This window comes from Microcoleus sp. S13_B4, assembly GCF_036700885.1.
Taxonomy (GTDB): domain Bacteria; phylum Cyanobacteriota; class Cyanobacteriia; order Cyanobacteriales; family Microcoleaceae; genus Microcoleus.
Map to the genome: position 1 here is coordinate 1 of NZ_JAUBPU010000008.1, position 57,671 is coordinate 57,671.

Annotated in this window: 54 protein-coding genes; 26 read left to right on the plus strand and 28 right to left on the minus strand. The window is 46.1% G+C overall.

Annotated elements, in window-relative coordinates; all coding sequences use genetic code 11:
* Positions 1–696 precede the first annotated feature (696 nt).
* On the plus strand, positions 697–4,110 hold the full coding sequence (locus QT994_RS07025; RefSeq protein ID WP_333172877.1) for a PAS domain S-box protein: 3,414 nt from the start codon (positions 697–699) through the stop codon (positions 4,108–4,110).
* A gap of 201 nt (positions 4,111–4,311) precedes the next feature.
* Positions 4,312–5,616: a cytochrome P450 gene (locus QT994_RS07030; RefSeq protein ID WP_333172879.1), complete on the plus strand. Its 1,305-nt coding sequence runs from the start codon at positions 4,312–4,314 to the stop codon at positions 5,614–5,616.
* Between the two features lie 194 nt (positions 5,617–5,810).
* On the opposite strand, the gene QT994_RS07035 is transcribed toward QT994_RS07030, so the two are convergent.
* Positions 5,811–6,416: a chorismate lyase gene (locus tag QT994_RS07035; protein ID WP_333172882.1), complete on the minus strand. Its 606-nt coding sequence runs from the start codon at positions 6,414–6,416 to the stop codon at positions 5,811–5,813.
* Between the two features lie 179 nt (positions 6,417–6,595).
* Here QT994_RS07035 and QT994_RS07040 point away from each other — a divergent pair, with 179 nt between their 5' ends.
* A complete protein-coding gene (locus tag QT994_RS07040; RefSeq protein ID WP_333172885.1) occupies positions 6,596–8,215 on the plus strand; it encodes an NAD(P)/FAD-dependent oxidoreductase in 1,620 nt (539 codons plus the stop codon).
* A 71-nt stretch (positions 8,216–8,286) separates the two neighbouring features.
* Here QT994_RS07040 and QT994_RS07045 read toward each other — a convergent pair whose 3' ends face one another.
* Positions 8,287–8,838 (minus strand): acireductone dioxygenase, encoded by a 552-nt coding sequence (locus tag QT994_RS07045; RefSeq protein ID WP_333172888.1) that lies wholly within the window; start codon positions 8,836–8,838, stop codon positions 8,287–8,289.
* Positions 8,839–9,064: 226 nt separating this feature from the next.
* Between QT994_RS07045 and QT994_RS07050 the strand changes: the two genes are divergently transcribed.
* From QT994_RS07050 to QT994_RS07065, 4 genes are all read left to right on the plus strand, one after another.
* Entirely contained in the window at positions 9,065–10,030 is a 966-nt protein-coding gene (locus tag QT994_RS07050; protein WP_333172891.1) for a M48 family metallopeptidase, read from the plus strand.
* Positions 10,031–10,255: 225 nt separating this feature from the next.
* On the plus strand, positions 10,256–10,681 hold the full coding sequence (locus QT994_RS07055) for a DUF4359 domain-containing protein (RefSeq protein WP_333172893.1): 426 nt from the start codon (positions 10,256–10,258) through the stop codon (positions 10,679–10,681).
* Between the two features lie 233 nt (positions 10,682–10,914).
* Positions 10,915–11,475: a TerD family protein gene (locus tag QT994_RS07060; protein WP_333172895.1), complete on the plus strand. Its 561-nt coding sequence runs from the start codon at positions 10,915–10,917 to the stop codon at positions 11,473–11,475.
* On the plus strand, positions 11,453–11,575 hold the full coding sequence (locus QT994_RS07065) for a hypothetical protein (RefSeq protein WP_333172897.1): 123 nt from the start codon (positions 11,453–11,455) through the stop codon (positions 11,573–11,575). Before QT994_RS07060 ends, QT994_RS07065 begins: the two co-directional genes overlap by 23 nt.
* On the opposite strand, the gene hpsP is transcribed toward QT994_RS07065, so the two are convergent.
* The 8 genes from hpsP to hisH form a co-directional block, all read right to left on the minus strand.
* Positions 11,572–12,750, minus strand: coding sequence for a hormogonium polysaccharide biosynthesis glycosyltransferase HpsP (gene hpsP / locus QT994_RS07070; protein WP_333172900.1), 1,179 nt, complete (start codon positions 12,748–12,750; stop codon positions 11,572–11,574). The genes QT994_RS07065 and hpsP overlap by 4 nt on opposite strands.
* Before the next feature lie 47 nt (positions 12,751–12,797).
* Positions 12,798–12,977 (minus strand): hypothetical protein, encoded by a 180-nt coding sequence (locus QT994_RS07075; protein ID WP_333172903.1) that lies wholly within the window; start codon positions 12,975–12,977, stop codon positions 12,798–12,800.
* Positions 12,974–13,321, minus strand: coding sequence for a hypothetical protein (locus tag QT994_RS07080; protein ID WP_333046446.1), 348 nt, complete (start codon positions 13,319–13,321; stop codon positions 12,974–12,976). Before QT994_RS07080 ends, QT994_RS07075 begins: the two co-directional genes overlap by 4 nt.
* 43 nt (positions 13,322–13,364) lie before the next feature.
* On the minus strand, positions 13,365–14,534 hold the full coding sequence (hpsO, locus tag QT994_RS07085; protein WP_333172905.1) for a hormogonium polysaccharide biosynthesis glycosyltransferase HpsO: 1,170 nt from the start codon (positions 14,532–14,534) through the stop codon (positions 13,365–13,367).
* Positions 14,535–14,562: 28 nt separating this feature from the next.
* Positions 14,563–15,537, minus strand: coding sequence for a hormogonium polysaccharide biosynthesis glycosyltransferase HpsN (hpsN, locus tag QT994_RS07090; RefSeq protein ID WP_333172908.1), 975 nt, complete (start codon positions 15,535–15,537; stop codon positions 14,563–14,565).
* Positions 15,538–15,730: 193 nt separating this feature from the next.
* Positions 15,731–17,191 carry a phosphoglucosamine mutase gene (gene glmM / locus QT994_RS07095; protein ID WP_333173116.1) on the minus strand — a complete coding sequence of 487 codons (1,461 nt, stop codon included), beginning with the start codon at positions 17,189–17,191 and terminating at the stop codon, positions 15,731–15,733.
* A gap of 255 nt (positions 17,192–17,446) precedes the next feature.
* Positions 17,447–17,989, minus strand: a complete 543-nt coding sequence (rsmD, locus tag QT994_RS07100; protein WP_333172910.1) for a 16S rRNA (guanine(966)-N(2))-methyltransferase RsmD — start codon at positions 17,987–17,989, stop codon at positions 17,447–17,449.
* A gap of 128 nt (positions 17,990–18,117) precedes the next feature.
* Positions 18,118–18,753: an imidazole glycerol phosphate synthase subunit HisH gene (gene hisH, locus QT994_RS07105; protein WP_333172913.1), complete on the minus strand. Its 636-nt coding sequence runs from the start codon at positions 18,751–18,753 to the stop codon at positions 18,118–18,120.
* On the opposite strand from hisH, the gene QT994_RS07110 reads away from it, so the two are divergent.
* Positions 18,743–19,321 carry a pyroglutamyl-peptidase I family protein gene (locus tag QT994_RS07110; RefSeq protein WP_445243878.1) on the plus strand — a complete coding sequence of 193 codons (579 nt, stop codon included), beginning with the start codon at positions 18,743–18,745 and terminating at the stop codon, positions 19,319–19,321. The genes hisH and QT994_RS07110 overlap by 11 nt on opposite strands.
* A gap of 113 nt (positions 19,322–19,434) precedes the next feature.
* Here QT994_RS07110 and QT994_RS07115 read toward each other — a convergent pair whose 3' ends face one another.
* Positions 19,435–19,917 (minus strand): flavin reductase family protein, encoded by a 483-nt coding sequence (locus tag QT994_RS07115; RefSeq protein ID WP_333172915.1) that lies wholly within the window; start codon positions 19,915–19,917, stop codon positions 19,435–19,437.
* Between the two features lie 286 nt (positions 19,918–20,203).
* On the opposite strand from QT994_RS07115, the gene QT994_RS07120 reads away from it, so the two are divergent.
* The gene (locus tag QT994_RS07120) at positions 20,204–21,403 is read left to right on the plus strand and encodes a glycosyltransferase family 87 protein (protein WP_333172916.1); all 1,200 of its coding nucleotides are present in this window, start codon (positions 20,204–20,206) and stop codon (positions 21,401–21,403) included.
* 276 nt (positions 21,404–21,679) lie between these two features.
* Here the strand turns inward: QT994_RS07120 and QT994_RS07125 are convergent, their stop codons facing one another.
* The 3 genes from QT994_RS07125 to lgt all read right to left on the minus strand — a co-directional run bounded on the left by QT994_RS07125 (position 21,680) and on the right by lgt (position 24,520).
* Positions 21,680–22,519, minus strand: a complete 840-nt coding sequence (locus tag QT994_RS07125) for a dienelactone hydrolase family protein (RefSeq protein ID WP_333172918.1) — start codon at positions 22,517–22,519, stop codon at positions 21,680–21,682.
* A gap of 180 nt (positions 22,520–22,699) precedes the next feature.
* Positions 22,700–23,506: a precorrin-4 C(11)-methyltransferase gene (cobM, locus tag QT994_RS07130; RefSeq protein ID WP_333172921.1), complete on the minus strand. Its 807-nt coding sequence runs from the start codon at positions 23,504–23,506 to the stop codon at positions 22,700–22,702.
* Between the two features lie 120 nt (positions 23,507–23,626).
* A complete protein-coding gene (gene lgt, locus QT994_RS07135; protein WP_333172924.1) occupies positions 23,627–24,520 on the minus strand; it encodes a prolipoprotein diacylglyceryl transferase in 894 nt (297 codons plus the stop codon).
* Positions 24,521–24,859: 339 nt separating this feature from the next.
* Here lgt and rlmN point away from each other — a divergent pair, with 339 nt between their 5' ends.
* A complete protein-coding gene (rlmN, locus tag QT994_RS07140; protein ID WP_333172926.1) occupies positions 24,860–25,975 on the plus strand; it encodes a 23S rRNA (adenine(2503)-C(2))-methyltransferase RlmN in 1,116 nt (371 codons plus the stop codon).
* A gap of 95 nt (positions 25,976–26,070) precedes the next feature.
* On the opposite strand, the gene QT994_RS07145 is transcribed toward rlmN, so the two are convergent.
* The 3 genes from QT994_RS07145 to QT994_RS07155 form a co-directional block, all read right to left on the minus strand.
* The gene (locus QT994_RS07145; protein ID WP_333172928.1) at positions 26,071–27,180 is read right to left on the minus strand and encodes a methyltransferase domain-containing protein; all 1,110 of its coding nucleotides are present in this window, start codon (positions 27,178–27,180) and stop codon (positions 26,071–26,073) included.
* Positions 27,173–27,865 carry a phosphoribosylglycinamide formyltransferase gene (purN, locus tag QT994_RS07150; protein WP_333172930.1) on the minus strand — a complete coding sequence of 231 codons (693 nt, stop codon included), beginning with the start codon at positions 27,863–27,865 and terminating at the stop codon, positions 27,173–27,175. Before purN ends, QT994_RS07145 begins: the two co-directional genes overlap by 8 nt.
* A gap of 266 nt (positions 27,866–28,131) precedes the next feature.
* Positions 28,132–28,707 carry a GNAT family protein gene (locus QT994_RS07155; protein WP_333046468.1) on the minus strand — a complete coding sequence of 192 codons (576 nt, stop codon included), beginning with the start codon at positions 28,705–28,707 and terminating at the stop codon, positions 28,132–28,134.
* A 59-nt stretch (positions 28,708–28,766) separates the two neighbouring features.
* On the opposite strand from QT994_RS07155, the gene QT994_RS07160 reads away from it, so the two are divergent.
* On the plus strand, positions 28,767–29,657 hold the full coding sequence (locus QT994_RS07160; RefSeq protein ID WP_333172932.1) for a sugar ABC transporter permease: 891 nt from the start codon (positions 28,767–28,769) through the stop codon (positions 29,655–29,657).
* A 106-nt stretch (positions 29,658–29,763) separates the two neighbouring features.
* Here QT994_RS07160 and QT994_RS07165 read toward each other — a convergent pair whose 3' ends face one another.
* Positions 29,764–30,381 carry a DJ-1/PfpI family protein gene (locus QT994_RS07165; protein WP_333172934.1) on the minus strand — a complete coding sequence of 206 codons (618 nt, stop codon included), beginning with the start codon at positions 30,379–30,381 and terminating at the stop codon, positions 29,764–29,766.
* A gap of 78 nt (positions 30,382–30,459) precedes the next feature.
* Between QT994_RS07165 and QT994_RS07170 the strand changes: the two genes are divergently transcribed.
* Entirely contained in the window at positions 30,460–30,819 is a 360-nt protein-coding gene (locus QT994_RS07170) for a hypothetical protein (RefSeq protein WP_333172936.1), read from the plus strand.
* A gap of 190 nt (positions 30,820–31,009) precedes the next feature.
* Here the strand turns inward: QT994_RS07170 and QT994_RS07175 are convergent, their stop codons facing one another.
* Together QT994_RS07175 and lipA are read right to left on the minus strand one after the other, a co-directional pair.
* Positions 31,010–31,156 (minus strand): photosystem I protein PsaX, encoded by a 147-nt coding sequence (locus QT994_RS07175; RefSeq protein ID WP_333046472.1) that lies wholly within the window; start codon positions 31,154–31,156, stop codon positions 31,010–31,012.
* 126 nt (positions 31,157–31,282) lie between these two features.
* A complete protein-coding gene (gene lipA, locus QT994_RS07180; RefSeq protein ID WP_333172939.1) occupies positions 31,283–32,239 on the minus strand; it encodes a lipoyl synthase in 957 nt (318 codons plus the stop codon).
* A 198-nt stretch (positions 32,240–32,437) separates the two neighbouring features.
* Here lipA and QT994_RS07185 point away from each other — a divergent pair, with 198 nt between their 5' ends.
* The 3 genes from QT994_RS07185 to QT994_RS07195 all read left to right on the plus strand — a co-directional run bounded on the left by QT994_RS07185 (position 32,438) and on the right by QT994_RS07195 (position 34,367).
* Positions 32,438–32,989: a response regulator gene (locus QT994_RS07185; RefSeq protein ID WP_333172940.1), complete on the plus strand. Its 552-nt coding sequence runs from the start codon at positions 32,438–32,440 to the stop codon at positions 32,987–32,989.
* Positions 32,990–33,036: 47 nt separating this feature from the next.
* Complete coding sequence (locus QT994_RS07190) at positions 33,037–33,171, plus strand: hypothetical protein (RefSeq protein ID WP_333172943.1); 135 nt, start codon at positions 33,037–33,039, stop codon at positions 33,169–33,171.
* 104 nt (positions 33,172–33,275) lie between these two features.
* A complete protein-coding gene (locus QT994_RS07195; protein ID WP_333172945.1) occupies positions 33,276–34,367 on the plus strand; it encodes a PfkB family carbohydrate kinase in 1,092 nt (363 codons plus the stop codon).
* Between the two features lie 163 nt (positions 34,368–34,530).
* On the opposite strand, the gene QT994_RS07200 is transcribed toward QT994_RS07195, so the two are convergent.
* The gene (locus QT994_RS07200; RefSeq protein ID WP_333172947.1) at positions 34,531–36,285 is read right to left on the minus strand and encodes a CapA family protein; all 1,755 of its coding nucleotides are present in this window, start codon (positions 36,283–36,285) and stop codon (positions 34,531–34,533) included.
* A gap of 895 nt (positions 36,286–37,180) precedes the next feature.
* Here QT994_RS07200 and QT994_RS07205 point away from each other — a divergent pair.
* The 9 genes from QT994_RS07205 to QT994_RS07245 all read left to right on the plus strand — a co-directional run bounded on the left by QT994_RS07205 (position 37,181) and on the right by QT994_RS07245 (position 48,792).
* Positions 37,181–38,380, plus strand: a complete 1,200-nt coding sequence (locus QT994_RS07205) for a HEAT repeat domain-containing protein (protein WP_333172950.1) — start codon at positions 37,181–37,183, stop codon at positions 38,378–38,380.
* A 93-nt stretch (positions 38,381–38,473) separates the two neighbouring features.
* Positions 38,474–39,559, plus strand: a complete 1,086-nt coding sequence (locus QT994_RS07210) for a glycosyltransferase family 4 protein (RefSeq protein ID WP_333172952.1) — start codon at positions 38,474–38,476, stop codon at positions 39,557–39,559.
* Positions 39,560–39,694: 135 nt separating this feature from the next.
* Positions 39,695–40,456 (plus strand): type I methionyl aminopeptidase, encoded by a 762-nt coding sequence (gene map, locus QT994_RS07215; protein WP_333046484.1) that lies wholly within the window; start codon positions 39,695–39,697, stop codon positions 40,454–40,456.
* 317 nt (positions 40,457–40,773) lie between these two features.
* The gene (locus QT994_RS07220; RefSeq protein ID WP_333172955.1) at positions 40,774–41,745 is read left to right on the plus strand and encodes an LD-carboxypeptidase; all 972 of its coding nucleotides are present in this window, start codon (positions 40,774–40,776) and stop codon (positions 41,743–41,745) included.
* 165 nt (positions 41,746–41,910) lie between these two features.
* Complete coding sequence (locus tag QT994_RS07225; RefSeq protein WP_333172958.1) at positions 41,911–42,672, plus strand: hypothetical protein; 762 nt, start codon at positions 41,911–41,913, stop codon at positions 42,670–42,672.
* Between the two features lie 239 nt (positions 42,673–42,911).
* Entirely contained in the window at positions 42,912–43,976 is a 1,065-nt protein-coding gene (hemE, locus tag QT994_RS07230) for a uroporphyrinogen decarboxylase (RefSeq protein ID WP_333172961.1), read from the plus strand.
* Between the two features lie 611 nt (positions 43,977–44,587).
* Positions 44,588–45,553 (plus strand): NAD(P)-dependent oxidoreductase, encoded by a 966-nt coding sequence (locus QT994_RS07235; protein ID WP_333172963.1) that lies wholly within the window; start codon positions 44,588–44,590, stop codon positions 45,551–45,553.
* A gap of 438 nt (positions 45,554–45,991) precedes the next feature.
* Positions 45,992–47,584: a B12-binding domain-containing radical SAM protein gene (locus QT994_RS07240; RefSeq protein ID WP_333046493.1), complete on the plus strand. Its 1,593-nt coding sequence runs from the start codon at positions 45,992–45,994 to the stop codon at positions 47,582–47,584.
* Between the two features lie 308 nt (positions 47,585–47,892).
* Positions 47,893–48,792, plus strand: a complete 900-nt coding sequence (locus QT994_RS07245; RefSeq protein WP_333172966.1) for a M48 family metalloprotease — start codon at positions 47,893–47,895, stop codon at positions 48,790–48,792.
* 138 nt (positions 48,793–48,930) lie between these two features.
* Here the strand turns inward: QT994_RS07245 and QT994_RS07250 are convergent, their stop codons facing one another.
* From QT994_RS07250 to QT994_RS07275, 6 genes are all read right to left on the minus strand, one after another.
* Positions 48,931–49,314, minus strand: coding sequence for a type II toxin-antitoxin system VapC family toxin (locus QT994_RS07250; RefSeq protein WP_333172968.1), 384 nt, complete (start codon positions 49,312–49,314; stop codon positions 48,931–48,933).
* Position 49,315: 1 nt separating this feature from the next.
* The gene (gene vapB / locus QT994_RS07255) at positions 49,316–49,537 is read right to left on the minus strand and encodes a type II toxin-antitoxin system VapB family antitoxin (protein WP_333172970.1); all 222 of its coding nucleotides are present in this window, start codon (positions 49,535–49,537) and stop codon (positions 49,316–49,318) included.
* Positions 49,538–49,648: 111 nt separating this feature from the next.
* Positions 49,649–49,804, minus strand: a complete 156-nt coding sequence (locus QT994_RS07260; protein ID WP_333172973.1) for a hypothetical protein — start codon at positions 49,802–49,804, stop codon at positions 49,649–49,651.
* 219 nt (positions 49,805–50,023) lie between these two features.
* Positions 50,024–51,898 carry an ATP-dependent zinc metalloprotease FtsH4 gene (gene ftsH4 / locus QT994_RS07265; protein ID WP_333172976.1) on the minus strand — a complete coding sequence of 625 codons (1,875 nt, stop codon included), beginning with the start codon at positions 51,896–51,898 and terminating at the stop codon, positions 50,024–50,026.
* A 229-nt stretch (positions 51,899–52,127) separates the two neighbouring features.
* On the minus strand, positions 52,128–52,601 hold the full coding sequence (locus QT994_RS07270; RefSeq protein WP_333172978.1) for a TspO/MBR family protein: 474 nt from the start codon (positions 52,599–52,601) through the stop codon (positions 52,128–52,130).
* 106 nt (positions 52,602–52,707) lie between these two features.
* On the minus strand, positions 52,708–53,559 hold the full coding sequence (locus tag QT994_RS07275) for a M48 family metalloprotease (protein WP_333172981.1): 852 nt from the start codon (positions 53,557–53,559) through the stop codon (positions 52,708–52,710).
* A 346-nt stretch (positions 53,560–53,905) separates the two neighbouring features.
* On the opposite strand from QT994_RS07275, the gene QT994_RS07280 reads away from it, so the two are divergent.
* On the plus strand, positions 53,906–55,270 hold the full coding sequence (locus QT994_RS07280) for an ATP-binding protein (RefSeq protein ID WP_333172984.1): 1,365 nt from the start codon (positions 53,906–53,908) through the stop codon (positions 55,268–55,270).
* A 164-nt stretch (positions 55,271–55,434) separates the two neighbouring features.
* On the plus strand, positions 55,435–56,001 hold the full coding sequence (locus QT994_RS07285) for a hypothetical protein (protein WP_333046506.1): 567 nt from the start codon (positions 55,435–55,437) through the stop codon (positions 55,999–56,001).
* Between the two features lie 325 nt (positions 56,002–56,326).
* Here the strand turns inward: QT994_RS07285 and QT994_RS07290 are convergent, their stop codons facing one another.
* Positions 56,327–57,523, minus strand: coding sequence for a GNAT family N-acetyltransferase (locus tag QT994_RS07290; RefSeq protein WP_333172986.1), 1,197 nt, complete (start codon positions 57,521–57,523; stop codon positions 56,327–56,329).
* Positions 57,524–57,671: the final 148 nt, after the last annotated feature.

Genomic DNA, 57,671 nt, shown 5'->3' on the forward strand with positions numbered 1-57,671 from the left:
GGCTGGCGCGCTTACCATCGAACCAGAATTTACAGCCCACCCGCACCCCATGTGACAGTTGGGGTGCGGAATGTGGGTTTTAAACTGAGTTGACTGTTGACGGTTGACAGTGAACAGTGAACAGTCAACCGTTAACAGTCAACATCATTCCGGTGTAACCGGAAATGATATCAGCAGTTTATCTTTATTTTAACTTCATAATTTATAGTCAAATTGAACCTGCTTGAACTTGACTAATATTGCGGGTTTTTCAACCCACGACCAGGGCGCTCCACGCAGTATTTTCCTATATCAAACCCGGTCATTCCAGGAGCCAAAAAGTGGTATAACACGCTACTATAACGCGGTAAGCGGCTTCAGGCGAACCCTACATAATTAGGTTATTCGTCCAAGAGTCCCAATTTCTGCGTCCAATTAGCTAGATTAGGCCAAATGTCCAATGACTAACAGCAATATGTAGCCTAGTATTATAGATAAACTCTCTCAATGAGTCGGAAAAAGTAAAAAATGCACATCCCAGCTAAGAAAAGATTGCTCGCTAATTCCGTAAATACACTTAATTCTCTAGCCAGCGTGGGTAAATATACGCAAATTTTAAAATGCTAGATTTCGCAAGCTAGCAAAGTTTTACAATATTTAAAAAATTTTATTGTAATTTTGAGTCACCACAAGTAAAACGGAATCAACAGTAAAAAAATGAAGTATTCTGTTCCTATCGAAGAATCCAAAAACACTAAATTATTGAACTTACTCCAACTGTTGTTGAGAAAATTCACGGCAGCAGTCACCAGAATAGAAAAGGCAGAAGGCAGCAAGGAGTATGAAAAAAAAATCAGCGTAGTGACGATCGCCCCTGGCAGTGTATTCTCAATTTTGATAATTGTACTGCTGGTGTTAAACGGGTGGCTCGTAGCTGGCAGCGGTGATAATTTCTACGATAGCCCACTCGCCCTGGGATTTTTAGCCATAGCAAATATTGTATTTTTCGCGGTATCGGCGCGCTCAAAAGCTTCTGCTGTCGCAGCCCAAAACGATCGCCCATCCAGCGAACCCAACGAGTGCGATCGCTTTTTTAGCCTATCGCTAGATCTGCTGTGCGTCCTTAGTTTTGACGGTTATGTAAAACGCATCAACCCAGCAGGAGAAAAAATACTCGGCTATTCCCTAGGAGAAATGGTTGGCCAACTCTTCATTGAATTCGTGCATCCAGACGATCGCGAAACTACTTTAAAAGAAGCTGAAAGTATTGCTGCGGGGAATAATACCGTTGGGTTTGAAAACCGCTGGCGCTGTCGCAACGGTTCTTACAAGTGGATAGCCTGGACTGCTACCCGTTTCTGCGAGGAAGAATTGATCTATGGTGTCGGCCGCGACATTACCGCTCACAAACAAGCAGAAGCAGCGCTGCAAGAGAGTCAGCGTTTTGTTGAGCGAATTGCCAATACCAGTCCGAATCTTCTCTTTGTTTACGACGAAAGCGAGCAGCGAAATGTCTACAGCAACCGCGAAATCAGTGACACCCTCGGCTATACGAGCGCAGAAGTTCAAAACATGGGCAGCAATCTACTGCCCACCATCATCCACCCTGACGACTTAGCTAAATTTCCTGAATATTTTCAGCAATTAGAAAATGCTCCCGACGGCGAAGTTATTGAGTACGAATATCGGGTACGCGACAAACAGAATTGTTGGCACTGGTTAGTCAGCCGGAATATTGTATTTAGCAGAACAGAGGAGGGGAAAATTAAGCAGCGTCTCGGTGCTGCTACGGACATTACAGAGCGCAAAATAGCAGAACAAGCTTTAGCAGAACAATTGAAACTTTCTTTATTGACAGCAGATGTGGGAATTGCTCTGACTCAAAACCAGACTTTGCTTGCAACTTTGCAATATTGCGCCGATGCAGTTGTGCGCCATTTGGATGCTGCCTTTGCTCGGATTTGGACGCTGAATGAAGAGGAAAATGTATTGGAACTGGAAGCAAGCGGGGGGATATATACTGGCGTTGACGGCGCTTACACCCGCATTCCTGTCGGCGAGTTCAAGATTGGTTTAATCGCCCTGGAGCGAAAACCTCACATCACTAATTCTGTGCAAGAAGATCCCAGACTCCACGACAAAGAATGGGCCTCACGAGAAGGAATGGTGGCTTTTGCTGGATATCCGTTAATTGTTGACAATCAGTTGCTGGGAGTAATCGCGATGTTTTCTCGCCACGAGTTGAATGAATCAACGCTGATTGCTTTAGCCTCAAGTGCGGATGCGATCGCCCTGGGAATTAAGCGCAAACAAACAGAAGAAGCTCTCGCCAGACAAAAGCAAACTTTGAGGGCAATTATTGACAACGCTCCCATTTGGGTGTGGATGGCAAATGCTAGCGGGCGGATGTTATTAGTTAACAAAACTTTCTGCGAAGATGTGGCTATACCTGAATCAAGATTTTTAGCAGCATCTCACTATTCCGAAGTTTTGGGCTTAGAACAATCTGCTAACTGCATGGCATCTGACGCGCAAGCGTGGAGCCAAGATATTCCCTATTATTCTGAAGAAATTTTCCAGCTTACTGATGGTAAATATCACGAACTGGACACAATTAAAACTCAGGTCAAAGATGATTGTGGTAACGCGATCGGCTTAATCGGTTTGGGTTTGGACGTTACAAAACAAAAAGAAGCTCAAAGACAGTTGCAACAGTCGGAAGCGAGATTCCGCAAATTAGCGGAGCAGGAAGCGCTGGTGAACCAGCTAGCTAGCAATATCCGCGAATCTCTGGATTTAGATACTATTTTAGCAACAACTGTGCAGCAAATTCGCGACTTGCTGCAAGTCGATCGCTGTGTGTTTATCTGGTATTTGCCGGATGCTTCGCCACCTGCTTGGGATGTTGTCCACGAAGCTAAGAATGATGACTTGTTCTCGCTTTTGGGTTATTTTCCTGCTGAAATAACAGGTATGCTGCCACAAAAAATCGGTAATTTGGAAGTTTATCAGATAGATGATGTTGCAACTGTAAGCGATCCCCTAGAACAAAAATTCTTTTTGGAGGTTGGTTGCAAGTCTGTCTTGGATTTGCCGATTAAAAGTGCCGGGGGTTTAACTGGTGTTGTTAGCTGCATTTCTTGCAGCGAGGTGCGTAAGTGGACAAAAGAGGAAGTGGAGTTAATGGAGGCAATTGGTGATCAATTGGCGATCGCCATCAGTCAATCTGAACTTTACACTAAAAGCGTCGATTCCGCTCGGATAGCCCAAGAACAAGCTGCAAAACTTGAAGTAACTCTGTGCGAACTCCAGCAAGCTCAAACTCAACTCGTACAGGCAGAAAAAATGTCGAGTCTCGGTCAGATGGTAGCAGGAATCGCCCACGAAATCAATAACCCGGTCACATTTATTTTCGGCAATCTTACCTACACAGAAGAATACGCCAGAAATCTGATGAAACTGGTGCAAATGTATCGAGATGAATACCCGGAACCTTCTCCAGCTCTTCAGGAAGAAATAGAGGTGTTAGAGCTGGATTTTGTGCTAGACGACTTGCCCAAAATGCTGTCTTCTATGCAGATGGGAGCTACTCGCATCCGGGATATCGTGCGGAGTTTGCGGAATTTCTCTCGCCTCGATGAATCTGACATGAAAAAGGTTAACATTCACGAAGGCATCGACAGCACATTGATGATTTTAGAACACCGTCTGAAAGTTCAGCCTGAGCGCCCAGCAATTCAACTCGTTAAAGAATACGGGCAATTGCCACTGGTGGAGTGCTACGCCGGACTGTTGAATCAGGTGTTTATGAATATTATTGCTAACGCTATTGACGTTTTACAAGAATCGCTCGAAAACCCGGGAATTATCCGCATTCGTACAGAGGTAGAAGGTCCTCTCGCTGTGATTAGAATTTCTGATAACGGTGCAGGTATGACCGATCAAGTCAAGCAGCGGATATTTGACCCGTTCTATACTACAAAACGGGTCGGTTCGGGAACGGGGATGGGTTTAGCGATTTCCCATTCAATTATTGTCGAAAAACATAAAGGTGAAATCAAGTGTTTCTCGGTGGTGGGGAAAGGCACTGAATTTATAATCGAGATTCCGATTAAAAGGACAGAAAATTAAATTGGTTGGTCGCCAAAAATACTAAGGTGCGTCAGTGGGAAAAACCAAATTTTTTTGTACAAACCTTAAGACTGACCCACCCTACAGGCTACAAACAGAGAAAAGTTCTTTTACCAGAAATTTGTCGGGTGCGTATTGCCCAGCAGACAACTAAAATTGATATGATATTAAAAATCAAAAATCAAAAATCAAAAATCACATATGGCATTACCTCCGGGCAGTTTAGGTTTACCCCTAATTGGCGATACCCTCAACTTTTTGCAAGATTCCCAATTTGCCAAAAAACGCCACCAGCAGTACGGGCCCATTTTCAAAACCAGCCTTTTCGGACAGCCTACCGTGTTTATGCGTGGCCAAGAGGCTAGTTTGTTTGTTTTAAGCAATGACAACCAATATTTTGTTGTGAGTTTTCCTGCGAGTACGAAAGCGCTTTTAGGGCCGCTTTCCTTGTCGGTGCAAACGGGTGCTAACCACATAAATCGGCGCAAGTTGATGTACCAAGCGTTTCAGCCGCGAGCTTTGGTTGGCTACATCGGCGCGATGGAAAATATCACTCAGCGCTATTTGGAAAAATGGGAAAAAATGGAAACCCTGACTTGGTATCCTGAACTGATAAATTATACTTTTGATGTGGCGGCTAAGTTGTTAGTTGGGATTGATAATGGTTCGGAAACGGCGCTCGGACATAATTTTGAAAATTGGGGCAATGGTTTATTTTCGATTCCTTTAGATGTGCCTTGGACAAAGTTTGGCAAAGCGAAAAATAGCAGAAAGTTACTGTTAGCAGAACTGGAAAAGATTATTCGCGATCGCCAGCAAGGAACCCCTAGTGGCAAGGATGCTTTGAGTTTGCTGATTTCGGGTCGCGATGAGGAGGGAAATAGTTTGAGTTTGGATGAGTTAAAAGATCAAGTGCTGGTGCTGCTGTTTGCGGGACACGGAACTTTAACTTCGGCGATCGCCTCTTTTTGCCTTCTCCTAGCTCAAAATCCCGATGTGATGGCAAAAGTGCGGGCCGAACAGCAGCAGTTCCCCGCAACTGAACCCCTAACATTGGAACAACTCAAACAAATGACCTATTTAGAACAGGTGCTGCGAGAAGTGCTGCGTTTAATTCCACCGGTGGGAAGTGTTTTCCGGACAGTAATTAATGCTTGTGAGTTCGGCGGCTATGAAATTCCCAAGGGTTGGAGCGTGCTTTCTGGGATTACTCAAACCCATCAGGATAGTCAACTTTATCCTGAACCCGATCGATTCGACCCCGATCGATTTAGCTCCGAGCGATCGGCTAAACCCTTTAGTTACGTGCCCTTTGGCGGCGGTTTGCGAGAATGTTTGGGCAAAGAATTTGCCCGATTAGAGATGAAGTTGTTTGCGGCAAAGATTGTTCGGGAGTTGGAATGGGAGCTTTTACCCGATCAAGATTTGAATTTAATCACAGTACCGACTCCCCGTCCCCGCGACGGTTTGCGAGTTAAATTTCGGCGAACAACTATCAATAGCTAGAAAATCCAGCTCCCCGACTTCTTCAAGAAGTCGGGGAGCTAATACCAAATCCGGCTCTATACCCTCGGGATCGATCTTCCTCTTCTTCTTTGTGTCATAAGCGTCTTCGCGGTTTATCAAAAAAGACTAAGGCAAGCGTGTCACAATTAGTAAAGTGCGTCAGATGCCAAAACCCTCGATCGGCCGATAGCATCTCAATCAACATCCAATTGCATCGGTCCCAAATATTTAGTTAAATAAGGGGAAAACACCTCATAAATCAGCGTCAGTGGCTTCCCGTGATGCCAAAACAAATAGTGTCGCCCCCAAAAAGGCCCCGACTGTTCAAAAGCTGACTCCAAAGCCACTGAATCACCGTAATAAATGCCCTGCACATCGCGATACAATTCTGTCCGCAGCCTCGCTAAACTCGCCCAAATTGGCAAAGATTTATTTTGTAAATATTCGTCTACGTGGCTCGCTTCCCACCAAGAAGTCGCATAGGCTAAACGCTGTCCAGAAGCTGTTCGCAGCCACACTTGGCGGCGTAGGCGCGGCCCCGGAACGGCGACAATTTGCTGGGGCGCGCCGTCTGCGTCTTCACCCACTAAAGACATATCGATCACATCTACTTCTGTGGGTTCCCCTGTCAGCAGTTGCAGGTGACGGGTGGGGGAACCGTCGCCTAGGAGCAGTATTTGCCACGCCGGTGCGAGCTTGGTGTGGGGCAAACCCTTCTGTACTGCGTCTTCGGCTCCTTGCCACAGGGGGGTGAGAGCGTGCCAGGTGCGGCTGTTTTTGGGTGTGAATGTTGCAGTCAAGGGTCTTTACAAAACTTAATTTTTTGTTTATTATAACGCTTCTTCAATTATCCACTCAAAAATTAAAAATTGATCGACCGAAGACGATCGCCCGTAGGATCTCCGGTTAAATAGTTATAATACTTCTGTTCGGGATTCTTCCTTCTTCCTTCTTCCTTCTTCCTTCTTCCTTCCACTATATGTTACGAATAACCGAAATAAAACTCCCCCTCGATCATCCTCAAGATGCGATCGCCGATGCCCTTCTCAAAAAGCTGCAAATTCCCCCCGAAGAATTGCTCGGCTATTCCATCTTCAAGCGCAGCTACGATGCTCGTAAAAAAGCAGAAATCCTCCTTGTCTATATTGTGGATGTAGAGACGACACAGGAAAAGCAACTTCTCCAACGCTTCAAAAAAGATCCTCATGTGATGGTGACACCAGACACTAATTATCGCTATGTAGCCCAAGCCCCCAAAAATTTGACGATTCGCCCCATTGTGATTGGTACAGGCCCGTGCGGTATGTTTGCAGGGCTAATGCTGGCACAAATGGGGTTTCGTCCCATCCTTTTAGAACGCGGAAAAGCAGTGCGCGATCGCACGGTTGATACCTTTGGATTTTGGAAGAAAAAAGCAGAATTTAACCCAGAATCTAACGCCCAGTTTGGCGAAGGTGGTGCGGGTACTTTTTCCGATGGCAAACTCTACAGCCAAGTTAAAGATCCTCAGCATTATGGACGCAAGGTGCTGACGGAACTTGTGAATGCGGGAGCTTCACCGGAAATTTTATATATTAATAAACCGCATATTGGCACGTTCAAACTGGTGGGAATTGTCCAAAGTATTCGCGCCCAAATAGAATCATTAGGCGGAGAGATTAGGTTTCAAACTCGTGTGGAAGATATCCACATCGAAAAGGGAAAAGTGCAGGGACTTACCCTCGCCAGTGGAGAATATATTGCTAGTAATTATATAGTTCTGGCGGTGGGACACAGCGCCCGCGATACTTTTGAAATGTTGTTTTCGCGCGGGGTTTACATCGAACCTAAACCTTTTTCCATTGGTTTTCGGGTGGAACATCCGCAGACTACGATCGATCGCTGTCGTTTTGGCGATCGGGCGGGCCATAAGCTTTTGGGCGCCGCCGATTACAAACTGGTTCACCATTGCCAAAACAATCGTTCTGTGTATAGTTTTTGTATGTGTCCCGGTGGTTTGGTAGTGGCGGCTGCGTCAGAACCGGGGCGAGTTGTCACTAATGGGATGAGTCAATATTCTCGCAATGAACGCAATGCTAACAGCGGGATTGTGGTAGGTATCACGCCGGAGGATTATCCGGGTCATCCCTTAGCAGGAATTGAGTTTCAGCGTCGCTTAGAAGAACGGGCATTTGAGCTAGGTGGTGGCACTTACAACGCCCCTGGGCAGCTTGTAGGTGATTTTTTGGCAAATCGCCCTTCCACGGCGCTAGGCGCTGTGCAGCCGTCTTATACGCCGGGAGTTGTGATGACTGATTTGAGCGAAAGTTTGCCAGATTATGCGATCGCAGCTATCCGCGAAGCACTTCCGGCTTTTGACAAACAGATTAAAGGATTTGCGATGGATGATGCGGTTTTGACTGGGGTGGAAACGCGCACTTCTTCACCAATTCGGATTAAACGCAAGGAAGATTATCAGAGTTTGAATACAGAAGGTCTTTATCCTGCTGGGGAAGGTGCAGGATATGCGGGTGGAATCCTATCGGCGGGGATTGATGGGATTAAGGTGGCGGAGGCGGTTGCTTTGAGCATATTGCGATCTTCAAACCACAAAATTTGAGGCTGGATTTGAGGATTTTTAGATGATTTGAAGATTGCCGTCAACTGTCAACTGTCAACCGTCAACTCTGTTCAAACAGCAGCTAAACGCGATCGAATTTCCGTATCGGTATACTCCGGCGTCCAGCCTTCTTTGGTGATAAAATAGCGCACCGCTTTAATTTTCCGGGCTGCTGTCAAATAAAACCAATGTTCTGTATTCGCCGGCACGTTGATAAATTCTTCCGGCTGCACTGTGAGTTCGACTTGGCTGCCGTCAGGCCGCACGAAGCCAAAAATGCCCTCCCCTGCTACGATATAGCGGACTTCATCATCGACGTGGATGTGGCACTTGTTGAATTTCGACAGCATAGTGTCGAGGTTGGGAATGTCTGGGTGCAGTACGATTAAGTCGCGATCCTGATAGCCTGCACTTTCCGACAACTGTTGAAAGTAACTGTCGAGGGCTTGCAGCACTTGCTCTTTTTGATTGTCGTCAAGAGCATCTTTAGCTAACAAATTTTGAATTTCAGCGCTGTCACCCACGGGCCAGCGGTTGAGTTGAATGTTTAAGGAAGCGAGTTCTCGGGTAATGTCGCTCTGTTGAGTGTAGGTTGTACCGTTTTCGAGTCGCAGGATAGCCATTTTTGCACGTTCCAATTTTTGGGTGAGGCGATACACAGGCACTGTGAAAGATGTTTGTCGATCGCGCCTGTACCAGAATCACAATTTTAACGCTAATTTGAACAGGCTTTTGGGCCTGTTCCACAACAGTTGAATATTTGTCGCGATAATATTATAAGTCAGGCGCCAGCTAGCGCCAGCAGCGATCGGCAATCCTGATATCTTAAATGTAACTTTTGCAACAACTATGCCTACTTATACGGGAATTTCTAGCGAAGCGTTTCAGCATCCCCTCGATCGGCAAGCCGAGGCAGCATTGCGAAGCGTGCCTGGATTTGATTTAATTGCCAGCAAATTTGTAGAATTTATCTACGAACGACCGCAATTCGTTTACCTAATGGGAAATAGCATTCAAGTCGGCCCACGCCAATATGCCAGCATTTATCATATATTTCGGGAGTGCGTGCAGGCTTTAGATGTTTTTCCAGAACCGGGTTTGTTTGTTTCTCAGAATCCCTCAGTTAACAGCGCTGCCCTGGGAAAAAACCAGCCTTATGTAGTATTAAACACTGGTCTTTTAGACTTGTTGGACGAGGCGGAACTGCGGGTAGTATTGGCTCACGAGTTGGGACACATTAAATGTGGTCATCCAATTTTAAATCAAATGGCGACTTGGGCAGTGAGCGTTGCATCAACAATTGGCGAGATGACTTTCGGGCTGGGAAACATAGTCGGCAGCGGTTTAATTTACGCTTTTTACGAGTGGCGCCGCAAGGCTGAATTATCGGCAGACCGGGCGGCTTTGTTGGTAACGGATGACTTAAACAGTGTGATGATGACGATGATGAAACTTGCTGGAGTTAGCAGTAAATATGCTGACCAATGCAGTTTGCAAGAATTTATCCGCCAGTCTGACAACTATCAAGAGCTCGATCGAGACAATCTCAACCAAGTGTATAAATTTTTACTTTACAACGGCGGCCAGGGCGTGATGCTGAGTCACCCTTTCCCGGTGGAACGCCTGCGGTATTTGCGAGACTGGGCAAGTTCTGAGGAATACCGCCAAATTAAGCTAGGGAACTACAAGCGGGCGGTATCCGAGGGTGCGGTTGATGTCAAGTCGCAAACGCCTAACAGCGAGACGGAGGCTTTGCGCCGTCAAATTGAAGAGTTGCAGCGGGAGATCGATCGGCAAAAATCACAGCGAAACTAAGTTTAAATTCCTCGTTTCCAGGCTGTGCCTGGGAACCAGCTAAATGTTTTGTTGAAGATTTACCGGATTTGAGGGAGGGGGAAATGTAAAATGAAGGTAAACCAGTGAGAGACTTACTCGCAACTGGCCTCCAATCTAAAAACTGTCCCCTCCTTTCGGAAATCTATTTCTGAGGAGGTGTAGTTTAAATCAAGAGAAGCTTATAAATCAACGGGGCTAAAAAAAATGAATATTGATAACGCAATGAATACTAACAAGCCAACTTCTAATTTTTTCGGCAATGTGGGAAAAGTCGCGATCGCCCTGACTCTTCTGGCCGCCGGCATGGCATTTACAAATCCTGGGAGAGACAAATACCTAACTTATGCTTCCGGCGTACTCCAAACCGAGTTGGAAAGCACTGTGTGCAAAGATTCTCGCGTGCCGAAAGCTTTGAGCGGTATTACAGATACTTTGATCGGCAGTTGCAAGAATTTGCTGACTTCGCAGCGGAACTCGATCGAAAGCTTGCTCGACAATACAACGCAGCGTCAAAATTTAGGTGTGGTCAGTATTTATACAACTGAACTGGGCAAAAAAAGCTATCAGACGGTTGGAGCTTTTGGTAATTTTGTGACTCTGCCACCTAGTTCTGAAAATGCCCAAAAGTAGAGTCAAATTAAGTTCCATTGTAGCAACCGGGTTTTGTAGAAAGCCCGGTTTTTGCTTAGGTAATTCTCTCTCAGTAAATCTCAATAAATTCGGAGAGCAGTAGCACATATTTTTAATGATGCCGGCTATTAGAGAGAAAATATTAAGTTTTCTTAAAAAAGAAAATTTATTGTCCGACTTAATATTAACATGAACGCTATAAAGTTTGATGTTTAACAAATAAGCAGATGGCAATGCAATTAAGTAAGGGTGAGAGATTTAATATCTCTAAAGAAGCGCCGGATTTAAAAAAAATGGCGATCGCCCTAGGTTGGCAGGTGACAGAGGCAGGACAAAGCTACGAGATTGATGTCTCTGCCTTTATGCTAGGTGCTGACGGCAAAATACCTAACGATAAATATTTGATCTTTTACAATAATCTGCAATCCTATGACAGTTCGGTACTGCAAGTGATTCGGGATAAAAACAACCGAAGTCAAGAGAAAAAAACGATTTACGGCGTTATCTTAAAAAGAGTTAATCCGGAAATTGAGGAAATAACTTTTGTGGTCACTATTGACGAAGCAGATAAAATTAATGCTAATTTTAGCAATATCAAAAATGCTTTTATCAAGATTTACAGTTTGGATACAGAAAACGAACTTGTTCGTTATGAATTAAAAGAGAATTTTTCGCGAGAGACTGCTGTAGAATTTGGTCGCTTGTATAGAAAGAATGGAGAGTGGAGATTTCAAGCGGTAGGAGCAGGATATCAGGCCGGATTGCAGAGTTTTGTGGATAAGTATTGCAGCTAAAATAGTAGCGAGAGAAAAATATCGCCGGAAAATTATCATAGCAGCAGTACAAGAACTCGCAGCAGGCGAAGAAGCAGAAGGTAAACCGCTGTGGCATTAGTTAGTAGACGACAAAATCTGCTGGTAAGCATCGATGGTTTGCTGGGCGATCGCATCCCAGTTATAATGCTTTCTTGCGTACTCTTTGCCGTTCAATCCCCGCCGTTGGCGCTCTTGTGGATTCAGAAGTGCTGATTTAATTGAATTGGCGATCGCCCCTACTTCCAAAGGCCCCACCCACCCCGCTTCTGCTTGCTGTATGTCTTCCGCAATATGTATGCGATCGGAAATGGCGACAGGTACACCCGCGGCCATCGCTTCTGCTACAGCCATGCCAAAGTTTTCGTAATAAGAAGGCAAGACAAATAAGTCGGCGTTTGTCAACAGTTCAATTTTTAAATTGCCGCTCACAAAGCCAGTTATTGTTGTGTATTTTCCTAAGCTTGAATTGTGTATTTTACTTTTAATTTGTGTTTCATAATCAGCATCTTGGGGATTGGAACCAGCTAAAATAAAGTGAAACTCTATCCCAGATCCTAAAATACTTTCTAATGCTGGAATTAGCAAATCAAGCCCTTTTTTAGGTTCAATTCGCGACATAAATAAGATGATTGGCACTTGAGATTCTCGCAATCTCTTAGGAAACAAACCTGCTGTCACCCCCAAGGGAATCACCAAATCCCGTCCCACGGGTATCTTCCCTGTGCAGTCCAAACCAAATCTTTCGGAGATTTTAGCCTCTTCTTTACTTGTAAAATGAATGGCGGCTGCGCCTGCTAAATTAGGGCGTTCTAAAACTGCTGCATAAATCTGTTTTAAGCGCTTTTTTTTCTGCAAATCGGCGGGGTCAAGCATACCGCAGGGACGGATAATATACGGTAAGTGGCGATATCTAGCAATGGTGGCAGCAAAGGTAGTTACTGGTGAGAAAATAGCGTGAATGTGAGCCAGGTCAAATTGTCGCGCATTTTCATTTAACCACTGCAATAACGAGAATGAAAACTTATATCTGCGCCAGGGATAACAGCGGAAATAAATAATCTGATAGCCGTTTTGTTGTATTGGTTGATTTAAGGGGACATCTAAGGGATGTTGACCGATATCTCCGTTAGAATCTGTGGTGATAATTGTGAGATTAATACCCCGGGAAGCGAGGGCTGCAGAAAGTCCCAGCACCATTTGACTTGGCCCGCCGTAGACGAGCGAAATCGAGGGGATAATTTGGAGAATTCGCATGGGGGATAGTTCTTTCAATCAAAATATCAACATCTCCCATGACAAATTTAATTATCTGGAAAAGGCTGCCCGTCTAGCTGTTCCGCTTCTTCTCTCTTTGTGGCTGTAATTTGGGTATTGTGAGCCATTGTCTTGGAAAATTCATACATTTCACTGGCTTTTGCTTCCGCAGCTTTCACAATTTCAAGGATTTCCAGCAGTAGGCTTTCATCTGGTAATTGTTTCATTGCAATGCTTCTAATCTCTCAACTACTTTGTCTATCATAATTTTCGATTCAGGAGCCATGTGTAGCAACGCTGCTAAATAATCTCCTGCTTTTTGAACATCTTCATCGGGCACACCAGCCATCAATACATTGCCCACAATGTGCTCTGCTTGTAAGCGAACACCTGATACGCAGAATTGAAAATTACTGATCGAAGAAAAGTATTGCATCAGTATTTCATTCTGGGGAAAAAGAGACATTGCTCTTCTAAGTGCAAAAAGTCCCTGCGTTGCTTGGCGATCGGTATCGTCTAGTACCTGATATAGTTCGTCAACCAAAGGTCGTATGTCGGAAGGAATAGACATTTACCACAGTTTTTATTTAACACTTGCATTATACTGCCAAAAGTTACAACAATTCTTTGTAAAATTCCAACAACTGCTCAGCTAAAGCTTTATTTGTATAATTGCTCATAGCTCTATGATAACCCCGATCGCCCAAATCAGCAGCCAACTGCCGCCGCTCCATCAATTGCTGCAAACACTGGCGTAAAACCCCTGCATTTCCCTCGGGGAATACTAACCCCGCATCCCCGATGACGTGGGGAATTTCCCCGCAGTCGGAACCGATAACCGGAATTTTACAGGCCATCGCTTCGATTAAAACGTGACCGAATTGTTCTTTCCAGCCCACCGTGGTCAAAGTTTTGAATTTATAGCTCGTTTGCGAGGGCAATACCAAACAGTTCATTAAGTTAATGTAGGGGGGAATCTCTTCGTGGGAAACGCTTTCTACCCAAATTATTCGGTCGCTGATTCCCCATTCAATACATTTTTCGGCGAGGTGCGCCCGCAATTTTCCTTGTCCTACTAACAGCCACTTCCAAGAGCTTTTTTTCAACCCGGCTAAGGCTTCAGCTAAAGTTAACAATCCTTTTTCTTCGACAAATCGCCCTACAAATCCTACCACAAAATCGGTCTGTTCAATGGCGAACCTGCGCGATAAATCAGCGTCTTTACCAGTGCGGCGAAACAAAGTTTCATCTACTCCGAGTTGTGGCATTACTTTCACCGCACCTTGATAGCCCCGCTGCTGCAAAATTTTAGCTCCATCTAGATTGCCTGCAATAATTCCGTCGGTGTGCTGAAGATTGTAATTTTCTAATAGTGAAACAGGCCACTTCAATTTATAAGGCAGATTCCACCAGGTAAATAATATATTTTTTGCTTTCAGTTTGAGCCGTTTATTTAGTAATATTAATTGAGCGCAAGCCAGAGACTTTGAACCTTGTTCAACTTGGATTATCTGGGGTCTAAAGTTTTGCAAAATTTTAATTAAATCAAAACCAAAACTTAGCAATCCTTGATTGTTTTGACTAAAGTTGGAGACCGGGATTACTTTAAATGAACCCTTTTGATAAAATTGAGTTTCTATAATTTTATTTTGAACCCCTCCGGGTTTCCAACGCTGCGGCACTACAACAGTTACTTCAATATCAGGTTCTAGGCTTGCTAATATCTTGAATTTTTCCCGGTTAATGTCCACAATATAGGTGTGACTGGCAACGAGAATTCTCATTTAGGGGGAAGGGGGAAGGAATAGGGAATTATTGAGCGTTAATGTTGTCTTGATGGCTGTAAATTTGTCCATCATTCCACAGAGATTGAACTACTGTATTTATAGCACTGATAAAACCCAGGATATAAAAAGCAAATCTAGTTATAATTTTAATGGGCGAGTGGCTTTTATAACAAGGCGGATTTCCCAAAACGTGGCAATCAAAGAGTTTGGCAAAAAATCGCAGGCATTGAAAAGCTGTTAAATTTTTCAATCCCATGAGGAAATGGTTGTGATAAAATGTGACTTGATACTCGATCGATCGCGTACTGACATCATGACATCCGCCGCTCTCTTCCCCCAAGTGAACTAAACACGCATTGGGATCGTACCAAATTTTCATGCCAGTCGATCGCAATCTCAAACAAAAATCCGACTCCTCCCGCACCGCACTCCCTGCAAACCGCTCGTCAAACCTCAGCCCCCATTCAGCAAAAACCTGCCGACGAAATGACATATTGCAGCCTCTAGCCGAAAGCACCTGCTGCGGTTTTAGTGTATGCACCAAATCGATAAAATACCACGCAATGCCCGCATCCATCGCTTCAGAGGGCAAATATTCGATCGCCAAATCGCCTCCAGAATTATCCAGTTTCATTCTGTCAAAAACCCTGCCCGCCACACATCCCACGTCGGGTTTTTCTAAATAGTTGTCAGCGTGAGCAGCCAAAAAACCCTCGGGCAATTGTACATCATCATCAATAAATAAAATAATCTCTCCAACTGCGCGCCGTACTGCATAATTTCGAGCTGCAGGTAAACTCGCCCAATCTACTCTAAACCAGCGAATTTTTCCAGCCTTTGCCAATTCCTCTAAATAAACTTGAGTTTCTGATTCGTGGTTGCAAGTTTGATCGATTACTAGAACTTCAAAATTCGGGTAATTTTGGCGAATCGCATCAGCCAATGTCTCTCGCAGAGGTTGCTCGCGGTTGTAGGTGGGTATCACCACAGAAATCATCATCACACAATTGAGTGAAAATAAAGTTAAGGGCAGGCAGGATGCCTGCCCCACTCGTTATTTTTGGAGAAGTTGATTAAAACTCGAAATTAATAGTTAGAAATTTTGATTTCTGAATTTTGAATTAAAGGATTTCAACTCAAAACTCAAAATTCAAAACTCAAAATTCAAAATTTTTAGCAATTCCCCATTTCCATCAGATGGCTATGTGTTGCTGAACGGCTAAAACTAAATTTTCAGTCCAGAAATTAGCCAATTCGGCGGTGGCAGCTTCCACCATAACTCGCATTAGCGGTTCAGTGCCAGAAGCGCGAACCAAAACCCGTCCCTGTTCTCCCATTGCCGTTGTAGCACGTTCGATCGCACTTTGCATTGCCTCACACTCGTGCCATTTTAGGCGTTTTTCGCGATCGTCCACCCGAATATTTCGCAGCAACTGCGGATAAGTTTGGAAACTGCCACTTACTAATTGTGCCAAAGATTGCCCGGACTGGCGCACCAGCGAAGCCAAATGCAAAGCTGTCAGCAAACCGTCGCCGCTGACACCGTAATGCGGGCAAAGAATGTGTCCAGACTGTTCGCCGCCCAACATCGCACCAGTCCGCTGCATTTCAGCGTGAACGTACTGATCTCCGACGTTCGTTCTAGTTAGTTTGCCCCCCAATTCTTCCCAAGCTCGCTCGAAGCCGAGGTTAGCCATTACAGTAGAAATAATTAAATTGGACGGTAACTGTTCCGAGTCGCGCAACTGCCGACCCCACAGATAAAGAATGTAATCGCCGTCAATCGCTCGACCTTTGTTGTCAACACCCAAAACTCGATCGGCATCGCCGTCAAAAGCAAAGCCCAAATCAGCATTGTGTTCCAAAACCGCCGCTTGCAAACTGTCGAGATGAGTAGAACCGCAGTTAACATTAATGCGAGATCCATCAGGAGAGTCGTGCAAACAGATAACCTCCGCCCCCATTTGCGCGAACACCGCCGGCCCCAAACCCGCAGCGGCCCCCCAAGCCAAATCCAAAACTATCCGCATTCCCTCCAAATTCATCTTTTGCAGCGAATCACAGAGCGAAGTGGCATAATCTTTAACCAACTCAGACCGATGGTAGTGGTGTCCCCAAGCCAAGCTAGCAACCGGAACCTTTGCCCCCCGGATTCCCGCTTCGATTTGTTCCTGCAACTGCTGCGACAGCTTGGAGCCGTTTGAGTCGAAAAACTTAATGCCGTTGTCTTCTGGGGGATTGTGAGAAGCCGAAATCATCACTCCGCCGACCGACTCCGAAACGCTTGCCAGATAAGCAACGCAGGGAGTGGGACACAATCCCAAATTCCACACTTCCAAACCGGCGGCCGTCAAACCCGCTGACAGTGCCATTGCCAGCATATCGCTGGAATTCCTGCTGTCTTGCCCCAAAATCACAGGCCCCTGGTTGGGGGAATGTTGCCGTAGAACTTGTCCAGCCCAGAAGCCCACTTGCAGGGCTAAGGGTGCATTCAGCAATTCTCCAACTTTCCCGCGAATGCCGTCTGTGCCGAAGAGTTTGGTATTGGGCAGGGGGAGGCTATCTCCCACCAGAATCGTATCGCGTTTGACTGGCTGTACCGAGTTAGCAGCCGGAAACTCGCTGCCACGAGGGCGCGAAGGTGTCTGAACCATATTCACTCCTTTAGGAATATTCACACTCACACTTTGGGTTCATGTTACAACTGAAAGCTTTATTTTCAGCCTAAACTCCATTTATTTCGTCGATTGCTCAAGCAACTTGCTCTGACAACCTACGCACAAAGCTTAACTTCATCGGAAAAATTTGTATTGTATCCAAGGGAAAAACTTTTAGTCCCGGGCGCGCCAACGCCATGAAACCCGGTTTCTTTCTGCGTCGAGGAGTGAGGCTGCTGCTGTTTGAGCCTGTCAGCCACTGCGTGTGTAGAAGGTTAATGCTGTATTGCCGTATATTTTCTGGCGGCAAATTTCTAGACCGGAAATCGGTTGTGTCGATCGATCCGGGCTGTGTTCGACGGCCATTTCGCCGTTTGGTGCTAGCATTCCTTGGCTGGCAATCGTATTTAACACAGGTTCGTACAAGTCGCTGGCGTAGGGCGGATCGAAGTAAATGCGATCGAACTGCTGCCCCGCTAGTGCCACCAATTTCGCCGTCGCGTTTCCCCGCAGTATTTGGAATGTTTGGGACGAGTCTGCTACTTGCTCCCAGTTTTCGCGGATAATCGCACAAGCTTTCGCCGACTGTTCGATGCCAGTGACACTCGCGGCTTGACGACACAAAGCTTCTGCACCCATCGAACCGCTGCCGGTACAAATGTCAAGCCATCTGCAATCTGCGATCGTCCCTTGCCAAATATTAAATAAAGCTTCTCTGACTCGCGAAGGTGTAGGGCGAGTTGCGAGTCCCGGCAGGGTTTTGATGTGGCGATTGCCACAGATTCTCAGGCTCATTTAGGAAGAAGGAAGAAGGAAGAAGGAAGAAGGAAGAGGGAAGAGGGAAAAAGGAAGAAGGAAGAAGACTTTTAAAAATGTCAAACCCGGTTTCGGCAATCTACCGGGTTTTTCAATATTCATGCCAACTAAGCAGGTACTTTTTCCCTCACCAGACTGACAAAATTTGACAGCATTTGCAATCCCGTACTCGAAGACTTTTCCGGGTGAAATTGCACGGCCATCAGATTGTCTTTAGCTATAGCCGCCGTCACGTTTTGACTACCGTGAGTCACAATTGCCGATCGTACTTCCAAATCAACTGGATCGACATAATAAGAATGCACGAAATAAGCCCAAGGATCAGACGGTAAATTTTGCCACAGCGGCACATCCGGCTGAGTAAATTGCAATTGATTCCATCCCATGTGGGGAATTGTCAAACCCGGTTCCGATCGAAATCGGCGCACTTTTCCCGCAATAACGCCCAATCCCGGTTCTACACCTTCTTCGGAACTTTCAAACAGAATTTGCAAACCCAAACAAATGCCTAAAAAAGGTTTTCCCGAGGCGATCGCCCTTTTTATCGGTTCTATCAAATTGCGTGATCGTAAGTTCTGCATTGCCGGGTCAAACGAACCCACTCCCGGCAAAACCACCGCATCAGCCTGCTCGATTATAGCAGGAGAATCTGTAATTTTTGGCACTGCACCCACATTTTCCAAGCCTTTACAGACTGAGTGCAGATTGCCCATGTCATAGTCTACTACTGCAATGACAGACATTGACTTACTTGCCTTATATTATCAATATCAGTATTATTGCACAAATATGACGGCGAAAATCCTGCTAACCTCATTTGATACTTGGCTTCCCCATCAGCAATCCAACTCTTCGGACGACTTATTAGCCAAGATTTCCCAAATCAAATCTTTGCCTGATTCCCTGACTTTTTTGAGGAAACTGCCAGTAGATTTTCAGCTAGCACCTAATTTAGCGATCGCCCAAATCAACCAACTCCAACCCGATACTATTATCTGCTGTGGCATGGCCGAAAGTCGGCAAAAATTAACCGTAGAATCCTGCGCTTGCTGCGATAGCGACATTCGGAAAACAGCAGTTAATCTCGAACCGCTAGTCGCGGATTTAGCTGTAACCGAAATCAGTCACGAAGCCGGAAAATTTGTTTGTGAAGCCCTGTATTATGCGGTTTTAAAGCATATTTGCGATTCTCCCATAGCCGCTAAATGTATTTTCGTCCACGTACCAATTTTAACTCCCGACAACGCTGACAGAATCGTCACCGATTTTTTATTAATTATGCGTCGCCTAACTCTCGCAAGTAATAAGTAGGTCGCTCTAATTCAACTTAAAAATTTGTTTAGGATTTAGAAACCCGGGCTATTAAAGAAACCGGGTTTCTCGGTGTTAGTTTTTTTTACAGACAACTGTCAACTGCCAAGTCATTAGCCGCCGTAATTCCAACCGGTGCTTTCTAGCAGCAACGGATTGCCTTCTCGGTGGACGCCGGCTGCCAAAACTTCTCCCACATAAACCGTGTGATCCCCGTGTTCCACAGCACCGACAACTTTGCACTCGACGTAACCCAGAGAGTCTGAGATAATCGGACAACCAGTTTCCGCGCCGGGATAAAATTCTACATCCTCAAATTTATTGCCAACGCGGCGCTGCTGCTTGAAGAATTTCTGGGCTAAGTCTTTCTGTCCTGCTTCTAGGAAACTCAAAGCAAAGACACCGCTGGCTTTGATCATGCCGTGGGATTTAGAGTCTTGCTTGACGCAGTTGACAACTAAGGGAGGGGTAAAGGAAGATTGCATCACCCAGCTAGCGGTGAAACCGTTGACTTCCTCCCCGTCTTTGACACCGCAGATGTACAATCCGTGAGGGATTTTCCGCAAGATGGTCTTTTTAGCTTGTTCGTCTAGCACGGGCTTACCTGTTCGATCGATAATTCTACACCGCTAAGTTTACCAATGTCGGGCCCACAAACCCAACTGTCTTAAGGGCGATCGACATACCGAAAATGTTGAGATTGCGAATATGGCTTTTTTCGATACCAAATCTTCTGCTTCCCGCAACATTTATTTTTATTAACTAAAATTAGCTTGCTCTGATTTTTGGGCAACTCACTATATGCTGTGTTAAAACTCTAGCTATTAATATTGCAATCTCAACGTAGTCGCTCAATCCCTTAACAAAACCGGAGATAAGTCGATGACAGAATCGTTTAAGCGGAACTTTGGTTTAGGTCTTTTAGGCGTCAGTATATTATCTCTCATTTGTTTCGGCATAGTAGGGATTGGCAGAGACGGCCCGTTCAATGCTGACGGTGCCGTCCTTTACGCTGCTGGACGTGCTTGGCTGAAGGGTTTAAATGCCTACAACCACGATATGCTGACTCAAAGTGTAGCGGCCATAAAGGAAATTGACAACCTTAAAGATGCGGCTTTCTTTTATCCTCCTCAATCAGCCGCCTTTTGTATATTTGTCGGCTTTTTCGATTACTCGGTTGCCAAATTCGTTTGGCTGGGACTCAACTTACTGTCAATTGCAGCTATTATTTTCATGACTGTTCGTACCATCAACCAACATCAAAATAATAGTAAAAACCAACTTGGCAGTTTGGTGATGGCTGCCATAATTATCGGCAACCCATTCACTGCCCACGTTATGTGGATGGGTCAAACTTCTTTGATTGCTTTTGCTGCCACAATGGCTGCTTGGTTCTTCAGGCAACGGCAAAAATTTGTCTTGGCAGGAATCTGTTTAGGTATAGCCAGTTTTAAGCCACAACTATGCTTATTGCTCGGTATTTGGTTTTTGCTAGAACGGAACTGGAAAATATTAGCTGTAGCCTTCGCAACGGTTACAATTATGAGCGCTTACCCCTTGGTGCTGTACGGCGGGCCCGTTGGGATGCTGGCAGCGTGGCATCAAGGAATTCAAAATAGCTATAGCTCTTTGCCTTTCAATCAACCAGGGTTTCAAGATAAAGTTGGTATGGAAAGTCTTTTAGCTTCTTTAGGCTTGAAGATACCGGCTATCAAGATTGTGGCAGTAATTTTAGCGGTTCTGCTGTGGGTGTTCCGCAATAGAATTAATCGAGAAGATGTCTTTGCTGTGCTGATGGGTATATCCTTCACATTTCTCGGATATACTCACGTTTACGATTATGTAGGTTTGTTCCCGATTCTGACATCGCTGTGGCTGTATTGCAGCAATAACCGCAATGCTTCGCTCAGCAGTATTGCTTTAGTTTTTCTGCTCTTTTTCCCGAGACGGATATTTTTAGCAGCGGGTCTGCCTTTTTTGATTCACTGGAGAACAATTGTTGTTTTGATGCTGGTAGTTGGTGTACTTGCATTCAGCATGAAAGCTAAATCCAGTCAAGGATTCCAGCAAAAAATGGCTTGATTTTCGCAGAGTTACCAGGGGCAGAAATTATCATAAAAGGCGCTTGCCTCATAAACCCGGTTTATACGAAAAAATCCTAGTTGGGCGACTACACATCTAGGAAGAAACCGGGTTTATGAATCTCTGCCTCCAAGACTTAGACAAAAAGTAATTTGACGCACTACTTATAGCTGTAAGGTACGCATTACGCACCCTGCATATAGAGGTTCTTCGTAAGTCCTGAACTCAAAACTCATCGAGGGGTAAAGGGTTGCGAAAAACGAAGGAATCTCAAAACTATTGTGCAACTCCGTGCTTCTTAAACCAATCTTGCATCCGTTTCCAAGCATCCTCAGCTTCTTTTTCCCGGTAACTGGGGCGATAGTCCGCGTTAAAACCGTGCGGCGTATCTGGATAAAGCACAATTTCAGAACCGCTGCCGCCAGTTTTGAGAACTTCCCGCATTTTCTCGACTGTATCGTTGGGAATTGACTCGTCTTTGCCACCGTAAAGCCCCAATACAGGCACTTTCAAAGTTGCTGCAATGTCGATCGGCTGTTTGGGAGTTAAAGCCGTAGAATTGCCAACCAAACGCCCGTACCAAGCCGCGCCAGCTTTAACTTTGGGGTTGTGGGAAGAGTACAGCCAAACAATTCTGCCACCCCAGCAAAATCCTGTAATTCCCAACTTATTAGTATTGCCTTTTCCTGATTTTTGTGCCCAATCTACGGTAGCATCTAAATCGGACATAGCTTGAGCGTCAGGAACTTTCGAGACAACTTTACTAATAATTTCTTGGATGTCGGTGATTTTAGAAACATCACCTTGACGGGCAAACATTTCTGGGGCGATCGCCAAATAACCTAATTTTGCAAAACGGCGGCAAATATCTTGAATGTGTGCGTGAACTCCGAAGATTTCTTGAATTACTAAAATAACTGGAAAATTGCTGCCGCTGGCTGGCATTGCTCTGTAGGCTGGAATTGAGCCGTCTTTTACGGGAATTTTTACCTCACCTGCTATTAAACCAGCAGCATCCGTATTGATAACGGCAGCGGCAATAGGATGAACTGCTAAGGCAAATCCGGCGCTTAATGCGGTGACAGTGATAAATTGTCTGCGAGTTAAATCAGTCATGGCGATTTTAGATTTTAGATTTTAGATTTTAGATTGGGTAATTGGGAATTGGGAATTGGTAATTGGTTATTTCATAATTGCTCCTTCTTCCCTCTTCCTTCTTTCTTTTTCCTGACATCCGTTACATCCGTTACAGAATCCGTTGCCGAACTTTCTTTTTCCTGACATCCGTTACATCCGTTACAAAATCCGTTGCCGAACTTCCTTCGATGGTCGGAAAAGCCGATCGTGCTCTGGATGGTACAAGCGCGATCGCCCTTCTGCTGATTTTCCCAAAGCCGGACTAATGACATACATCGTCGTTCTGATCAAATTATTTTCGCGCGTAGCAACTGCCATTTTGTCAAGGGGAACTAGCACAATTTTTTCATCCGGCCAGCCCAACCGATAACAAATCGCTACAGGCAAATCCGATGGGTAATGTTCCATCAATTTAGCTTGAGCTTGTTCGACATGGCGGGCACTCAAATACAGGCACAAACTAGCTTGATGAGCCGCTAAACTCGCCAATTCTTCGCGTTCCGGTACTTCGGTTCTGCCGCTAATTCGCGTCAAAATAATTGTCTGCACAACTCCGGGAACTGTCAACTCAATTTTAAGTTTAGCCGCCGCAAGTTGGAAAGCGCTAATTCCCGGGATTACCTCAAAAGCAATTCCCTCGGAGGCCAAAGCTTGCATTTGTTCGCCGACGGCCCCGTAGAGACAGGGATCGCCGGAATGGAGACGGACGACGCTTTTTCCGTCGCGCACTCGTTCCACCATCAAAGGTACAATCTCTTCCAGGGTCTTATCCGCAGTTTGGATAACTTCAGCATCCGTGCGTACCCCCTGCAAAATTTGCTCTGGGACTAAGGAATCAGCAAATAATATGACATCAGTCGCAGCCAGTAATTTTTGAGCCTTAACAGTCAACAAATCCGGGTCTCCCGGGCCTGCACCTACAATGTATACCCCTGGAATTAGGGCTTCAATCTGTGTCAAACTCATTGCTGCTAAAAAATTTGCTAAATTTACGGACTCTTCCGGATGTACCTATTTTAGCGGGAAGTAAGGGATGGTAGATGCACCCTGGTTTTGAACCCTAGAGACTAACCTCTCTGGGGTTTTTTATTGATCCTCTGGGAATTTCTGAGGTATCTTAGCCCGATCGCTATTGGGGGAGACAACATCGGGTAAAGGTCGATCAAGCAAATAAAGCCAAGCTAACCCGCCCAACCCTAAAACAATCCCAGTCAAGCTTACCATCTGTGCAGCCCGCAGTGGCCCGAACATCAAACTATCAGTCCGCAACCCTTCAATCCAGACTCGACCGGAACTGTAAGCTGCGATATAAACCAAAAATAAAGCCCCAGTTTTTAATCGAATTTTGCCCTGCAAATCGCGGAAAAATAAAGTCAGAAGCAACCCAAATACTGTCAGATTCCACAGGGATTCGTAGAGAAATGTGGGGTGGAAGTATTCAAAATTAGCGTAGGCGGACGGGCGGCTGTTTGGCGGAATATAGAGTTTCCAAGGCAAATCCGTAGGACTACCAAAAGCTTCCGAGTTAAAGAAATTTCCCCAGCGTCCGATCGCCTGACCGAGAATTGCCGAAGGCGCGATTAAATCGGCTAATTGCCAAAAAGAAACTCGCTGGATTTTCGCAAAAATTAAAGCTGCGATCGTGCCACCCAAAATCGCCCCGTGAATGGCAATTCCGCCTTTCCAAATCGCAATAATGTCTTCAGGCCTCTGGGAGTATTGCTGCCACTCAAAAGCTACGTAATAAATTCGAGCACAGGGAATAGCGCCCAGAACCAACCAGATTGCCAAATCGCCCAGCAATTCCGGGTTGACGCGGCGCTTTTCGGCCAAGTATTGGGACAGGCTGACCCCAATCAAGACTGCAGAAGCTATTAACAGCCCGTACCAGCGAATGGCTACGGGGCCAAGTTGAAAGATAATTGGGCCCGGCGATGTAAATTGAAACGCTAAGGGCAGCGCAAGAATATTTAGCACCATAAAAGTTGCATTAATTGTGATGGAAAGCTGTCAAATTTGCACACCCTTTAACAAACTCCAGAGTTTATTTTAGGTGGGTATGGTCATTTACACGCAATATTTGGGGAATTTTGCCAAAAATTAACTTTGTTGGGGACATTGGTGTCTGGAGTTTTCTTTGTGAGTCCATAATAAGAGCCCCCTAACCCCCTTTTTTAAAGGGGGGAACCGGATTATTCTCAAATCCCCCCTGATTAAGAGGGATTTAGGGGGATCGAGACTTCACCTTTTTGAGGATTAACGGCAGCTTTGGTCGAGAAGTTTTAATATAGAGAATGGCTTTAAATTTTCTGATGACCTATGTCTCCTACTTCCGTTTCTCAGGTGTACTCTTCTGGTAATTCCAAGGGTGCGAATCAGTCTCGCAAGACTGCTGCTTTGGCTGTTGAGTCGGGTAAAATTCCGCCCTTGCTGGGGGCTAGTTTGGCTGAGTTAACGGAGTGGGTGCAGCAAAATGGGCAACCTGCTTATCGGGGAAAGCAGTTGTACCAGTGGATTTATGAGAGAGGCGCGCGATCGATCTCTGACATTTCCGTATTCTCGAAACAGTGGCGCGAGACTGTTGCTAAAATTCCGATCGGGCGATCGACCATTCACTATCGATCCGTCGCACCAGACGCCACGGTAAAGTATCTCTTAAAATTGGCAGACGGTCAAATCATTGAAACAGTCGGCATTCCCACCGATAAACGCCTGACTGTGTGCGTGTCAGCCCAAGTTGGCTGCGCGATGGGCTGCGACTTTTGCGCTACCGGAAAAGGCGGTTTCAAGCGTAATTTAGAAAAACACGAAATCGTCGATCAAGTCTTGACAGTACAGCAAGATTTCGGCCGCAGAGTCAGCCACATCGTATTTATGGGAATGGGCGAACCCCTGCTAAATTTCGATAATGTTGTAGCTGCTGTCAAGTGTTTGAATCAAGACGTAGGAATTGGACAGCGAAATATCACCATTTCCACAGTAGGAATTCGCAATCGCATCAGCCAACTAGCCGAACATCAACTGCAAGTTACCCTCGCCGTCAGCCTCCACGCTTCTAATCAAAGATTGCGCGAAGAGTTAATTCCTAGCGCCCGCCCTTATCCTTTGGGTGAGTTAATCGCAGAATGTCGGGAATATGTGCGATCGACTGGACGCAGATTGAGTTTTGAATACGTACTTTTAGCAGGTGTGAATGACTTACCGGAACACGCAGCCGAGTTAGCTAGTCAGTTGCGTGGCTTTCAGTGTCACGTCAATTTGATTCCTTACAATCCGATTCAGGAAGCTGAATATAAGCGACCGACTCCCAATCGAATTAACAGTTTTGTTTCGGTTTTGAAGGAAAAGAAAATTGCAGTTAGCGTGCGCTATTCTCGCGGCTTAGAAGCAGATGCGGCCTGCGGGCAATTGCGGGCATCGGAGGTTGAAAATTGAATTTTTAATCCCTAAAAATTGTAGTAGAGTGCGTCAGAGTGGGTTATTTTATCAATTATTGAGAAACCACATCCTGACCCACTCTACTACTTTAGCTACAAGCGTTTAACAAGTATCCACCGCAACTCTAAGGGCGGTGTTTGTTGCACAGAAAATAAATCGCGCCCGCTAGCCCAACTGACAAACCAAGGTGTCGGTGGCCACGCTGAATCAGGCAAATGTTTTTGTTCGTATTCAATCACAGATTCATCAGAAATAATTTCTAACGGCAAACCCTCTATTGCTGCTTGCAATTCTTCTCGGGTAATCAGATAAGACCAACACAATTCAGACATTTGTTTTGCCATCTCATCGGGTTCGTACCCCTCTACAGCTAAGAAAGCACTGAATAAGATAAACCCGCCACTTAAAACAGCATCGGACATTTTGCCCAGGAAAAGACGAATTTGTTCGGGGTAGCGGAAGTGGGAGAGAACTTCGGTAGCAATGGCTAATTTGTACCGATAAGTTTTCATCCTCAATAATGGGTCTAAAACGTCGCCTTGGGTGACATTTATCGGCAAGTTTTCGGCGGTGGCTGCGGATGATAGTTTGTCGGCAAATATCGGCGTTAGTTCGATCGCATCCACGGAATGGCCTAACCTTGCTAAAGGCAGACTATTGCGCCCTGGGCCCGCACCAACATCTAAAATAGGTGCTTTTGGAGGTTCGCCTAATTCGGCGGCAATGGCGATGACTTTGGCATCGGGATGGCTGCCGAATAAAGGTTCGGGGCGAATATCCGGCCAGCTATGATATTTCTGGGCCATCGATTCGACTTGAATCTTGGTATTCAGAGTAATGCCGCCGGCTAAACCGCTTTGGGAATTGGCGGGAAAATAGGAGACTATGAGATTAGCGTGGGGAGAATTTTTGAATCCTTCTGCTAAGGCGTTGGCGATTAATGTTCGCAAGTTTTCGGTTTGGGCAGCGTCGATGTTTTGTCCGAGAATGTTTAAGAAGTCTGACAGTAATTTAAGATAGTCATTTAGCATCGATGGCAAGCAAGGCAGATAGAATTCTCCCTTGAGGCCGATGCTCCTTTTGAGCCTTTCTTTGAGAATTAATTTCAGGCGATTGCCATCTGTCAGCGGCGGGCCTGTTTCGGGTGATTTGCTGACAGGCAATTCCGGGGAAGATGCAGCACTGGTAAGGTTTTTAGTCACAATATTTTCGATTAGAGTCGGCAATAAGTGCGATCGCACCGAGCATAATCTTGTGCTCTTGCACCTGAATTCGAGCGTGCAACGTTTCTGTGGTATCATCAGGCAATACCGGCACCGCAGCCTGCATTAAAATCGGCCCGCTATCTACTTCTAAACGGGCGATATGCACCGTACATCCGGTGATTTTAACCTTGGCTGCCAGTGCTTGCTCGACGGCGCGAATTCCTGGGAAACTCGGCAGTAAGCTGGGGTGAATGTTAATAACGCGATCGGCAAAAGCATCAAGCAAAACTTTGGTAACAATTCGCATCCAACCCGCCATCACTACCCATTCTACATCATATTCTTGGAAAGTTTTGACAATTTTTGTATCTAATTCTTCGCGGCTTTTGCAGTCGCGGTGATTGAGAATAATCGAGGGAATGCCGTATTTTTCTGCTCTGGCGGCGGCTTTGGCTTCGGGGTTGTTGTAAATTAATACTGGGATTTGAGCGTTGAGTTGTTGGTTTTGGATGGCTTGGGCAATTACCTCGAAATTGCTGCCGCTTCCTGATGCCAAAACTCCTAATTTTAATGGAGGATGGGTCGGAGCGATCCTCTTGGAGGGGTTCGCTAACGAACTTTGACCAATCTCAGGAGAAATCAGGCAGGCATGGGAATTAACAGATACTGGATTAGCGGTCATTCGATTTTAGATTTTAGATTTTAGATTTTGGATTGACCCCAGGGATAAATTCGGGGGCTTGAGGATTTTAGATTTTAGATTTTGGATTGATTCCACGGATAAATCCGGGGGCTGGTACCATCAAGAAATTCTTGGTCATAAAGATAAAAACTATTCACTCACTTTTTACAATACAGGTAAAGGGTAAGGGGTGCTTGGTCGCACTCTACATGGAAATATTGGCTAAGTCCTAAGTATATTTGGTTATGTGACTTACTGATTCAACCCTATTCTACAATATTACCAAAAAACTCTTCCCTGAGAATCGAATAAAGTTTTAGATCCCAATATCTGTCTTTCACAAATAGGTGCTGTCGCAATATCCCTTCCAATTGCATCCCCACTTTTTCCATCACCCGAGCCGAAGCAATATTGTTAACTTCACATCGAGCCACAATTCGATTTAGCAACATCTCCCGAAAACCGAATTCAATAACTGCATTGACCGCCTCGCTCATGTATCCCTCGCCCCAATATTTTCGCGAAAGTGCATAGCCAATTTCCGCGCGGCTGTGGGTCATACTCCATTCCACAAATCCGCAAGTCCCGATAAACTTTTTCTCGGCTTTGTGGACAATTCCCCAATCTACAAGCTCTCGTTTTTTGTACATTCTTGTAAGTGACTTGAGAAAGTATTTAGTGTCTTCGAGCGAGGTGTGAGTTGACCACATTGTGTATTCTGATACTTCCGGGTTGCAAGCATACTCAAACATATCGCTGGCATCATTTAAAGTTATTTTTCGGAGGAGCAGCCTTTCAGTTTCTATAGTAGGTAAATTGGCTAATATATCGAGAAGGTTCATTGTGAGATTGACCTATATTGTGATACCATTTAAAACTAAAAGCTAAAATTTACAAGCCAATGGTTCGGATTAAATTTGGGCGTTTTAACTGGTTGGATAATGATGCGATCGCAGCTTGGACTTTCCTGGCCCCGGCTTTGCTGTTTCTGGGTACTTTTTTGATTTGGCCGATCGCCTATTTATTTTACCTCAGCTTTACCAGCGGCAGCTTTACCCAGTCGGGAGTGCGTTGGATTGGCTTCAACAACTACTGGCGTCTAGTCACTAACCCGGATTTTTGGCAAATTCTCCAAAACACGCTCTATTTTACTACTGCTACAGTCATTCCCAGTTTAGTGATTCCATTGGGCTTAGCAGTTTTGCTAAATCGCTCGTTTGCTTGGCGAGGAGCTCTCCGCACCGCTTATTTTATTCCTTCGATTACCTCTTTAGTTGCAGTGGGCTTGGGTTGGCGGTGGTTGTTTCAAACTGAAGGCCCGGTGAATAATGCACTAAGTGCGATCGGCTTAAATCCAATTCCTTGGCTGAGTAGCACAGTTTGGGCAATGCCAGTGATAATTCTGCTCAGTGTTTGGAAACAATTAGGCTTTAATATGGTAGTATTTTTAGCAGGATTGCAAGCAATTCCGGTCAATCGTTACGAAGCCGCAGAATTGGATGGAGCTAATGCTTGGCAGCAATTTTTGTACATCACTTTACCCGGTTTGCGGCCGACTTTAGTATTTGCTACGGTTACTACTGCTATTTTTACCCTGCGGAGTTTCGAGCAAGTTTACGTCATCACTGGCGGCGGCCCTTTGAACTCTACTAATTTGCTAGTTTATTATATTTACGAGCAAGCTTTTTCGCAATTTGATTTTGGCTATGCAGCCGCTGCCGCAACTTTCCTGATGGCTGTAGCTTTGATATTAGTTTATTTACAACTAAAAGTTTGGGGGGAAGATTCTTAATTAGGTTATGCGTAGTTGGACGCGCGAGAATTATAGCGGTAAGGCGCGCAGTGTGCACTATAGATAGACAGGTTCTGCATAAGGGCTGAATTAACGGGATTCCCAATTACCAATTCCCAATTTTATACTCCATGTGCTCTGCTGTTTGTTCAGCTTGTGCTGTGCCCAAAAGCTTGCCGACAACGTGCAAAGACATATCAATTCCCGCAGCAATTCCCCCAGAAGTGATGATTTTACCGTTATCTACAAATCGCTGATTTTCGATAATAGTTGTGTTGGGCGCTAATTTTTTCAATAAATCCAATGCGCGATGGTGTGTAGTTGCGGCCAAACCTTCCAACAAACCAGCTTTTGCCAAAAGCAGCGAACCCGTACAGAAAGAAAGCACTAATTCTGCTGTTGGCGCACAATCTTTTATCCAATTAATAACTGCTAAATTATCGATTAACTTTCTCGTACCTTGTCCTCCCGGTACAATTAAAATATCCGGTGGCCGACAATCGGAAATGGTGCAGTCAGGATTTACACTCAAACCATTGCGGGCGTTGACAGCACCCGGATGTTCGGCTACGGTAGAGACTGCAAAAGGTCGTGAAGCGAAGCTATCCCGAAGGGAATCGCCCTTATTTAATTCTGATGTCACCGAAAACACTTCAAAAGGGCCTGCAAAGTCTAGTACCTCGACATCATCGAACATTAAAATAGCTACATTCCTACTTGCCATAAGACATACTTCTGATAGAGGCCAAAAATCTCGGCGATTTGTTATCGTACAAATGGTATAATTTAAATCATTAAAGCTATGCCGAAAAAAATTCGCCATCGCGCTCTGAAACTCTGTATTTTGTGTCTGGCTTGTGCCTTAGCAATTGCTGTAGCGCCAATTTTTACGCCCGCTCAATCCACAAGTCAATTAGAATTTCGCATTACTCAATTAGAAAGTCAAATTTCTGAACTCAGAGGACAAATCTACAGTTTGCAGAATCAAGGTTCTAGAGTTAACAGACCTCCGTCTCCTTCCGGTTCGGGTAGGACAAATGCTAGAATGCTTTCGGGAGACCCGATGTTTGACAATTTAGCAACTTTGGCAATTGAAACTAAGCAAGATGTTATTAAAATTCAAGAGCGGTTATCAAAGCTAGAATCGTCGAGAAATCGCTAAGTTAGTCAGTTGTCAGTTGTCAGAAGGAGGAGGGAAGAGGGAAGAAGGAAAAAGTCAGTAGTAATTAGTTAGAAAAATAAAGTCATATTCTCCCCAACTCAAAACTCCCAACTCTCCCCCTCTCCCTTTCTCCCATTCTCTGACGTTGAGGTCGAGAACAACAGGGCCTGCTAAAAGTTAACTTGCAGAACTATTCAATGATATGGAAATAAAAGGCTGCAACCACAAAATTGATGGCTAACAGCAACAGAAACCAGCCGGCCCGAAAGGGGTAAGGGAATTTGCCCGTTTTCATCACGGACTCGGATTTTAATTGGTTCTTCGCTATCTCTGGCATAGGTAAAGCTCCTAATTCATAATGTCACTCTATTTACAAATAGCAGAGAGCGTCGCACTTATGCACAATCCTCTAGAGTTATTTTTTGTAACAAGGAGTTTATAGCGAGTTGAATTGAGATTAATTTCAATCACTCTCTCCGGCGTGGTAGGAACTGCGGACGAGAGGCCCCGATCGCACGCGCTCAAACCCCATCTCCCGCGCGATCGACCCGAAACGATCAAATTCGGCCGGCGTCCAGTATTTACGCACTGGGAGGTGCTCTAGAGATGGTCTCATGTATTGACCGAGGGTGAGCCGATCGCACTTGGCGTCCCGCAAATCTGTCATCGCTTCGACTATCTCGGCTTCGGTTTCCCCGTGCCCCAACATCAAACCCGATTTTGTGGGAATGCTGGGGTCAAGTTGCTTGACAGTACGGAGAACGTCGATCGAGCGATCGTACTTCGCCCCCCTCCGCACCGGCCCTTGCAAGCGGCGCACCGTCTCAATATTGTGGTTGTAACAAGCCGGTTTAGCCTCCACCACCGTGCGAATCCGCTGTCGCTGCAACTCATCGAGGTCGGAATTCTCCCCCTCTGAACTCCTCCCGATTCCTCCCCAAAAATCCGGCGTCAGTACCTCAACTTCAGTATCCGGGTTCAGAAGACGGATTTGGGCGATCGTCCTGGCAAACCAACCCGCACCCCCATCCGGCAAATCATCCCTCGCCACCGAAGTCAGCACCGCATAGCGCAAACCCAACAACTGCACCGCCTCAGCCACCTTTTGCGGTTCCTCCGGGTCGAGGGGCATCGGAGAATGACCTTTATCTACTTGACAAAAAGCACAAGCGCGGGTGCAAGTCGGCCCCATCAACAAAAAAGTCGCCGTTTTTTGCGCGTAGCACTCGCCCCGGTTGGGACATCTCCCCTCCTCACAAATCGTGTGAATTTGCCGCTGTTTGATAATTTTTTGCACTTGGGAAAGTTCGCTAGCTTTGCCAACGGGCCTACGCAACCACTCCGGCATCGCCTCGATTTCACCCCGCATTTGGGCGGCAACTGCTTTGACAGTAGGAGTTTTAGGAGTTTGGGGCGACATAAAATTAAGTGGCGATTGAGTTAATTCCTTCGATCGTATCCGAAATCAAAGCCCCTGAACTTGTAGGAGTATCACCCGAAATCAGAATCGCGCCGACGTGCAACAAAACTAAACTCGCCCAGAATTATGGGTAGAATTCTGTTAGGGATATACTGAAGGTTGCAAATCATCACTCATTCATTACTGAAGGAGTCAGTCGTGGCTGGTCAAAAAATCTTGGTAATCGATGACAGTAAAGTCATCCGCGTCCGAGTCCGAGAGATGTTGCCTCAGGGTAACTTTGAAGTTCTAGAAGCAAAAGACGGCGAAGAGGGACTCAAACTGATCCGTCAAGCCCGGCCAAATCTAATTATGTTAGATTTCCTACTGCCCAAAGTCAGCGGTTGGGAAGTGTATCAAAAAGTGCAAGCCCATCCTGAGCTTTCTAAGATACCTTTGGTGATCATGTCGGGCCGCGAAGAAGAGGTGATGGAAAAAATTCCGAAACCCTTTGAGAAGCATTTTTTTGCATTCATCGCCAAACCCTTTGAGAAGAAGCAGCTAACCGAGGCAATCAAATCGGCGATGGTACTGGCCAAAAAGAAACCAGTGCCGGAAGCCCCAGCCGCCGCCGCTGCATCCAGCTCTGGAGGGGGCGCCGCCGAAATTCAGGCGATGACTCAGAAAATGGCGAAAATGCAAGCGGAAATTGATGCACTCAAAAAACAAATGACTCAGGTGATTACGATCATCAAGCAGAAATTGAAATAATTCTGCTGTTTTTTGAAGGCACTTATGTAGAAGGAAACTTCCACACCGTGAAACTTTCAGTTGAGTCTCAATGGCTGCGATTTTATCCGCATTTTTTTGCCAAATTGTTTGAGCGAGTGCGATCGCCAACAGCCTACAACTGGTTTCTCAAAATCCCAGTGAGAAAATCAATTAAAAGTTAAAAATACAACAAGGGAGGAAATTAATTATTAATTAATATTAGGATTTTTAATTCCCGCTGGTTCCACACTCAATTATTAACTCCTCAGTCTCATTTTTTTGGTTAATGACTAACGACTATTCCGATTTTTTGCCTCAACTGCGTGCCTCAACAGAGCAATTATTGAAAAGATTAGACTGCTTCGATCAAGCGCAGGTATTAGCGATCGGAGATTTGACCTTGGACGAGTTTCTTACCGGACAAGTAGAGCGAATTTCCCGCGAAGCACCTGTGTTGATTTTGCGCTACGAAAATACTCAGCAAGTACCCGGAGGTGGCGCAAATGCTGTCTATAATTTAGCCAAACTGGGAGGCAAAGTAAAAGTTGCTGGTTTGGTGGGAAAAGACGACCAGGGAAAGGCTTTGTGCAGTATTTTTGAGGCGGCGGGAATTGATACGGCTGGGATTTTAATCGATTCGCAGCGTCCAACTGTCACCAAAACTCGAATTTCCGGGCACGCGCGGCAGTCTGTGACTCAGCAAATTGTCCGAGTCGATCGCAAATCGGACGAGTTGCCGGATTTAGATTTGCAGTTGCAATTGGCAGACTACATCCGGCAGCAAATACCGACAGTAGATGCAGTGGTTTGTTCCGACTACGGCGACGGAGTTTTGACGAATTTGGCGATCGAATCGGCAGTGATTCCCGGCAAAACAATTGTAGACGCTCAAACAAATTTGCAGCGATATTCTGGAGCAATGCTGTTTACTCCGAACTTGCCAGAAGCCGAGCAAGCCGTCGGATATGCTATCAAAAACCCTCCAACTTTAATGCAAGCAGGACGGGATTTGTTGAACTTAACTCAAGCTCAAAAAATCCTGATTACTCGCGGCGAAGAAGGGATGACTTTGTTTGAAAGGGCGAACGGCGAAGAAATCAAAAATTCACCCCCTCCAACATCCATTTGTGAAAAGGGGGAATTTGCCATTCAAAGTTGGGACATTCCCCCTTTTAACAAGACTGATGTATTCGACGTAACCGGTGCTGGAGATACAGTTGTAGCAGCAATGACTTTAGCTTTGTGCGTTGGTGCATCTGGTTGGGAAGCGGCAGTTTTGGGCAATTTGGCGGCTAGTATTGTCGTGCGTCAATTCGGTACGGCGACAACAACCGTAGAGGAGATGAAAGAAGCTTTGAAAGCAATGATTGATGACTAATTATTGGTGATTGGTAATTGGTAATGGGGAATGGGGAATTGGTTATTTGTTATTTGTGATTAGTTATTGGTTATGGGTTATGGATTATTAGTTACTCGTTACCCATGCCCCATGTCCCATGCCCATGCCCCATGCCCCATGCCCAATTCCCAATTCCCAATAACTACTTACTCTTTTTCAAAATTTGTCCCTTGTCATCAATTGTCAAACCGCTATTGGGAAAATCGCTCTTTGTCAAACGGTCAATCAACCCCACAGTCCTAAAATTGTTATCAACAGACGGAACCCCTCGCCCGTCAAGTTGGATGGGGATAATCTTACCAGAAATAAAATCCCCTTGCGGAGTCATTTTCACATCCAAAATTAGAGATTGACCGAGTGCTCCTGCTGTGGACAAAGTGCGATAACCCAAAAAATTTCCCAGCGAATAAGCAATCAATTTACCTTTATAAAGCTCCATAGCTCTGGTAACGTGCGGGCCATGGCCCAAAATCAGATCGGCTCCCGCATCAATCATCGTCCGCGAAAACAAAACCATATTTCCCCGGTTTTCTCCGTAAAATAATTCGTTTTTATTTTTCACATTCAGAGCCCCAGTTCCTTCAGCTCCGGCATGAACGGATATCACTACAATATCAGCATTTTGCTTCGCTTTTTTGACAACTTCGGCTCCCGCTTTCATTTCCAGCAAGGAATTGTGAACTTCGCCGTAGTTGCTGAAACCGATAAATGCAAAATTCACACCCTTGACATTTTGATAAACAATTTGATCTCTTTTACCAACAGCCTTCATGCCGTTGCTGTCGATGTTTTTAATCGTGTCCTTAAATCCCTGCTCGTTAAAATCGTAAGAGTGATTGTTGGCAACATTCAAAATATCAAAACCAACATCTTTGAAGATTTTGGCATAACTCGGAGGCGTCCGAAAGGCAACCAGCATTCGTCCGCCGCCTGCTTTGGAACTGTAAGGATAATCGGTCATTGTGCTTTCAAAATTGCCAAACAGAATATCAGCTCCTTTGAGGTACGGTTTTACCGACTCTAATAACATCTCTTTTTTTGCCGGCAGTTTGTTGTAGGGATAATTTGTGCCGGGAACCATGTCGCCAACTGCTTTGATGCTGACAGTTGCCGACACAATGGCAGGTTTTTTTGCAGCTTGGGAGGGCGATTGTGGAGCTGGAAGGGGTTTGGCTGCGGGTGCAGGTTCGGGTGTCGAGATCACTTTTTGTTCCGCAGGCTTTGACGTGAGAGGGTTATTAGTAGCGGTGGTTGAGGATTTGTAAAATTGAGAAGCCAGAACAAAGCCGGATATCGGCACCAGAATTAGACTCAGAGCACCGATTGACAGCCCAGATTTTTTAGTTTTAGTGCGGGCTAACTCTGGCTGTGGTGATGGTTTTTGCTGCCGTTGATTTGTGGGTTTGGGAGTGGGAATTTTAGGGGGTGTGGGCGGGGATTTTTCGGGTGTTTGAGTCGGCGCAGTTATGACATTTTGAGTTTTTTCTAGCTTGGGCAAAGCCACAGGAATTGGGGAAGCTGGTACACGCGCGGCAGCGGCTGCACTCGCAGCTACTGCGGCATTCACGGCAACTAATGCACTCACGGGTTCGGAAGTCAAGCGTTTTTTTAATTCTACCGTCTGAGTCCAAGCGGGTAATTGCTGGCCGCCCTGCCGCCCGTAAATTGTTACTGAGTAAAGGTTATTTGGTTGCAGCCGCTGCAACCCTTTGACTGCGACTCGAAGACAGGCTTCTTCTGCGGGCAATTGTTCTGCTTCCAGGAGCAGGTGCAGGGTGTCATTTTCCCGGCTGGCTTTAGCCGTGACGCCGAAGCTTTGGAGTGCTTGGCCGATCAGAAATGCGATCGCCCTGGCATCGCCTTCTTTTGCTAAATTTAAAATATCTTGTTGGCTCACAAATGCCTCTACTCTCTCACACTAGAAATTTAGCTCGATCTTATATCAAATTTGGTGGCGCAGGATGAAATACCGATTGATTTAACTTAAGTAAGTGGGTAAAAATAAACAGAACGTGGGGAGAAGGCGCGTGCGTGAAACGGTATACTCGCTCTCACTATAGCTCCTAACTAAATCCGACCCTATTTTTACAAAATAGTATGATTTTTGGCGCTTGCTTGCTGAATACAATATTTCCTAACGGTTATCTTAGCCGATCGCCCAAACACTTCTATCCGGCATAATTGCCCCCTTCAAATTAATATCGGTCAAATCAGCGCTCTCTTTCTTACAGCATTTGTGGTAAATAAAACTGGTTTGTGAGCGTCGAGAGTGCGTCCTGGAATGTACTGAAAATATGCGGTTTAGCAGCGAATAATTAACGAAAAAACCCGGTTTCTCGTTTCCAGTGCCAATCCCCCTGTCCGACTTGCGCCCAAATTAAGACAAAAACGATCGACCCACAGGCTCGGAAGCTTGTTAAACTCTTGGTCATGCCACGCTATGGGTGAGAAATCGACAGCGAGCAACAATCGTCTGCTAGCGCCCCAGGCTCTGCACGTAGCTGAGGCTCCGCTTGCTGAGGTTAGCTGCAATCAACTTTCTGGATGCCGCTGCTTTACCCGCAGCCGCCGATGTAGTAGTTCGTTTTAAACTAATTATTTAAAGGAGTTGCACGTCAATGACACAATTGTGCTGATGAGCTCTGGCTCGGTGCCCTCTCAAACCCGGGTTTTTCGCGAGTCTGGTGCTATTTGTGAGTTAGTTGAGCCCATAGCAGCTAGGATCGAGCTAACTCCTGGTTACACTAAAGCTCGTCATGCGGCGTTGCCTCTCAAAACCCCGATTGAGTCTTATGGCGCATTACCGCTCCTTTGTATGTTTTTTCACCTGCATTGCCTGTTTGGGCGCTGCGTTCAGTCCAAGTGCGGACGGAAAGCACCAGGCTCTGAATGCCTCCTACCGGGCTGTTTCCCCAGAAATTGCTCAGGCGAACTCTCCCCCGGACGATCGCCAGGACTCCAAGCCTCTCAAATCGTCTCCAGCGCCCAATAAAAACAAATCTAAGCTGTCCACAACGTCAAAATCCAATTCCAAAATCCCGAAACCGATATCCAATTTCATCGTCATTTTGTCTCGCCAGCGGGGGTTGTTAATGTTGGGTTTGGCAGCAGTTGTCGTCACGGCAGCGGCAGTATTTATCATGCTCAAATTAGTTAGCAGTGACGAGTCAAATTATTCTAAGCGAAGACGGGGAAGATTTGATCGCCACAACCACAGAAACTCTCAATTTACTAATCCCGATTCTCCTACAAACTCGCACGCAATTACACAGCAAGAGGCTTCTTTTGGGCTATCAAAACCGCTGTCAGCCTTGCCCTACTCTTTGGATTTGCCAAAAGACTACAGTATAGAGAACAGCGATCGACCTTTACCTTTTATCAGGGAATCCGGGGAACCCGAATCCCAGGATGCAGCAGTCGAGGGCGATCGAATTCATTCCGACACCTCGCCTTTGGACACTCACAGCAATGGGTACAGCGACACAGGTTTCAACATTCCCGAAACAACTAATCAAGGCGATTCCCTAGCGAGTCGCAAGAAAGATATTTCCCTTCCCGAAACGGATGGTAGACCTAAAGTTGATATTATTGAAGCACTGATTGAAGATTTGCAGCACCTAAATCCGGCAAAGAGGGGCAAAGCAATTTGGGAACTAGGTCAGCGGGGAGATTCCAGAGCAGTTGAGCCGTTGCTCGATTTGCTACCAAATTCCGACTCGAAGCAGTACAGTTTAATTTTGGCAAGTCTCTCGGAAATTGGCATTCGCACGCTCAAACCCATGAATAATGCGTGGTCAATTTCGCTGCAAAATGAAAATCCCGAAGTGCGTAAAAATGCAATTCGCGACTTGACGCGGATTTATGAATTGGTGAATCAAATCAGTTACTTGTTGCACCGTGCGACGGACGATCCCGATCCAGAAGTTCAGGAAACTGCTCGCTGGGCAATCAATCAGTTGAATCGCATCCGTCCGCGTTCTGGGAGGGATTGATAAATCTAGCAATTTTCACGTAATTTGAGATGGGAAATTAGAGAGGGGAGAATTGAGAATTTAGATTAGGTTAGAATTAAGGACTACTGATTAATGACTAATAACTATTTAAAACTATTGTTCCTGTCAACTTCGGTCGGTCAACTAGGTTCAGGGTTGGGTGGCGGTGTCGAACTTACAGTCCTTAACATTGCTAAAGAATTGCAGAGTCGCGGTCATAAAATAGCAGTTGTAGCGCCGATAGGATCAGTCTTAGAATCAATTCCAGTAAGCGAAATAACGGGTGATTTGCAAGTAACCGCCCAAACACAAGATTACAATGATCCTATTGTGATGCCCGCAGATTCTGTGCTGGCGAATATGTGGGAATATGCTCGCCAAGTTCAGGATGAATGGGATGTGATTGTTAATTTTGCCTACGATTGGCTGCCGTTTTATTTGACACCATTTTTTAGGACTCCGATCGCACATTTGATCAGCATGGGCTCCCTTTCTGCTGCCCTCGATCGCATCGCCGGACAAACCGCAGTCCAGTTTCCTGGTACGATCGGAGTTCACACCGCTTCTCAAGCCAAAACATTCGCCTTTGCCGATGAATGTCAGTTGTTGGGAAATGGCATAGATTTATCCCTGTACGAATTTTGCAACCAACCGCAGTCTAAATTAGCTTGGCTAGGCCGCATCGCCCCGGAAAAAGGCTTAGAAGATGCAGTAGCAGCAGCGAAAATTACAGGCATTCCCCTGAAAATTATGGGCAAAATGCAAGATGAGGATTATTGGCAAAAAATTTGTGCAGATTACCCGGATGCTCCGGTAGAATATTTAGGGTTTCTGACAACAACCCAAATGCAAGAGCAAGTCCGTCAGTGCCGAGCATTGTTGATGACACCACGTTGGGTGGAAGCTTTCGGAAATGTCGCCATCGAGGCTTTAGCGTGCGGTGTGCCCGTGATTGCTTACGAGCGCGGGGGGCCGGCGGAAATTGTTAGAGACGGACTGACGGGCTTTTTAGTGGAGCCTGATAGTGTAAATGGCTTGGTAGGTGCGATCGCCCGCTTAGACCAAATTGACCGCAGCGCTTGCAGGCGACAAGCAGAGGTAGAATATTCTTTAGCAGCTTTGGGCGATCGTTGTGAACACTGGTTCAAATCTATCACTGCTAGTAGGGTGCGTCAGTAATAATACTGGCTAATTTTTAGAAACATTCGCTCGCTGATGCGCCTTACAAGTTTATTGAACAGCAATTCAACTCTCTTCTAAAATTGAGTTACATAAACTCTTAATCGATCACCAAAAAAGAAACCTGAAAAAACTATGGCAACCGAACGTTTAGTGCTTTTATCCAGTAGAGAAATAGAAAAAATGCGCCAAGCAGGCCGTTTAGCGGCCGAACTTCTGCTACATCTCGAACCGATGGTTAAACCGGGAGTAAGCACTCTCGAAATTAACGACGAAGCCGAACGCTGGACATTGGCACACGGAGCAAAAAGCGCTCCGCTAGGCTATAAAGGATTTCCAAAATCTCTGTGTGCAAGCGTCAATGAAGTAGTCTGTCACGGCATCCCCAATGCGAAACAAATCCTTAAAGAAGGTGACATTATTAATATTGATGTAACGCCTTTAGTAGATGGTTATCATGGCGATACTTCCAAGACTTTTTTTGTCGGGAAACCTTCACCTGTCGCTAAAAAGTTAGTTGAAGTAACGGAGGAATGTCTCAGAAGAGGAATTGCTGAAGTTAAACCGGGTGCTCGTACTGGGGACATCGGTGCAGCGATTCAAGAATATGCTGAAGCACAGGGTTTTTCGGTAGTGCGAAATTTTGCCGGGCACGGGGTTCACCGAGTCTTTCATACTGAACCGGAAATTCTGCACTACGGCAAACGGGGCACGGGAAAGAAGCTCAGACAAGGCATGGTTTTTACGATCGAGCCGATGATTAATGAAGGCACTTGGGAAGTGGAAATTCTCGCCGATGGTTGGACATCTATCACCAAGGATGGAAAGCTTTCGGCTCAATTCGAACACACGTTAGCTGTGACTGATTCTGGGGTGGAAATTCTGACTTTGCCTTAGCAATCATTAACAAACAATCTGAAAAACTCACTCCTAAATCAATAATTAACCCTATCCCGTAGGGGCGGGTTTCACCGACAATATCTAACGATTATCAACAATCTAGATAAACCCGCCCCGCCACAACCGATAACCCACATCAACCTTAAATTTGCATCGAATCCGAAATGTAGGTTTGTATTTATGGGTGGGTGGGGACGGGTTTGCGAGATTGTCTGTTTCAGTCAGAAATTGTCTGTAAAACCCGCCCTACGAAATTACGATCGATTCACCAAACGCGATCTAACTAATAACTAATAACTAATAACTAATAACTAATGAATAACATAAAATTTCTGCAACCAGGAGATTTGCTCATGGTAATTGCTCCTAGTGGCACTTTGCGAGAATTAAGTACCTTTGAACGCGGTGTAGAAATTTGGAAATCCCGCGGCTATCGAATTGAATTAACACCGGGTTTTGACGATCGCTGGGGCTATTTGGCCGGTTCCGACGAAAACCGCGTCAGACAGCTCGCAGATGCCCTAAATGACCCTGATTGTCGCGGTATTCTCTGTGTTCGAGGCGGTTTCGGCAGCACTCGACTTTTGGAAAAAGGAAATGTGGCAGAAGCAAAAAATGCCCAATCACCAATTCCCGATGCCCCATGCCCCATGCCCCATGCCCGATTCCCCATGCCCGATTCCCATTCGCCGAAATGGTTAATCGGCTTTTCAGATATTACTGCTTTGCTGTGGAATCAGGCTAAATTGGGCGTTTGGGGCGTTCACGGGCCGATGCTGACAACTTTGGCTGCGGAACCGGATTGGTCTGTCGATCGACTTTTTGACTGCATCGAAGGTCGTCCCTTACAATCTTTGCAAGGTAAAGGATGGGGCGGCGGACAAGCCACCGGGCGGCTGTTTCCTGCGAATCTGACGGTGGCTTCTCATTTGCTCGGAACCCCGTATCAACCGGATTTGACCGGGGTTATTCTCGCATTTGAAGATGTTTCAGAGGCTCCGTACAGGGTCGATCGAATGCTGACTTTGTGGCGGATGGCGGGGGCTTTCGCTGGGGTGCGGGGCATTGCTTTGGGGCGCTTCAGCCGCTGCGAGATTGACCCGAGTATTCCCAGTTTTAGCATTGAAGAGGTTTTGCGCGATCGGCTGGGGGACTTGAATATTCCCATAGTCTCGGATTTGCCCTTCGGCCACGAGGGCGTTAACGCTGCTTTACCTATGGGAATTACAGCTTGTCTCGACGCCGCATCGGGATTGCTGATTTGCGGCGATAAATCGCAACTTTAGATTAGGGATCAACGTCTGTAACTTTAGCTTGAGATTTTGCACCCGCTAAAAAGTCTGGTTGGGTGAGGTTGACACGGTTGGCAGAAATTACATTTAAAATGGATTGTGTATGCAAATGTCGGCACAAAAAAAGCAAAAAGATTTTAAATTTTTCGAGAGGTTGATATGAAAGCACACAACTTGTTAAACAGTATTGCTGCCGCATTCCTAGTTACAGGATTGGCACTTACGAGCATTTCCTCTAGTGCGGTTGGCGAACAGATACAGAATAACGATCGCATAGATGGAGTAATTCGCCGCACTTCCCCCATCTACCGTTTCCGGAATATGTGGGTTCCGGGTTCTCCGACGGAAGAATTGCGCGGTCAAGAATACACATTCAGCGCGAGGGAAGGCGACAACATTGAAGTGTTTTTAGATACAGAGAGAAGTCGCGGTTTTACTCCGGTCATGGTGCTGTTTTATGGGAACAACAAACAAGTCGCTTTTACGCAAGACCGTTCTTTTAATTATCAAATTCCACGTAGTGGCGATTACAAGCTTTTAGTGTTAACGAAAGATGCTGCCAGGGGCGGTAATTACACGCTGGAAGTTTCGGGAATTGATGGGGGCGACAGACGATCGAGAAATTCGCGGGACGACAGGCAAGACAGTGGCCGATATGACAGATCCCAGCTTTTGCAAGATGATTTTGGCTTGCGATCAATCAACTGTAGCGAGAGACGTTCTATGGTGAGAGTAAGGTTTGACGATGGTAATCAAGATTCAACTTACTGCGCTGTCCCGACTAGAAACTTTCCGGCGGGAGATTATTACTACAATTCACGGACTAGAGATTTAGACTCGGCGAGGCGGAATGATAGTAGATTCGATGCGGGCCCAGATCAATGTCGGGTAGTGGTGGGCGGAGTTTGTGTGACGAGGTAAGTAGGTCAAACTGTAGCGCGGGCAAAGAAACCCGGTTTCTTCGTAGAAACCCGGTTTCTTTGCCTATACACAAGATTTATACCAGTCCTTTATATACAGTCGATCTCTGGCCCTCGCCTCACTTTCTTTGGCCATGACAAAATACACATTTGTACACACAACGATTTTGTCGAAAAGGACGATCGCACAGTGGTAAGCTACCAAAGGCATTGAAATATCTAAGGTAGAGAAAAGTTAAAATGTCGGCATTAAATGAAGTTCCCTTGTTGTTGCGGGCAGCCCGTGGCGAAACCCTAGACCGCCCGCCCGTGTGGATGATGCGTCAAGCCGGCCGCTACATGAAGGCTTATCGAGATTTGCGAGAAAAGTATCCCTCGTTTCGCGAACGTTCCGAAATTCCCGAAGTTGCGATCGAAGTTTCCCTCCAGCCGTGGCGCGCGTTTCAACCCGACGGCGTAATTCTGTTTTCCGATATTGTCACCCCCATGCCCGGTTTGGGCATCGACATGGACATCGCCGAAGGCAAAGGCCCGATTATCCACGCACCCATCCGCACTCAGCAGCAAATCGACAACCTGCAACCGCTGAACCCGGAAGAAAGCTTGCCGTTTATCAAAACCATCCTCAAATCCCTGCGCGAAGAAGTCGGCAACAAATCCACCGTGCTCGGTTTTGTGGGCGCGCCGTGGACGCTGGCGGCCTATGCGGTTGAGGGCAAAGGTTCTAAGGATTATGCGATTATCAAAAACATGGCATTTTCCGATCCCACTTTACTGCATCAGTTGCTGTCGAAATTCGCCGATGCGATCGCCGTTTACGTGCGCTATCAAATCGACGGCGGCGCGCAAGTAGTGCAAATGTTCGACTCCTGGGCCGGCCAACTCTCCCCGCAGGACTACGACACCTTCGCTCTACCTTACCAGAAACAAGTATTCGAGCAAGTCAAAAAAACCCATCCCGACACCCCGCTAATTCTGTTAGTCACCGGTAGCGCCGGCCTCCTCGAACGCATGACAACATCCGGCGCCGATATCATTAGCGTCGATTGGACTGTTGACATGGCCGACGCGCGCCGACGTTTGGGCCCGAATATGAACGTTCAGGGAAATCTCGATCCAGGCGTGTTATTTGGTTCTCAACCGTTTATTCGCGATCGAATTCTTGATACAATTCGCAAAGCCGGTCATCGCGGACACATCCTCAATTTGGGACACGGCGTGTTACCGGGAACTCCCGAAGATAACGTGCGTTTCTTCTTTGAAACCGCAAAACAAGCAGACAAATTGCTTGCAGTTGCTGCTTGATTTGATTTCGATTGTAGAATCCGATCGAATCCGGTTAATTGCACCTGATATTTGTAGGGAGAGGGCAATGCCCATTGGTGTCAACTTAACGTAAAACCGACCGTCTCTTTTGTTTGTATCAAAGTCTCGATCCCCCCTAACCCCCCTTAATAAGGGGGGGACAGGAAGCACTCAAAGTCCCCCTTGTTAAGGGGGATTTAGGGGGATCGAGACAGCGTTAAAAGCGAAATTTATCAGGGTTCCAGTCTTAAGTTGACACCAATACGTATTGCCGTCTCCCGACCGTCGAAAAAGATTATATAATCCGATCGAATCCGGTTAATTGCACCTGATATTTGTAGGGAGAGGGCAATGCCCATTGGTGTCAACTTAACGTAAAACCGACCGTCTCTTTTGTTTGTATCAAAGTCTCGATCCCCCCTAACCCCCCTTAATAAGGGGGGGACAGGAAGCACTCAAAGTCCCCCTTCTTAAGGGGGATTTAGGGGGATCTGGACTCGAATAAAAGCGATATTCCTTCTGGACTTTAGGCTTAAGTTGATACTAATAGGTCTTGCCGTGTCCCTACCGTTGAAAAAGCGTCGAATCCTTCCCTCTTCTCCTGCGGCAAAATGAACTCCAAAAAAATTTTTGTGACGGGTGCAAGTGGCTGTATCGGTCACTACATGGCCGAAACTTTGATTCAAGAAACAAACCACGAACTTTACCTCTTAGTTCGCAACCCCGAAAAATTAAAATTTGACTGGAAAGCCCGCCCCGGCATCCATATATTACAAGGCGATATGCGAGATATCGATCGACACGCCGAACTTCTGCAAACAATTAATGTCGCAATTTTAGCTGCCACTGCTTGGGGAGGAACTCAAGAAGTGTTTGACGTTAACGTAACGAAAACTCTCCGGCTAATTCAACTACTTTCGCCACAGACTTGCCAGCAAGTAATTTATTTTTCAACTGCCAGCATTCTCGGTCGAGACAACAATTTGCTCAAAGAAGCCGGGGAACTGGGAACAGATTATATTCGCTCAAAATACAACTGCATGGTGCATTTGTCAGCCTTGAAAAATGTGCCTCCGATTACCGCACTTTATCCGACATTAGTATTGGGAGGAGACGCAGAAAAACCAGTATCTCACTTGTCATCTGGCCTGCCACTTGTCGCAAAATGGATTGGTTTAATTCGCTGGTTTAAGGCAGATGGAAGTTTTCACTTCATCCACGGTGCAGATATTGCCAAAGTAGTTAATTATTTAGTTGAGCATCCGCCTGCTTCCGAGGAACCGCGACATTTTGTGCTAGGAAATCCGGCGATTACAGCTAACGAAGTGGTAGAACAAGCTTGCCAACATTTGAATAAAAAAATATTTTTTCGGATTACTCTTTCAGCTTGGCTAGCCAATTTCTTTATTTGGCTGTTCCGAATTCAGGTGGCTGCTTGGGATAGATTTTGCATCAGCTACCGCCATTTTACCTATCAAAATCTTGTGAATCCCGAAAGCATAGGAATGCCAAGTTACTGTGGCACAGTGGCCGATATGTTAAGAACTAGCGGGATTCCCGGCAAAGATTCAAATTAGGCCAGAAGGAAGAGGGAAGTTCGGCAACGGATTATGTAACGGATGTAACGGATGTAACGGATGTCAGGAAGAAGGAAGAGGTTCGAGGGAAGAAGGAATGGGCACCAAACGAGTAATGTAGGGTGATTCGTGTGCACAAAACGACTAATTTACTGTTTCAAGTTCTTTTTTGCCTTAATCCCATGCTTTTTAAATGCGATTATCGTCAATTAAGGGTCAAATACGATAAGATATCAGCATTTGCAAACTTTAACAGGGAACTGCAAGCTAAAAATTGCGCTCATTTTGTTTGTCTTAGGGGGTGTCACCCCTCGCCAGATATTCGATCAAGTGCAAGATCGTAATTTTAGCATTAACATTAAGTCTTGAGAGTCGATCGAACTTTCAAACACGCCAGCCAGATCGCAAGTTGTTTACTGATGTGAGGTTTAACATATAATGCGAGTTCTCCTAGTTTATCCCCTGTTTCCGAAAACATTTTGGTCTTACGAGAAAATCCTAGAATTAGTCGATCGTAAAGTGCTGCTGCCACCGCTGGGTTTGGTAACAGTAGCAGCTATTTTACCTCAAGAATGGGAATTTAAGTTAGTCGATCGCAATATCAGACAAATCACCGAAGCAGAATGGGAATGGGCAGAGCTCGTTATTCTCTCGGCAATGATTGTCCAAAAAGAAGATTTGCTAGACATCATTCGCGAAGCAAAACGGCGCGGTAAATCCGTAGCTTGTGGTGGCCCCTACCCGACTTCCGTACCAGAAGAACCTCAAGCAGCCGGCATAGATTACCTGATTCTCGACGAAGGCGAAATCACCTTGCCGATGTTCGTCGAAGCAATAGGGCGTGGCGAAAAAAGCGGAATATATCGATCGGACGGCGTAAAACCTGATGTTACCACAACCCCAGTCCCCCGCTTCGATTTGCTTGAATTAGACGCCTACGACTCGATGTCGATTCAATTTTCCAGAGGCTGTCCTTTCCAGTGCGAATTCTGCGACATCATCGTCCTATACGGTCGCAAACCCCGCACCAAAAACCCCCAACAACTGATAGCAGAATTAGACTATCTCTACAACTTGGGCTGGCGGCGCGGCGTGTTCATGGTAGACGACAACTTTATCGGCAACAAACGCAGCGTCAAACTGTTGCTAAAAGACTTAAAAGTCTGGCAAGAGGAACACAAATTCCCGTTTACTTTCAACACCGAAGCATCCATCGATTTAGCCCAAGACCAAGAATTGATGGAGATGATGGTAGCTTGCAATTTCAATGCAGTGTTTCTGGGAATTGAAACTCCCGATGAAGAAAGCTTGCAAATGACCAAGAAATTCCAGAATACCCGCAATTCCCTGATAGAATCAGTAGAGTTGATTGCGAAAACTGGTTTGCGAGTAATGGCCGGATTTATCATTGGATTCGACGGCGAAAAACCCGGTGCCGGTCAGCGCATTGTAGACTTTGCCGAAGCCGCAGCAATTCCGAGCACAACCTTTGGAATGCTCCAAGCTTTGCCTCATACTGCATTGTCCCACAGACTCGCAAAAGAAGGGCGGTTGCGCGACAAATCGGGCAACCTCAACCAGACTACCTTGATGAACTTCATTCCCACGCGGCCGCTAGAAGATATCGCGAGGGAATATGTTCAAGCATTTTCTGATGTGTACGATGCTGAGAAATATTTAGACCGCACCTATCGCCACTTCTTGATGCTGGGTGCACCTACAGCAAATATACCTGCAAGAGTTCCCAGTTGGATAGACTTGCGAGCACTGCTAACTGTGGTTTGGCGACAAGGAGTAAAGCGCAGCACTCGCTGGAAGTTCTGGCATCATTTGTTCAGCATTCTCAAGCGGAATCCTGCGGTTTGGGATCATTATTTGACTGTGTGTGCTCACAACGAGCATTTTCTGGAATACCGTCAGATTGTGCGGGATGAAATTGAAGCTCAATTAGCTGACTTTTTGGCTAATGAGTCTCAGACAGTATATCAAGAACCTGTTGCTGTTGAGGAAAAGCAAGTGCAAGCGGTTTAGGGTTGGAGAATTAAATCGCCGATGAACGCAGGTAAACGCAGATGAATCTAAGATTGTCTGCGTTTATTTTGTTGATTTAATCTCGTTTCCAGTCAGAGCCGGGAAATGTCATATCCCGTGGCTCTGCCGCCTCTTGAGAGCAGGCGAGAGAGCCTCCCGATAGGTATTCCCAGTCTCGGAGCGCGAAGGTAAAATACTACTATTGGCGGCATCAGTTATTTCGGCAGATAGAGGCGCGATCGCTCGCAAATATGAAAACCTAATTACAAGCTCAAAAATATCAAAATAGCGATCGCCCTCAACTCGCCATGTTAGGAACAAATCAACTCAGAACAGCCGCTCTCTTAGGACTCCTCAGCGGCCTTCTCGTTTTAGGAAGTTATTATTTAATCGGCAACGAGCAAGGACTTTACATCGGTTTAGCGCTAGCCGCCTTCTCAAGTTTTAGCTCTTGGTACTATTCCGACACGGCCGCTTTAATGGCTTACCGCGCTCAGCCGATCGCCCGCAGCGAAGCTCCCGAAATCTACGATATAGTAGCATCGCTGAGCGAAAAAGCCCAAATTCCGGTGCCGAAAATATTTCTAGTTCCCACTCAATCTCCCAACGCTTTCGCCACAGGAAGAGACCCAGAACACGCGACAATAGCAGTTACTGAAGGCATCATCAAGCTGCTTTCCCGCGAAGAATTGGAAGGCGTTTTAGCGCACGAACTCACCCACATCCGCAACCGCGACACCCTCACTCAAGCAGTTGCAGGAACCATTGCTGGTGCTATTACATTTGTCGGGCGAATTCTGACTTTTGGAGCGCTTTACGGCCCGGTAACGCGGGATAGCAGACAAGGCGCGAATCCGTTTGGTTTGTTGTTTTTAATCATTTTAGCACCGCTATCAGCAACCGTAATTCAATTGGCGATTTCTCGGACGAGGGAATTTGCAGCCGACAGCGGTGCGGTGGAAATTACCAATAACCCGATCGGTTTAGCAAACGCCCTGCAAAAATTAGAGAAAATGGGTCATGAAATTCCGATGCACGGCAATCCTGCGATGTCGCCGCTACTGATTGTGAATCCTTTTTCGACTAAAGGTTTGCAGTCACTTTTCCGCACTCACCCGCCGACAGAGGAGCGGATTCAACGCCTTTTGGAAATCGCGCAGCAGCAGCAGCAAGGTACTCCCGTTATGGCCTACGTGCCCGGAATTTAATCGTCGAAAATGCAGCAACAATATTTAGAAACCCGGTTGTTTGAAGCAGCCGGGTTTCTGTATGTTTGTAATGGTAACTGTAGGGAGCGACTAATTAGATAGGTAGGGGCGATCGCTAGTATAAAACTTTGGCCTTTTTCATGACCAAACTCGCTGAATTGGATAAGCATCAAAAGCCTCATCGCGACTCATCAAAACCAGCGAATGATTCATGGTCTGTGCTACCAGAATACGATCGAAGGGATCTCGATGATGCAGAGGAAGACCTGCGTAAATCTCAGTGTCTTCAACTGTAATTGGTAGAATTTGAGCGTTAATGTATTGCAATTCCTTGGGCAGGTCTTCAAATGGTCGATTCAGTTGAAGCTTACCGACATTAATTTTAATAGAGATTTCCCACAGGCTGGCAATACTAAAATATAAACCTGTTTTAGTATCGATCGCTTCTTTTGCTTTACTACCTAGATTAGAATCGCCAAGCAAATACCACAGAAAGGCATGAGTATCTAAAAGGGATTCCATGTTACATATATTCCTTTAAATCTTCCAGCGGTTCATCGAAATCATCAGACATAACGATCTGGCCGGCCCAACTACCATAACCATGAGGTTGTTCAATTTGTTCGGGAGATGATTCTGTTGTGGCGTGTTTTTCAAGTAGATATTTTGCATAATGCAATATCTCTTGTTTGAGAGAGTCTGGCATCTTGACGACAGTTTGAAAAATCTCTAGATCGATAGTCATGATTTCTGTACAATTTTTACTATGTCATATTCACCAATTATACTGTAATGGCAGTCAGAAGGTATTTGGTGCGAAGGGAGAGCGCTCTGTGATTGCTCTCCCTTAATACGATTACTTGCGATCGCACAAACCCGGGTTTGTCTGTTGGCCCTTGTCTATTTCAGTCGGCTCATCTTTCTGCACGGCTGTCAGGATTTGAAAGCACAGCTTGAGCAGAAACAGTAATCCGCCTGCTGTTGGATGGCACAAAGTTGCAAAGCCAAGCACCGCAAATTCACTTATTTTCAGCTATTACGAAAAAGTTAATGCGAAAATTGTACCAAACCCGTGTCATAGAAGAACAAAAGATTAAGACCTCACTACAAAAGGAACGCTACCGCGCATCGGCTCCGAAGGCTTCTGCTTGAAAGTTTAGGATTTAAGACATATCAAAAACGCAGATGATTTGGAATCATCTGCGTTCATCTGCGGTTTAATTAAACCCTATTAAACTGAAGCCGCAACCTTATCTAAAGGCCGCACTTGACGGAGGAATTCGCGAAGTGCGTCACCTTCCACCACCTCAGTTTCCAACAGTTTCTGCGTAATTGTTTCCAACAATTCTCGATTTGCTTTCAGAATATCCAAAGCTTGCTGGTGTGCAGTTTCGACAATTTCCTTCACTTCTTGGTCGATCGCCTCAGCAGTTTGAGCACTTACCGCACGGCGGGCATTTCCCATACCGTCGTTGAGGAACATTGATTGTTGACCTCGATCGTAAGCTAGAGGCCCCAAAACCTTACTCATCCCGTAAGTTGTCACCATCCGTTCAGCTAAATCAGTCGCCCTTTGCAAATCATTTGAAGCGCCAGTAGTAATGCTACCAAACACCACTTCCTCAGCCGATCGCCCGCCCAACAAAGTCGCAATTTGACCCCGCAATTCCGACTCATCCAACAAGAAACGGTCTTCAGTCGGTAACTGCAAAGTATAACCCAAAGCAGCCATACCGCGAGGGACGATCGAGATTTTGGCAACTTCGCCATTACCCGTCATCAGAGCACCCACCATTGCGTGGCCGACTTCGTGATAAGCAACGATGGTTTTCTCCTTTTCATTGAGCACGCGGCTTTTCTTTTCTAAGCCCGCCACAATGCGTTCGATCGCCTCTGCAAAGTCTTCCTGCGCCACAGTTAAGCGCCGGTTGCGGGCCGCCAACAAAGCAGCTTCATTCACCAAATTTGCCAAATCTGCGCCCGAAAAACCGGGGGTGCGAGTGGCGATCACCTTCAAGTTAATATCCGGGCCCAACTTCACTTTTTGAGCGTGAATGTTCAAAATTTCTTCGCGACCAGATAAATCTGGGCGATCGACTAAAACTTGGCGATCGAAACGACCAGGGCGCAACAAAGCAGCATCCAAACTTTCCGGGCGGTTAGTTGCAGCCAGCACAATTACCGTAGTATTGCCCGCCGCAAAACCATCCATTTCAGTTAATAATTGATTGAGAGTTTGTTCGCGTTCATCGTTCCCACCGAAGCTAGCGTTACTGCTACGAGATTTGCCGATCGCGTCCAATTCATCAATGAAAATAATACAAGGAGCCTGTTTTTTAGCCTGCTCGAATAAATCTCTAACTCTTGCAGAACCAACACCTACAAACAGTTCCACAAACTCCGAACCCGAGATGCTAAAAAACGGCACGCCTGCTTCACCAGCCACTGCTTTTGCTAACAGCGTTTTGCCAGTTCCCGGAGGCCCGACTAACAGTACGCCTTTCGGAATTCTCGCACCAATTGCCGTAAATCTGTCGGGAGTTTTCAGGAATTCAACAACTTCGACTAATTCAGTTTTAGCCTCTTCTACTCCAGCCACATCAGCAAAAGTAATTTTCGCCGATTCGCCTTCTACATAGACCTTAGCTTTGCTTTTGCCGATCGACAGTGCACCCTGCGGCCCGCCACCCTGCCTGTTCATGAAAAATTGAAAAATCGCCACAAAAATCAGTGGCGGAACCACCCAGCTTAAAACACTGCCGATCCAGCCATTTTTAGCCGGCGGAGTCGCCGCAAATTCAACGCCTTTTTCTTGTAAAAGTTTAGGCAATTCCAGGTCAAAAATTGGCGTAGTGGAGAGCACTTGACCGGGTTTGTCGCCTTCGCCTTTGAGTTGGTAGCGAATTTCATTTTGACCTACCGAAGCTCGTACTACATCTTGTTCTTGCACTTGATGGACGAACAAGCTGTAAGGCACTTGCGGAATTTGGGGGCCGAACAAATTCGGTAAAAAGATGTTTGCCAGCAAAAACAAACTTGAGAGCAATAACAAGACATTGCTAATTTGTCGAAAACGAGGTGGTTGGGGCTGGTCTTTAATGGCCATTGATAACTGTCATCCTTTGATTTAAAGCACTTTTATTCATCTATTTTCTCATCAAATACCCCCACACTGTTAAGCGGATTTCCTCACTCTATCGGTCGGTTAACCCGGTAGCACGGATTGGCTATTCTTAACAAGGTTATTTTTACGAACCGCGAAGACCCTAATGACACGAAGGAAGAGAAGAGAAGAGCGTTATAGTATGTAGGGTGCGCCGAAGCTCATCTGAGCTTTATGCAGCTTCGGGGTTTAACTGAATCATTTCCCAAGTAGTATAAGTGCCGATCGCACCCCAAATCGCGTAAGGCAAAAGTAACAAAGCCGCGGTTTGAGAAATCGGCAAAACAGCCAACGTCAGCACAACTCCCAAAATCTCCCCAGCCCCTCCCAAAATTGTCCCTACTTTGAGACTTTTGGCTCTGAGAGTAGCAGGAATATAAGCAACGGTGACAATTTCTAAAAGCAAGTAGAAAGCCATCAGCACCCATGTTTTAAGGCTCCCTGGCTCCTGTTCCCACACGAAAGTAGCGCTGCCGGCCCCGCAAGCAAAAATTACCGTCCAAATTAACGGAATAGCAGGCTCAAAAAACATCCAATCCGGTCTTTGAAGTTTGACGGCCCAGTTAATATCGCGGAGTTTAAAAAACAGAGTGCCGAAGGCGACTGAGAAAGTCACGCCGCCGATAATCATCCAAGATTCAATCATGGTTTTCAACTTTCCAATTGCTCGATCGCTCATTAAGTCGATCGTGCCAAATTACCCTCCAACTTATATCGGCCTTTAGCATGAAGTTTTGTGAAGGCCGATGCAATTATCGCTGATCCCCCGACACATTCTTAGCAAACTCATCGCGTCCAGACACCAAATTAGCCGGAACGCCGTTAGGATAATTTTGTGCGATTAAAGCTTGCAACTTTTCAACTCGGTTTTCAGGATTCGGGTGAGAACTCAAAAACTCCGGCGGCGCTTCGCCGTTCCTAGAAGCACCGAGAATTTGCATCACCTCAACAATACCTCTAGGATCGTAACCCGCTTCGGTCATAAACCGAAAACCTAGCCGATCGCTCTCAAGTTCATCCGCTCTACCGTACCGCAAACCGACAACTTGATTAACAGCTTGAGCAATTAATGCTGCCTGCTGGCCGCCCCCGCGATCGTCGCTAGTAGCCACCCCAACCGCCGTTACCAAAGACCTGCCTAACTGCTGTTTTGCCAAGTGTTCCGCAGCGTGGCGCGCCACAACGTGACCGCTTTCGTGCCCCAGTACAGCAGCCAACTGAGCCTCGGAATTCAGCCGCCGCAGCAGCCCCGCAGTAATGAAAACTTGTCCCCCCGGTAAAGCAAAAGCATTCACAGTTTCGGGGTCTCGCAGCACGTGGAATTCAAACGGATAACCCGCTTGTTTCGCGGTCGAACCGTTGACAACTCGTTTTCCTACTTGATCGACATACTGCTGAATACTCTGGCTAGGATAAAGCCCCCCGTACTGGGCGGCCATTTTATCTCGCGCCTGCAATCCCAAAACAATCTCTTGGCGGGGAGAAAGCTGCACGCGCTGTTTCTCTCCAGTTACCGGATTTTGTACGTCGTTTGTAAAATAGGTGATTGCCCCAAAAAATGCCATTAATAGCCCGATCGCTGCTCTAAATAAAAATGTGTTCACAGGCTTTTACCTAAAAAGTTTCGCGAGTACATTATCAACCTGGGAGTTACCTCGACATCTGTCTGAAGTATTAATAATGGAATATTGTGGTAGCAATTATTGCAGGACTTCTGAACAAGGCTTTTTTTAAGGAACCGCGAAGAGGCGAAGGACACAAAGGAAGAGAAGAGAAGAGAAGAGAAGAGCGTTATATTTATAAATGGTTGGTTAAGAGTTAGTTAATGATTATTACTTCACAATCCCTTTAAGATTCTCTCGCTCTTTTCTTCCTTCGCGCCCTACCCTTCGGGAACGGCTTCGCCGAACGCGTCTTCGCGGTTCGTTAAAAAAAAAATCCCCATTTCCCATGTTTCAAACTACCCGCCGCCGCCTCGCTATTTGGTATACTGCCGTTACTGCTGTATTGTTGCTTGTATTCGCCACAGGTTTCTATTTCTACGTCCGCAATACTTTAATCGATCGCATTGATGACACTCTCAATCATGTTGTCGAAGTAATAGAGCGCACTCTCGTTATCGAACCGCTAACTTTCCCTAATACCACAGAAAAAAATAAGTTGCAAGTTAATATTCAAGCCAGTTTTCCAGATAGCACGGATGCCGTAGAAGACGACCACATTGATTTAGAATGGTTCAGTCCTACGGGCCAATTGCTGTGGTCTACATTATCAGAACCGCTGAATATTCCCATTCACGCTAACCGCACTGGCGAAACGGTTTGGATAATTAATAATAAGTTGCCGTCCGATCAAAACTATTCCCTCAGACAAGTAACGCAGCGAGTACAAAGCGGCCGCCAAGTTCTGGGATATTTGCGAGTCAGCCATCCTTGGTTTGAAGTGACAAAACCCATCCGCCAATTAATTCTTGATTTGATTTTAGGCGCGGGTTTAACTCTAATTTGCGTTGCAGCTATTGGCTGGCTGCTGTCGGGATTGGCTATGAAACCTGTGCGGGAATCTTATCAGCGTCTCAAACAGTTTACTGCTGATGCTTCTCACGAACTCAGAAATCCGATCGCCACTATTCAAACTAACGTCCAAGTAGCTTTGGCGGAACCCGATATCGAACCGCAGCAGCATCAACAGCTACAAGTTATCGAACGCCTCACCCGCCGTTTGGGGCGCTTGGTTGACGATTTGCTGTTTTTAGCCAGACAAGATAGCGGTATCGTCCAGCAGCAGTGGATTGAGGTTCCTCTCGATGCTTTGCTGATGGAGGTAATTGAAGAACAACAGGCGATCGCCACAACCCAAAATCTCTCTCTTTCTTTGGAAATTGTCGATCTGCCCAACGCTGAGGAAAACTTTACACTGTTGGGCGACTGGGATCAACTAGCCCGACTTTTTACCAATCTTGTCAGCAACGCCGTGCAGTACACGCCCTCGGGCGGTGAAATTGAAGTAGAATTGCAACTTGCAGCTAAAAACAAAAGAAATTCGCCGATGTTAAATCCAGCGCTGCAAATAAAAGTAACAGACACCGGTATCGGAATTTCCGCAGAAGCCCTGCCGCATTTGTTCGATCGATTCTACCGCGCAGATCCCGCCCGCACCCACCGCAGCGCCGCCGGTTCCGGTTTAGGATTAGCCATCGCCAAAGCAATTGTCGAAAATCACCGCGGCCAAATCCGCATTGACAGCCAAGTCGATCAAGGTACCGCCGTTACCGTCACCCTCCCCGCCCACAAATCAGAAGCATCTCACCCCTAAAACTTCCCCTCCTCCTCTGCGCCCTCTGCGGTTAAAAAAAAATCTACCCCTCAAGCCTGATTCTTCTTACCTCTGACCCAAACCCACCTATTAAAATTCAATTCCCGCATAGATTAACATGAACTTTGTTGGAAAACCTCGATCGAACTTGTGAGGAGTTATTTATGTTTCGCCACAATCTACCGTTAAAAAAAATCAGCTTGCTAGCAGCCACCTGCGGGGGTTTACTCGTTAGTCTCGCAACACTTTCCCAGGCCGGCGGCCCCCCGCCCCAACAAGGAAAACCTGTTTCCCAGCCCGCAGAGACTCCTGCAGCCACTGAAGAACCCGTCAGCCAACCAACTCCGGCTGCGAGTCCGAGCCTCAGGGGGATGCCCTCTACACCCACAGATGCGCCTCCCCGCTTCCCCATGCCCAGTGCGCGAGTTACGCCTGCCGAAGGCAGGATAGTAATTAAACTGGTGAATACCACCAATGCTGTCATCAATTATCAAATCGTAGGCGTTACCCAGCCGCGCACTCTGGGCGAACAATCGGAAATTTTGCTTCAAACCCTCCCAGTGCCAATCACCCTCACTTACCAGCGCCCAGACGGGGGATTGGTGCTGGTTCGCCCCCAAGCAACCGCGATGCCGGGTATGTTGCAAGTCAGTTTCGGCGCGACAACTGAGGTGGCCGCTGATACAAAGTCCCTGGAAATTCAGGAAGATGGCAAGGTAATTTTGAATTAGTTTAACTGTTGACGGTTGACGGTTGACTGTTGACTGTTACCATTCGTGTCAACTTAACACTAAAATCCATAATAAATATCGTTTATAGTTGAGTTTCGATACCCCCTAACCCCTCTTAATAAGGGGATGACAAGAGTATTCTTACGTCCCCTCTAACTCCCTTTAATAAAGGGGGAATAGCATTCAAAGTCCCCCTTCTTAAGGGGGATGCGAGGGAAATCGAAACTTCGATACAAACGAGATATACAGAGGGTTATAGTATTATGTTGACACCGATGGGCTGTTACTAATTCCCCATTTCCAATTCCAAATTCCCAGTCAACCGTCAATCGCCGAGTAACAACGGAGGTAACTTAGTAAAAGGTAAATCCTCGTTGATTGCATCAATTTCTTCCTGTTCTCTTTCGTTGATTTGACCAATATAAGACTTGAGAATTTGCGCCAGACGGTTGTTATAAAATCGGTGCAAACTATAATTGGGCGTAGCTGGAAAGCCGCGCCGTTTTTTGTGCCGCCCGCCGGCACCGGGATCGAAGCTTTGGATGCCCCGATCGATCGCCCATTCGATCGGCGTATAGTAACAAGCATCGAAGTGCAAACAGTCTATTTCCTGCAAACTGCCCCAATAACGCCCGTACAGTCGATCGCCCTTATACAAACAAAAAGACATACCCACAGGCTGTCTGTCATCTTCCTTGTCGTAGGCGGCTACAAATAAAACTCGATCGCGATAATTGTGGTGCAACTGTTCAAAAAATCGCTTAGTCAGATACTTGCTTCCCCACCAACCAAATTTGTCGCAAGTATTCTCATAAAAAGCATACATTTGAGCAAACATGGCTGGGGGAATTTCATCGCCCGTCAGCGTTTTTACCAACAAACCAGCTTGGTCAACTGCTTTGCGTTCGCGCTTGATATTGCGGCGCTGGTTGGCATTAAATGCGCCTAAATAATTGTCAAAATTTTGATAGCCTTGATTTTGCCAAATATAGCTGTGGTGCAGCCAACTGCTGAAACCGTGGCGTTCCATTCTTTCGCGCCATTCGGGATCGACATAAAGGAAATTGCAGCCGGAGATATTGTGGCGATCGCAAAAATGGTCGATCGCGCTTACCATTACTCCTGTTAACTCGTCTTCATCTTCCCCCTCGGCAATCAAAAACCGATAGCCTTCAGCCGGAGTAAACGGCGTCATTCCCATCAATTTCGGATAATATTGAACACCCAAACGTTGAGCTAAATCAGCCCACTGATTATCGAACACAAATTCGCCGTAGCTGTGGCTTTTGACATAAAGCGGCGCGCAAGCAATCAACTGTTTGTCTCGCCACACAGTCAAGTGATGTGGCAGCCAACCGGTTTTACCTGTCGCACTACCGGAGACTTCGAGATTGTTAAGCCAATCCCATTCCAGAAAGGGAGTTTTTAGTGGCATCGCCAAGGCATCCCACGATGCTTGCGGGATTTCGCCTATTTTGCTAATCCAGGCTACAGAATATTCAGGTTTTGGCTGTTTCAGCATAGGGAGATTTGAGCGTAGAGCGATCGAACTTCATTTAAGTTAATACAATTATTCGATCGCTGGGAAAGCTGAATGGCAACTGGTGTCAAGTGAACCTTGAAACCTGACAAATCTCGCTTTTGTCCGAGACCCGATCCCCCTAAATCCC

Coding starts and splice junctions, on each gene's coding strand:
- glmM (WP_333173116.1), bottom strand. CDS start 17,191: ATGGTTCAGACACCTTCGCGCCCTCGTGGCAGCGAGTTTCCGGCTGCT.
- QT994_RS07220 (WP_333172955.1), top strand. CDS start 40,774: ATGAATAACATAAAATTTCTGCAACCAGGAGATTTGCTCATGGTAATT.
- QT994_RS07285 (WP_333046506.1), top strand. CDS start 55,435: ATGTTTCGCCACAATCTACCGTTAAAAAAAATCAGCTTGCTAGCAGCC.
- QT994_RS07175 (WP_333046472.1), bottom strand. CDS start 31,156: ATGCCAGAGATAGCGAAGAACCAATTAAAATCCGAGTCCGTGATGAAA.
- QT994_RS07025 (WP_333172877.1), top strand. CDS start 697: ATGAAGTATTCTGTTCCTATCGAAGAATCCAAAAACACTAAATTATTG.
- map (WP_333046484.1), top strand. CDS start 39,695: ATGGCAACCGAACGTTTAGTGCTTTTATCCAGTAGAGAAATAGAAAAA.
- hpsN (WP_333172908.1), bottom strand. CDS start 15,537: ATGATGATTTCTGTGGTGATACCCACCTACAACCGCGAGCAACCTCTG.
- QT994_RS07280 (WP_333172984.1), top strand. CDS start 53,906: ATGTTTCAAACTACCCGCCGCCGCCTCGCTATTTGGTATACTGCCGTT.
- QT994_RS07040 (WP_333172885.1), top strand. CDS start 6,596: ATGTTACGAATAACCGAAATAAAACTCCCCCTCGATCATCCTCAAGAT.
- rlmN (WP_333172926.1), top strand. CDS start 24,860: ATGTCTCCTACTTCCGTTTCTCAGGTGTACTCTTCTGGTAATTCCAAG.
- QT994_RS07045 (WP_333172888.1), bottom strand. CDS start 8,838: ATGGCTATCCTGCGACTCGAAAACGGTACAACCTACACTCAACAGAGC.
- QT994_RS07245 (WP_333172966.1), top strand. CDS start 47,893: ATGTTAGGAACAAATCAACTCAGAACAGCCGCTCTCTTAGGACTCCTC.
- QT994_RS07195 (WP_333172945.1), top strand. CDS start 33,276: ATGACTAACGACTATTCCGATTTTTTGCCTCAACTGCGTGCCTCAACA.
- QT994_RS07270 (WP_333172978.1), bottom strand. CDS start 52,601: ATGATTGAATCTTGGATGATTATCGGCGGCGTGACTTTCTCAGTCGCC.
- QT994_RS07060 (WP_333172895.1), top strand. CDS start 10,915: ATGCAATTAAGTAAGGGTGAGAGATTTAATATCTCTAAAGAAGCGCCG.
- lgt (WP_333172924.1), bottom strand. CDS start 24,520: ATGGTGCTAAATATTCTTGCGCTGCCCTTAGCGTTTCAATTTACATCG.
- QT994_RS07235 (WP_333172963.1), top strand. CDS start 44,588: ATGAACTCCAAAAAAATTTTTGTGACGGGTGCAAGTGGCTGTATCGGT.
- QT994_RS07030 (WP_333172879.1), top strand. CDS start 4,312: ATGGCATTACCTCCGGGCAGTTTAGGTTTACCCCTAATTGGCGATACC.
- ftsH4 (WP_333172976.1), bottom strand. CDS start 51,898: ATGGCCATTAAAGACCAGCCCCAACCACCTCGTTTTCGACAAATTAGC.
- QT994_RS07160 (WP_333172932.1), top strand. CDS start 28,767: ATGGTTCGGATTAAATTTGGGCGTTTTAACTGGTTGGATAATGATGCG.
- QT994_RS07055 (WP_333172893.1), top strand. CDS start 10,256: ATGAATATTGATAACGCAATGAATACTAACAAGCCAACTTCTAATTTT.
- QT994_RS07155 (WP_333046468.1), bottom strand. CDS start 28,707: ATGAACCTTCTCGATATATTAGCCAATTTACCTACTATAGAAACTGAA.
- QT994_RS07125 (WP_333172918.1), bottom strand. CDS start 22,519: ATGACTGATTTAACTCGCAGACAATTTATCACTGTCACCGCATTAAGC.
- QT994_RS07050 (WP_333172891.1), top strand. CDS start 9,065: ATGCCTACTTATACGGGAATTTCTAGCGAAGCGTTTCAGCATCCCCTC.
- hisH (WP_333172913.1), bottom strand. CDS start 18,753: ATGTCTGTCATTGCAGTAGTAGACTATGACATGGGCAATCTGCACTCA.
- vapB (WP_333172970.1), bottom strand. CDS start 49,537: ATGACTATCGATCTAGAGATTTTTCAAACTGTCGTCAAGATGCCAGAC.
- purN (WP_333172930.1), bottom strand. CDS start 27,865: ATGACCGCTAATCCAGTATCTGTTAATTCCCATGCCTGCCTGATTTCT.
- hpsO (WP_333172905.1), bottom strand. CDS start 14,534: ATGAGAATTCTCGTTGCCAGTCACACCTATATTGTGGACATTAACCGG.
- cobM (WP_333172921.1), bottom strand. CDS start 23,506: ATGAGTTTGACACAGATTGAAGCCCTAATTCCAGGGGTATACATTGTA.
- QT994_RS07165 (WP_333172934.1), bottom strand. CDS start 30,381: ATGGCAAGTAGGAATGTAGCTATTTTAATGTTCGATGATGTCGAGGTA.
- hpsP (WP_333172900.1), bottom strand. CDS start 12,750: ATGCGAATTCTCCAAATTATCCCCTCGATTTCGCTCGTCTACGGCGGG.
- QT994_RS07240 (WP_333046493.1), top strand. CDS start 45,992: ATGCGAGTTCTCCTAGTTTATCCCCTGTTTCCGAAAACATTTTGGTCT.
- QT994_RS07120 (WP_333172916.1), top strand. CDS start 20,204: ATGACAGAATCGTTTAAGCGGAACTTTGGTTTAGGTCTTTTAGGCGTC.
- QT994_RS07110 (WP_445243878.1), top strand. CDS start 18,743: ATGACAGACATTGACTTACTTGCCTTATATTATCAATATCAGTATTAT.
- QT994_RS07210 (WP_333172952.1), top strand. CDS start 38,474: ATGACTAATAACTATTTAAAACTATTGTTCCTGTCAACTTCGGTCGGT.
- QT994_RS07205 (WP_333172950.1), top strand. CDS start 37,181: ATGGCGCATTACCGCTCCTTTGTATGTTTTTTCACCTGCATTGCCTGT.
- lipA (WP_333172939.1), bottom strand. CDS start 32,239: ATGTCGCCCCAAACTCCTAAAACTCCTACTGTCAAAGCAGTTGCCGCC.
- QT994_RS07075 (WP_333172903.1), bottom strand. CDS start 12,977: ATGAAACAATTACCAGATGAAAGCCTACTGCTGGAAATCCTTGAAATT.
- hemE (WP_333172961.1), top strand. CDS start 42,912: ATGTCGGCATTAAATGAAGTTCCCTTGTTGTTGCGGGCAGCCCGTGGC.
- QT994_RS07170 (WP_333172936.1), top strand. CDS start 30,460: ATGCCGAAAAAAATTCGCCATCGCGCTCTGAAACTCTGTATTTTGTGT.
- QT994_RS07290 (WP_333172986.1), bottom strand. CDS start 57,523: ATGCTGAAACAGCCAAAACCTGAATATTCTGTAGCCTGGATTAGCAAA.
- QT994_RS07225 (WP_333172958.1), top strand. CDS start 41,911: ATGAAAGCACACAACTTGTTAAACAGTATTGCTGCCGCATTCCTAGTT.
- QT994_RS07080 (WP_333046446.1), bottom strand. CDS start 13,321: ATGTCTATTCCTTCCGACATACGACCTTTGGTTGACGAACTATATCAG.
- rsmD (WP_333172910.1), bottom strand. CDS start 17,989: ATGAGCCTGAGAATCTGTGGCAATCGCCACATCAAAACCCTGCCGGGA.
- QT994_RS07250 (WP_333172968.1), bottom strand. CDS start 49,314: ATGGAATCCCTTTTAGATACTCATGCCTTTCTGTGGTATTTGCTTGGC.